The sequence below is a fragment of the Buchnera aphidicola (Neophyllaphis podocarpi) genome, from assembly GCF_964059055.1.
GTDB classification, from domain to species: Bacteria; Pseudomonadota; Gammaproteobacteria; order Enterobacterales; family Enterobacteriaceae; genus Buchnera_M; species Buchnera_M aphidicola_A.
Window position 1 is genome coordinate 230,685 of record NZ_OZ060386.1, and the last position, 57,671, is coordinate 288,355.

General features: G+C 21.8%; 54 protein-coding genes, 3 tRNA genes and 1 rRNA gene (3 of these 58 running past the window's edge). 36 read left to right on the plus strand and 22 right to left on the minus strand.

What is annotated here, in order from left to right; genetic code table 11:
* Together dapD and map are read right to left on the minus strand one after the other, a co-directional pair.
* Positions 1 to 148: the 5' portion of a 2,3,4,5-tetrahydropyridine-2,6-dicarboxylate N-succinyltransferase gene (gene dapD / locus AB4W60_RS01065; RefSeq protein WP_367676283.1), read on the minus strand. 677 nt of this gene lie to the left of the window's left edge; only the first 148 of its 825 coding nucleotides appear in the window; it begins with the start codon at positions 146 to 148; its stop codon lies off the left edge, out of view.
* 48 nt (positions 149 to 196) lie between these two features.
* A complete protein-coding gene (gene map, locus AB4W60_RS01070) occupies positions 197 to 979 on the minus strand; it encodes a type I methionyl aminopeptidase (protein ID WP_367676284.1) in 783 nt (260 codons plus the stop codon).
* Between the two features lie 144 nt (positions 980 to 1,123).
* On the opposite strand from map, the gene rpsB reads away from it, so the two are divergent.
* The 11 genes from rpsB to accA all read left to right on the plus strand — a co-directional run bounded on the left by rpsB (position 1,124) and on the right by accA (position 14,451).
* Entirely contained in the window at positions 1,124 to 1,837 is a 714-nt protein-coding gene (rpsB, locus tag AB4W60_RS01075; RefSeq protein WP_367676285.1) for a 30S ribosomal protein S2, read from the plus strand.
* Positions 1,838 to 1,949: 112 nt separating this feature from the next.
* Complete coding sequence (gene tsf / locus AB4W60_RS01080) at positions 1,950 to 2,765, plus strand: translation elongation factor Ts (RefSeq protein ID WP_343188827.1); 816 nt, start codon at positions 1,950 to 1,952, stop codon at positions 2,763 to 2,765.
* Between the two features lie 35 nt (positions 2,766 to 2,800).
* Complete coding sequence (pyrH, locus tag AB4W60_RS01085) at positions 2,801 to 3,529, plus strand: UMP kinase (protein WP_343188828.1); 729 nt, start codon at positions 2,801 to 2,803, stop codon at positions 3,527 to 3,529.
* A gap of 44 nt (positions 3,530 to 3,573) precedes the next feature.
* The gene (frr, locus tag AB4W60_RS01090) at positions 3,574 to 4,134 is read left to right on the plus strand and encodes a ribosome recycling factor (RefSeq protein ID WP_367676286.1); all 561 of its coding nucleotides are present in this window, start codon (positions 3,574 to 3,576) and stop codon (positions 4,132 to 4,134) included.
* A gap of 73 nt (positions 4,135 to 4,207) precedes the next feature.
* Positions 4,208 to 5,398, plus strand: a complete 1,191-nt coding sequence (gene ispC, locus AB4W60_RS01095; RefSeq protein WP_367676287.1) for a 1-deoxy-D-xylulose-5-phosphate reductoisomerase — start codon at positions 4,208 to 4,210, stop codon at positions 5,396 to 5,398.
* A 65-nt stretch (positions 5,399 to 5,463) separates the two neighbouring features.
* Entirely contained in the window at positions 5,464 to 6,204 is a 741-nt protein-coding gene (uppS, locus tag AB4W60_RS01100; RefSeq protein ID WP_367676288.1) for a polyprenyl diphosphate synthase, read from the plus strand.
* A 108-nt stretch (positions 6,205 to 6,312) separates the two neighbouring features.
* On the plus strand, positions 6,313 to 8,724 hold the full coding sequence (bamA, locus tag AB4W60_RS01105) for an outer membrane protein assembly factor BamA (protein ID WP_367676289.1): 2,412 nt from the start codon (positions 6,313 to 6,315) through the stop codon (positions 8,722 to 8,724).
* Between the two features lie 37 nt (positions 8,725 to 8,761).
* Positions 8,762 to 9,208 carry a 3-hydroxyacyl-ACP dehydratase FabZ gene (fabZ, locus tag AB4W60_RS01110; RefSeq protein ID WP_367676290.1) on the plus strand — a complete coding sequence of 149 codons (447 nt, stop codon included), beginning with the start codon at positions 8,762 to 8,764 and terminating at the stop codon, positions 9,206 to 9,208.
* Between the two features lie 158 nt (positions 9,209 to 9,366).
* Positions 9,367 to 9,966, plus strand: coding sequence for a ribonuclease HII (locus AB4W60_RS01115; RefSeq protein ID WP_367676291.1), 600 nt, complete (start codon positions 9,367 to 9,369; stop codon positions 9,964 to 9,966).
* Between the two features lie 22 nt (positions 9,967 to 9,988).
* Positions 9,989 to 13,483: a DNA polymerase III subunit alpha gene (gene dnaE, locus AB4W60_RS01120; protein WP_367676292.1), complete on the plus strand. Its 3,495-nt coding sequence runs from the start codon at positions 9,989 to 9,991 to the stop codon at positions 13,481 to 13,483.
* Positions 13,480 to 14,451, plus strand: coding sequence for an acetyl-CoA carboxylase carboxyl transferase subunit alpha (gene accA / locus AB4W60_RS01125; protein WP_343188836.1), 972 nt, complete (start codon positions 13,480 to 13,482; stop codon positions 14,449 to 14,451). The genes dnaE and accA overlap by 4 nt, the downstream gene beginning before the upstream one ends.
* Before the next feature lie 33 nt (positions 14,452 to 14,484).
* Here accA and proS read toward each other — a convergent pair whose 3' ends face one another.
* Together proS and argS are read right to left on the minus strand one after the other, a co-directional pair.
* Positions 14,485 to 15,702: a proline--tRNA ligase gene (proS, locus tag AB4W60_RS01130; protein WP_367676293.1), complete on the minus strand. Its 1,218-nt coding sequence runs from the start codon at positions 15,700 to 15,702 to the stop codon at positions 14,485 to 14,487.
* A gap of 168 nt (positions 15,703 to 15,870) precedes the next feature.
* The gene (gene argS, locus AB4W60_RS01135; RefSeq protein WP_367676294.1) at positions 15,871 to 17,610 is read right to left on the minus strand and encodes an arginine--tRNA ligase; all 1,740 of its coding nucleotides are present in this window, start codon (positions 17,608 to 17,610) and stop codon (positions 15,871 to 15,873) included.
* Positions 17,611 to 17,947: 337 nt separating this feature from the next.
* Here argS and AB4W60_RS01140 point away from each other — a divergent pair.
* From AB4W60_RS01140 to AB4W60_RS01150, 3 genes are all read left to right on the plus strand, one after another.
* Positions 17,948 to 19,525: ribosomal RNA gene (locus AB4W60_RS01140) — 16S ribosomal RNA — on the plus strand.
* Between the two features lie 74 nt (positions 19,526 to 19,599).
* A tRNA-Ile gene (locus AB4W60_RS01145) sits at positions 19,600 to 19,673 on the plus strand.
* A 17-nt stretch (positions 19,674 to 19,690) separates the two neighbouring features.
* Positions 19,691 to 19,763: transfer RNA gene (locus AB4W60_RS01150), tRNA-Ala, on the plus strand.
* A gap of 5 nt (positions 19,764 to 19,768) precedes the next feature.
* On the opposite strand, the gene gloB is transcribed toward AB4W60_RS01150, so the two are convergent.
* The gene (gene gloB, locus AB4W60_RS01155; protein WP_367676295.1) at positions 19,769 to 20,542 is read right to left on the minus strand and encodes a hydroxyacylglutathione hydrolase; all 774 of its coding nucleotides are present in this window, start codon (positions 20,540 to 20,542) and stop codon (positions 19,769 to 19,771) included.
* Positions 20,543 to 20,566: 24 nt separating this feature from the next.
* Positions 20,567 to 21,028 (minus strand): ribonuclease HI, encoded by a 462-nt coding sequence (gene rnhA / locus AB4W60_RS01160; protein WP_367676296.1) that lies wholly within the window; start codon positions 21,026 to 21,028, stop codon positions 20,567 to 20,569.
* Positions 21,029 to 21,061: 33 nt separating this feature from the next.
* Between rnhA and dnaQ the strand changes: the two genes are divergently transcribed.
* From dnaQ to tadA, 7 genes are all read left to right on the plus strand, one after another.
* Positions 21,062 to 21,802, plus strand: coding sequence for a DNA polymerase III subunit epsilon (gene dnaQ / locus AB4W60_RS01165; protein ID WP_367676297.1), 741 nt, complete (start codon positions 21,062 to 21,064; stop codon positions 21,800 to 21,802).
* Positions 21,803 to 21,873: 71 nt separating this feature from the next.
* Positions 21,874 to 21,947, plus strand: a tRNA-Asp gene (locus tag AB4W60_RS01170).
* 174 nt (positions 21,948 to 22,121) lie between these two features.
* Complete coding sequence (gene lpcA, locus AB4W60_RS01175) at positions 22,122 to 22,703, plus strand: D-sedoheptulose 7-phosphate isomerase (RefSeq protein WP_367676298.1); 582 nt, start codon at positions 22,122 to 22,124, stop codon at positions 22,701 to 22,703.
* 113 nt (positions 22,704 to 22,816) lie between these two features.
* Positions 22,817 to 23,284 carry a xanthine phosphoribosyltransferase gene (gene gpt / locus AB4W60_RS01180; RefSeq protein WP_343188842.1) on the plus strand — a complete coding sequence of 156 codons (468 nt, stop codon included), beginning with the start codon at positions 22,817 to 22,819 and terminating at the stop codon, positions 23,282 to 23,284.
* A gap of 61 nt (positions 23,285 to 23,345) precedes the next feature.
* A complete protein-coding gene (gene grpE, locus AB4W60_RS01185) occupies positions 23,346 to 23,873 on the plus strand; it encodes a nucleotide exchange factor GrpE (protein WP_367676299.1) in 528 nt (175 codons plus the stop codon).
* 116 nt (positions 23,874 to 23,989) lie between these two features.
* Positions 23,990 to 24,454, plus strand: coding sequence for an SsrA-binding protein SmpB (gene smpB, locus AB4W60_RS01190; protein WP_367676300.1), 465 nt, complete (start codon positions 23,990 to 23,992; stop codon positions 24,452 to 24,454).
* A gap of 31 nt (positions 24,455 to 24,485) precedes the next feature.
* Positions 24,486 to 24,956: a tRNA adenosine(34) deaminase TadA gene (gene tadA / locus AB4W60_RS01195; protein WP_367676301.1), complete on the plus strand. Its 471-nt coding sequence runs from the start codon at positions 24,486 to 24,488 to the stop codon at positions 24,954 to 24,956.
* Here tadA and acpS read toward each other — a convergent pair.
* The 6 genes from acpS to lepA form a co-directional block, all read right to left on the minus strand.
* On the minus strand, positions 24,953 to 25,333 hold the full coding sequence (gene acpS / locus AB4W60_RS01200) for a holo-ACP synthase (RefSeq protein WP_343188846.1): 381 nt from the start codon (positions 25,331 to 25,333) through the stop codon (positions 24,953 to 24,955). The genes tadA and acpS overlap by 4 nt on opposite strands.
* A 16-nt stretch (positions 25,334 to 25,349) precedes the next feature.
* Complete coding sequence (locus tag AB4W60_RS01205) at positions 25,350 to 26,081, minus strand: pyridoxine 5'-phosphate synthase (protein ID WP_367676302.1); 732 nt, start codon at positions 26,079 to 26,081, stop codon at positions 25,350 to 25,352.
* A 39-nt stretch (positions 26,082 to 26,120) separates the two neighbouring features.
* The gene (gene era, locus AB4W60_RS01210) at positions 26,121 to 26,957 is read right to left on the minus strand and encodes a GTPase Era (protein WP_367676303.1); all 837 of its coding nucleotides are present in this window, start codon (positions 26,955 to 26,957) and stop codon (positions 26,121 to 26,123) included.
* Complete coding sequence (gene rnc, locus AB4W60_RS01215) at positions 26,954 to 27,634, minus strand: ribonuclease III (RefSeq protein WP_343183286.1); 681 nt, start codon at positions 27,632 to 27,634, stop codon at positions 26,954 to 26,956. The genes era and rnc overlap by 4 nt, the downstream gene beginning before the upstream one ends.
* A 66-nt stretch (positions 27,635 to 27,700) precedes the next feature.
* On the minus strand, positions 27,701 to 28,474 hold the full coding sequence (gene lepB / locus AB4W60_RS01220) for a signal peptidase I (protein WP_367676322.1): 774 nt from the start codon (positions 28,472 to 28,474) through the stop codon (positions 27,701 to 27,703).
* Positions 28,475 to 28,604: 130 nt separating this feature from the next.
* Positions 28,605 to 30,395 carry a translation elongation factor 4 gene (lepA, locus tag AB4W60_RS01225; protein WP_367676304.1) on the minus strand — a complete coding sequence of 597 codons (1,791 nt, stop codon included), beginning with the start codon at positions 30,393 to 30,395 and terminating at the stop codon, positions 28,605 to 28,607.
* 150 nt (positions 30,396 to 30,545) lie between these two features.
* On the opposite strand from lepA, the gene mnmA reads away from it, so the two are divergent.
* The 8 genes from mnmA to pyrF all read left to right on the plus strand — a co-directional run bounded on the left by mnmA (position 30,546) and on the right by pyrF (position 39,324).
* Complete coding sequence (gene mnmA / locus AB4W60_RS01230) at positions 30,546 to 31,685, plus strand: tRNA 2-thiouridine(34) synthase MnmA (protein ID WP_343188850.1); 1,140 nt, start codon at positions 30,546 to 30,548, stop codon at positions 31,683 to 31,685.
* A 95-nt stretch (positions 31,686 to 31,780) separates the two neighbouring features.
* Positions 31,781 to 33,148 (plus strand): adenylosuccinate lyase, encoded by a 1,368-nt coding sequence (gene purB / locus AB4W60_RS01235; RefSeq protein WP_367676305.1) that lies wholly within the window; start codon positions 31,781 to 31,783, stop codon positions 33,146 to 33,148.
* A gap of 131 nt (positions 33,149 to 33,279) precedes the next feature.
* Entirely contained in the window at positions 33,280 to 34,044 is a 765-nt protein-coding gene (locus AB4W60_RS01240) for an enoyl-ACP reductase (protein ID WP_367676306.1), read from the plus strand.
* An 87-nt stretch (positions 34,045 to 34,131) separates the two neighbouring features.
* Complete coding sequence (locus tag AB4W60_RS01245) at positions 34,132 to 36,081, plus strand: exoribonuclease II (protein WP_367676307.1); 1,950 nt, start codon at positions 34,132 to 34,134, stop codon at positions 36,079 to 36,081.
* A 164-nt stretch (positions 36,082 to 36,245) separates the two neighbouring features.
* Complete coding sequence (locus AB4W60_RS01250) at positions 36,246 to 36,869, plus strand: YchE family NAAT transporter (RefSeq protein ID WP_367676308.1); 624 nt, start codon at positions 36,246 to 36,248, stop codon at positions 36,867 to 36,869.
* 35 nt (positions 36,870 to 36,904) lie between these two features.
* Positions 36,905 to 37,555: a lipoyl(octanoyl) transferase LipB gene (gene lipB, locus AB4W60_RS01255; protein WP_367676309.1), complete on the plus strand. Its 651-nt coding sequence runs from the start codon at positions 36,905 to 36,907 to the stop codon at positions 37,553 to 37,555.
* 61 nt (positions 37,556 to 37,616) lie between these two features.
* On the plus strand, positions 37,617 to 38,549 hold the full coding sequence (gene lipA, locus AB4W60_RS01260) for a lipoyl synthase (protein ID WP_343188856.1): 933 nt from the start codon (positions 37,617 to 37,619) through the stop codon (positions 38,547 to 38,549).
* A 64-nt stretch (positions 38,550 to 38,613) separates the two neighbouring features.
* Positions 38,614 to 39,324 carry an orotidine-5'-phosphate decarboxylase gene (gene pyrF / locus AB4W60_RS01265; protein ID WP_367676310.1) on the plus strand — a complete coding sequence of 237 codons (711 nt, stop codon included), beginning with the start codon at positions 38,614 to 38,616 and terminating at the stop codon, positions 39,322 to 39,324.
* 18 nt (positions 39,325 to 39,342) lie between these two features.
* Here the strand turns inward: pyrF and AB4W60_RS01270 are convergent, their stop codons facing one another.
* Complete coding sequence (locus AB4W60_RS01270; RefSeq protein WP_367676311.1) at positions 39,343 to 39,555, minus strand: LapA family protein; 213 nt, start codon at positions 39,553 to 39,555, stop codon at positions 39,343 to 39,345.
* A 157-nt stretch (positions 39,556 to 39,712) separates the two neighbouring features.
* On the opposite strand from AB4W60_RS01270, the gene ribA reads away from it, so the two are divergent.
* Positions 39,713 to 40,300: a GTP cyclohydrolase II gene (gene ribA, locus AB4W60_RS01275; protein WP_343188858.1), complete on the plus strand. Its 588-nt coding sequence runs from the start codon at positions 39,713 to 39,715 to the stop codon at positions 40,298 to 40,300.
* A gap of 679 nt (positions 40,301 to 40,979) precedes the next feature.
* Here the strand turns inward: ribA and cls are convergent.
* The 6 genes from cls to trpD all read right to left on the minus strand — a co-directional run bounded on the left by cls (position 40,980) and on the right by trpD (position 48,331).
* Positions 40,980 to 42,437 (minus strand): cardiolipin synthase, encoded by a 1,458-nt coding sequence (cls, locus tag AB4W60_RS01280; RefSeq protein WP_367676312.1) that lies wholly within the window; start codon positions 42,435 to 42,437, stop codon positions 40,980 to 40,982.
* 110 nt (positions 42,438 to 42,547) lie between these two features.
* Positions 42,548 to 42,955 carry an acyl-CoA thioester hydrolase YciA gene (gene yciA / locus AB4W60_RS01285; protein WP_343188875.1) on the minus strand — a complete coding sequence of 136 codons (408 nt, stop codon included), beginning with the start codon at positions 42,953 to 42,955 and terminating at the stop codon, positions 42,548 to 42,550.
* 931 nt (positions 42,956 to 43,886) lie between these two features.
* On the minus strand, positions 43,887 to 44,726 hold the full coding sequence (trpA, locus tag AB4W60_RS01290) for a tryptophan synthase subunit alpha (protein WP_367676313.1): 840 nt from the start codon (positions 44,724 to 44,726) through the stop codon (positions 43,887 to 43,889).
* Between the two features lie 18 nt (positions 44,727 to 44,744).
* A complete protein-coding gene (gene trpB, locus AB4W60_RS01295; protein ID WP_343188861.1) occupies positions 44,745 to 45,920 on the minus strand; it encodes a tryptophan synthase subunit beta in 1,176 nt (391 codons plus the stop codon).
* Positions 45,921 to 45,957: 37 nt separating this feature from the next.
* Positions 45,958 to 47,325, minus strand: a complete 1,368-nt coding sequence (gene trpCF / locus AB4W60_RS01300; RefSeq protein WP_367676314.1) for a bifunctional indole-3-glycerol-phosphate synthase TrpC/phosphoribosylanthranilate isomerase TrpF — start codon at positions 47,323 to 47,325, stop codon at positions 45,958 to 45,960.
* A gap of 10 nt (positions 47,326 to 47,335) precedes the next feature.
* Positions 47,336 to 48,331 (minus strand): anthranilate phosphoribosyltransferase, encoded by a 996-nt coding sequence (gene trpD / locus AB4W60_RS01305; RefSeq protein WP_367676315.1) that lies wholly within the window; start codon positions 48,329 to 48,331, stop codon positions 47,336 to 47,338.
* Between the two features lie 182 nt (positions 48,332 to 48,513).
* On the opposite strand from trpD, the gene AB4W60_RS01310 reads away from it, so the two are divergent.
* Positions 48,514 to 49,413, plus strand: a complete 900-nt coding sequence (locus AB4W60_RS01310; protein ID WP_367676316.1) for a DMT family transporter — start codon at positions 48,514 to 48,516, stop codon at positions 49,411 to 49,413.
* A gap of 831 nt (positions 49,414 to 50,244) precedes the next feature.
* The gene (gene sohB / locus AB4W60_RS01315; protein ID WP_367675988.1) at positions 50,245 to 51,279 is read left to right on the plus strand and encodes a protease SohB; all 1,035 of its coding nucleotides are present in this window, start codon (positions 50,245 to 50,247) and stop codon (positions 51,277 to 51,279) included.
* Positions 51,280 to 51,395: 116 nt separating this feature from the next.
* Here sohB and AB4W60_RS01320 read toward each other — a convergent pair whose 3' ends face one another.
* The gene (locus AB4W60_RS01320; protein ID WP_367675989.1) at positions 51,396 to 52,184 is read right to left on the minus strand and encodes an inositol monophosphatase family protein; all 789 of its coding nucleotides are present in this window, start codon (positions 52,182 to 52,184) and stop codon (positions 51,396 to 51,398) included.
* A gap of 238 nt (positions 52,185 to 52,422) precedes the next feature.
* Here AB4W60_RS01320 and ispG point away from each other — a divergent pair, with 238 nt between their 5' ends.
* The 4 genes from ispG (at position 52,423) to AB4W60_RS01340 (ending at position 56,855) form a co-directional block, all read left to right on the plus strand.
* On the plus strand, positions 52,423 to 53,544 hold the full coding sequence (gene ispG / locus AB4W60_RS01325; protein WP_343188413.1) for a flavodoxin-dependent (E)-4-hydroxy-3-methylbut-2-enyl-diphosphate synthase: 1,122 nt from the start codon (positions 52,423 to 52,425) through the stop codon (positions 53,542 to 53,544).
* Positions 53,545 to 53,577: 33 nt separating this feature from the next.
* A complete protein-coding gene (gene hisS, locus AB4W60_RS01330) occupies positions 53,578 to 54,867 on the plus strand; it encodes a histidine--tRNA ligase (protein ID WP_367675990.1) in 1,290 nt (429 codons plus the stop codon).
* 162 nt (positions 54,868 to 55,029) lie between these two features.
* On the plus strand, positions 55,030 to 56,286 hold the full coding sequence (gene glyA / locus AB4W60_RS01335) for a serine hydroxymethyltransferase (RefSeq protein ID WP_367675991.1): 1,257 nt from the start codon (positions 55,030 to 55,032) through the stop codon (positions 56,284 to 56,286).
* Positions 56,287 to 56,396: 110 nt separating this feature from the next.
* Positions 56,397 to 56,855 (plus strand): Hsp20 family protein, encoded by a 459-nt coding sequence (locus AB4W60_RS01340; RefSeq protein ID WP_367675992.1) that lies wholly within the window; start codon positions 56,397 to 56,399, stop codon positions 56,853 to 56,855.
* A gap of 130 nt (positions 56,856 to 56,985) precedes the next feature.
* On the opposite strand, the gene bioD is transcribed toward AB4W60_RS01340, so the two are convergent.
* Positions 56,986 to 57,671: the 3' portion of a dethiobiotin synthase gene (bioD, locus tag AB4W60_RS01345; protein ID WP_367675993.1), read on the minus strand. Its footprint extends 1 nt past the window's final position; the window shows 686 of its 687 coding nt (coding positions 2-687); its start codon straddles the right edge of the window (only 2 of its three bases are visible, at positions 57,670 to 57,671); the stop codon is at positions 56,986 to 56,988.
* A protein-coding gene (gene bioC, locus AB4W60_RS01350; RefSeq protein WP_367675994.1) for a malonyl-ACP O-methyltransferase BioC crosses the window boundary here: on the minus strand, positions 57,669 to 57,671 show its end. It continues 741 nt past the right edge of the window; the window shows 3 of its 744 coding nt (coding positions 742-744); its start codon lies beyond the right edge, outside the window — the gene reads right to left on this strand; it ends in the stop codon at positions 57,669 to 57,671. Before bioC ends, bioD begins: the two co-directional genes overlap by 4 nt.

The window sequence follows — 57,671 nt, forward strand, 5'->3', positions numbered from 1 at the left end:
GATTTTTCTCTGATACCCTAATTATTCCTGAATTTAATAACGAAATTACTTTATAAATTTTTTCTTTATCTATATTTTTGATTGATTTTGTATTTATATTTTCAATATTTTTAAATTGATGTTCAATATTTTTTTTTAGTTCTATCATTTTTAATACCATTTTTAGATTAAAGTTAATATTTAATTTTATTATTAATTAATTTCTAATAATTTTATTTATTGTATCTGTTTTATTTAAAGTTAATATTTCACAACCTTCTTCAGTAACTAATATAGTATGTTCATATTGAGCTGATAAACTTTTATCTTTTGTTATTACTGTCCATCCATCTTCTATACATTTAGTTTGTGGTTTACCTGAATTTATCATAGGTTCAATTGTAAATGTCATACCTGGTTTTAATATTAATCCATTATCATGTGTTTCATAATGTAAAACTTGAGGATATTCATGAAAAAATTTTCCTATTCCATGTCCGCAGTATTCTTTTACAATAGAAAATTTTGTATTTGCAATGTAATTTTGTATTGATTTACCAATTTTATTTAACCTAATTCCTGGTTTTATTATTTTTATTGCTTCATATAGACTTTTTTTTGTTTTTTCACATAATTTTTTTCCTAGTTTGTTATATTCTCCTACAACAAACATTTTAGATGTATCTCCATGATATCCATTTTTTATTACTGTAATATCGATATTTATTATATCTCCTATTTTTAGCACTTGTTTATTACTAGGAATTCCATGGCATACTACTTCATTTACAGAAGTACATATTGATTTAGGAAAACCTTTATAACCTAAACATGCTGATTTTGCTTTTTGTTCCATTATAAGTTTATTACAGATATTATTTATTCTTTCGGTTGTAATTCCTGGTTCTATATATTTTTCAATTTTATCTATTATTACTGCTGCGCATTTACCAGCAATACGCATTTTTTTTATTTCTTGCTTTGTTTTAATAATATTCATTATATTTTTATATTAACTAATAAAAGTTTACATTTATGTGTTATAGAATGTATTCTATTTAATAAAATTACATTTTATTATAAAATAACTATTTTTATAATAATTAAATCATATGATATAATCAATTTATTTTTGGGGTAATAAATGTTAACAGTTTCAATGAGAGATATGCTTCAAGCTGGTGTGCATTTTGGACATCAAACTCGTTATTGGAATCCAAAAATGAAACCTTTCATTTTTGGTTCAAGAAATAAAGTTCATATTATTAATTTAGAAAAAACACTTCCTATGTTTAATATTGCTTTAAAAAATTTAAATAAAATTTCTTTAAAAAAAGGAAAAATTTTATTTGTTGGCACAAAACGTTCTGCTAGAAAATTAATTAAAGATACAGCACTTCGTTGTAATCAATTTTATGTAAATCATCGTTGGTTAGGAGGTATGTTAACAAATTGGAAAACAGTTCGTCAGTCTATAAATAGGTTGAAAGATTTAGAATTACAATTACAGAATGGCACTGTTGATAAATTGACAAAAAAGGAAGCATTGTTACATTCAAGAGAATTAATAAAACTAGAAAATAGTTTAGGTGGTATTAAATCTATGGGTGGATTACCAGATGCTGTATTTGTTATAGATGCTGAACATGAACATATAGCAATTAAAGAATCTAATAATTTAGGAATATTAGTTTTTTCTGTTGTAGATACTAATTCTAGTCCTGATGGAGTAGATTTTATAATTCCAGGAAATGATGATGCTATAAGATCAATAGAATTATATTTAAATGCTGTATCGAACGCAATAACTTTTAATGTTAATAATAAAAAAACAAATTCTACTAATGTAGTGATTTAGATTTTAATATTTTTTAATTTTTTATTTAAATATCATGAAATAAGTTGTTTTAACTTCAGCTTATTTCATATTAAATTTATAAAATTTTATATATTAAACAAAGGAAATTATAATGAAAAATATTACAGTTAATTTGATTAAGAAATTAAGAAATATTACAGGAATAAGTATTTTAGATTGCAAATATGCTTTGGTAAAATCTAAAGGAGATATTAATCTTGCTATAGATAATTTACGTAAGTCTGGAATTGTTAAAGCTCAAAATAGATCTATATATAATACAAATGAAGGAGCTATTTTTGTTTGTGTTAAAGATAATATTGGTGTTTTAGTTGAATTAAATTGTGAAACAGATTTTGTTGCTAAAAACATTGATTTTATTTCTTTTGGTAATAAAATTGTTAATTACATTATTAATAATAATTTTATTAAATTAACTAATTTAAAAGAAACCTTTAAAAATAAAATCAGTTTATTAATATCTAAATTTGGTGAGAATATAAATATAAAACGCTTTAAATTATTAAAAGGTGATTACATAGATTATTATTTGCATAATAATAATAAAATAGGAGTTTTATTATTAGTTGATAAATTTAATAGTGATCCTAATAAAATAAAATTTATAAAAAATATTACAATGCATATTGCGGCTAGTAATCCTATTTCTATATATTCAAATGATATACCAAATAAAATTATTGATAAAGAAATCGAAATTCAAAAATCTCTAGCAATTAAAATATCTGACAATCCTAAGATAATAAAACAAATAGTTGACGGTAGAATCAAAAAGTTTATTAATTCATTAACATTATGTAAACAGAAATTTATTTTCGATACTAGTAAAAATGTTGAATGGTTTTTAAAAAATTATGAAATAAATTTAAAAAAATTTATTAGATTTGAAATTAATAATAAAAGTTAGTATTTAATTCTTTATATAATTTATAGAAATACTTTATGCATACTAAAATTAAGCCTATATATAAACGTGTTTTATTAAAAATTAGCGGCGAGTCTTTACAAGGGAAAAAAGATTTTGGAATAGATTCTACTTTTCTTAATCGTATAATTAAAGAAATCAAAATTTTAATTAGTTTTGGTATTCAAATAGCAATTGTGATTGGTGGTGGTAATTTATTTAGAGGATCTTGTTTTTCAAATTTAGGGATTAATCGTATATTTGCAGATAATATAGGTATGTTATCAACTATAATAAATGGTTTAGCTATACATGGTTTTATGAGTAAATTTTCAATTAATTCTTATTTAATGTCCTCGTTTTGTATACCAAGTATATGTGAAGTTTATAATCGTGAAAAAGCAATTAAATTAATAAGTAATAACTCTTTAGTAATTTTTGCTGGAGGAATAGGAAATCCTTTATTTACCACTGATTCTGCAGCATGTTTAAGAGCTATTGAAACTGATTCAGAGATTGTTTTAAAAGCTACTAATGTTAATGGGGTATATTCAGATGATCCTAAAAAAAATTCAAATGCTATTTTTTATGATAGTATTAGATATAAAGATGTAATAAATAACAAATTAAAAATTATGGATTCTTGTTCTTTAATATTAGCTCGTGATTATAATTTACCTATTAGGGTATTTAACATTAATAAACATATGTCTATATATAAAGCTGCAATAGGCATTAAAGAAGGTACTTTAATTTATGACAGATAATTAAATATTAGTACTTTTAATTTTTTTGGATGAGAAATTTAAAAATGATTAACAATATTATAAATAAAAATTCTATAAAAATGCAAAAATGTATTAAGGTTTTTAAATCTAATTTAAATAAAATTAATACTGGTAGAGCTTCTACTTTATTAATTGAAAATCTCATGGTTGATTATTATAATGTTATGACTCCGTTAAAGCAAATTTCTAATATTACTGTTGAGAATGCTAATCTTTTAAAAATTACTGTTTTTGATAATTCTATAGTTAAAAGTATTGAAAAAAGTATTTTATCTTCTGAATTAAATTTAAATCCTATATCTAAAACTAATAATTGTATTTTAGTTCCTATACCTTTATTAACAGAAGATCGTCGAATAAACTTAATTAAAATAATTCAAAGGTATGCAGAAAAAACTAGGATTTGTATAAGAAATATTAGAAAAATATCTAAAGATAAAATTAAATTATTATTAAAAAATAAGGAAATTAGTTTAGATCAAGATCGTTATGCAGAAAATAAAATTCAAACATTAACTGATGATTATATATCAGAAACTGAAATTATTTTATCTAAAAAAAAATTAGAAATTAAAAAAGTATAATAATATTATATAAATAAATTTTATGTTTTAATACATAATTATCTAATTATAATTTTAAATTAAAAGTATTTTTATGATTCAATTAACTATTCTTGGTTCTACTGGTTCTGTTGGAATAAATACTTTATTGGTAATAAAAAGATATCCAGATTTATTTAAAATCAAAGCTTTAGTAGCTGGTAAAAATGTTGATGTTATGTTAAATCAATGTTTAGAATTCAATCCTGAATTAATTTCAATGAAAGAAGAAAAATATGCTAAATTATTACGACAAAAATTAAAATCGTTTAATTTAAAAGTTCAAGTATTATCAGGAATTAAATCAGCTTGTGATTTAGCATCTTTAAATGAAGTTGATACAGTTATTTCTGCTATTGTGGGTATTCAGGGTCTTATGCCTACTTTTTGCGCTATTAAAGCAGGAAAAACTATATTATTAGCTAATAAAGAATCTTTGATTGTTTGCGGGCAATTATTTATGCGAGAGTTATCTGTTAGCGGAGCTAAATTATTACCAATTGATAGCGAACATAGTGCTATTTTTCAGAATTTACCTAAAAAAGTCCAAGAAAAATTAGGTTTTGCTGATCTTAAAAAAAATGGAATTAAATCAATTATTTTAACAGGTTCAGGAGGTCCTTTTTTGAAAACTCCATTAGAAGAATTTTCTAATATTTTACCTGAGCATGCTATATCTCATCCAAATTGGAAAATGGGTAAAAAAATTTCTGTAGATTCTGCAACTATGATGAATAAAGGTTTAGAATATATTGAAGCTAGATTGTTATTCAATGCTTCAGATTCAGAAATAGAAATAGTTATTCATCCTCAGTCAATAGTTCATTCCATGGTATGCTACTTTGATGGTAGTATATTGGCCCATTTAGGAGCTAAAGATATGAGAATACCTATATCTTATGCTCTTACATGGCCTAATAGAATTTATTCTGGATCTGATTATTTGAATATATCTTCTATAAAAAATTTGTCTTTTTATCCTCCTGATTTTACCAGATATCCTTGTTTAAAATTAGCAATTGAAACATTTATTGAAGGACAGTCAGCAATAATCATATTGAATGCAGCTAATGAGATAGCTGTAGAAGCATTTTTAAGGAAAAAGATTAGTTTTAATTCTATTTATAAATTAAATAAATCTGTAGTTATGTCTTTTTCATATCCAGAACCTAAATCTATTGAAGATATTCTAGAAATTGATAGAAGAGCTCGTATTATAGCTTTAAATAAAATAAGTTTATTTTAGTATTTAGGAAAAAATATTTATTTTTTGTATATAACTTTTAATCAACATACATAGAAAAATTATCTATGAATTATATTTATAACTCCAAAAAAAAATTTGATTTTATAAAAAATAATATTAATCATATTGCAATTATTATGGATGGCAATAGAAGATGGGCTATTAATAAGAATAAATCTTATATTGATGGTCATAAAGCTGGTGTTAAAGCTGTAAAAAAAATTATTAAATATTCTATTATTTGTAATTTAAAAGTGTTGACTTTGTATGCTTTTAGTAGTGAAAATTTAAATAGATCTAAACAAGAAGTCGAATCTTTAATAAATTTGTTTTTAGTGGTTTTAAATTCTGATTTAGATATTTTATATAAAAATAATATAAAATTAAGAATCATTGGTGATATTAGTTTGTTTGGTTCTTTCTTTAAAAATAGTATTTTACATGCACATGAATTAACAAAACTTAATACTGGATTATTACTTAATATTGCAATTAATTATGGAGGAAGATGGGATATTATTCAAGGAATAAAAAAACTTATATCTAAAATTAAGTATAAAAAAATATCCTCAGAAAGTATTAATGAAAACTATTTATCTAAATTTTTATGTATTGATAGCAAAATTCCAGTTGATTTAGTTATTAGAACTGGAGGAGAATATAGAATTAGTAATTTTATGTTATGGCAAATTGCATATTCTGAGTTGTATTTTACAAATACATTATGGCCTGATTTTAATGAACATAGTTTTCAACTAGCTATTAAAGAATTTTTAAAACGTGATAGACGTTTTGGTGGTAGTTAAATAATTATTATAATTTTAATTACTAAAATTAAAATTTTAACAATATTTGATAAAAATATTATTTTTAATGTATGATAAGTTCATTATTTTTAAAAATAAAATTATTATATGATAATTAAATTAATTTTTTTAGTTTTGTTTTTTTTAATTTTTTGTGTATATAGTTATGGATTTACTTATTATAAGATTATTTTTAAAGGATTAAATTTAGCTTCTAGTGAAAAAATTTATAGAATAATTACAAATAATCAAATTAATAAAATATCTAATGTTAATATTAAAAAAAGTATATTTAAGTTATTTAATACTAGTTATTTTGAAAAAATTGATGTTTTTGTTGACAAAAATAAAATTTTTTTTAATTTTAAAGAACATCCTATTATTGATGATATTCACTATATTGATAATAGATATGTTAATTCTAAATATATTAATAATATTGCTAATAATTTAGGTATTAATGTTAATTTTTTTTTAAATCCAAGAGTTTTATTTTTATTTAAAAAAAAATTAGAAGATTTATATAAAAGATTAGGAAGTTATAACACTGTAGTTAAAATATTTTATTCTTACAAATCTACTAATCATATAATTTTAAAAATCGTATTTTTTGAAAAGAAATTATTATCTTTTGATAAAATTTTTTTTTCTAAAAAAAATATAGTTCAATTAAATAAAAATTTTTCTTATTGTAATTTAAAAAATAGTTTAGATTTTTTATCTATTTTTGATAGATTTTATTGTAAATTTAATCCTAGTTCATTTATAAATTATTTAAATTTATTACAGAGTTATTTTTTTAATCATGGATATATAAATTTTAATCTAAATTATATAAAAAGTAATTATATAGAAAGTAGAAATAAAATTTCAATTTTACTTGATTTAAAACAAGGAAAAAGATTTAGAATATCTAAATTTTTTTTACATATTTATCCTGATATTTTTTATGATTATATATCAAATATTATTTTGATTAATTCTGGTGAAGTATTCAATTATAAAAAAATTCTTTGCATTAATAAAAAAATTGCAGAATTTTTAAAAAATAATGGTTATATAAACTATTCCTTAGATTTATATCCTATAATTAATTATAAAGATAAAACAGTTGAATTACATTTTAATATAATTACAAATAATCGTTATCTAGTAAATAACATTTATTATGTTAATAATAATTATATTAAAAATCAAACTTTAAATTTGATTCTTAGTCAAAAACAGAAAAAATGGTATAGAGAAAACTTAATTATTTCAGATAAAAATCATCTTCTTAGTTCAGAATATTTTGATAATTTAGATATTAAAATAAAAAAATCTCCTAATTCATTAAATAAAATCGACTTATTTTTTTATTTTAAAGAAAAAAACAATAATTTATTAAATTTTGGAGTTAGTTATGGTAGCTCTAGTAATGTTAGTTTGAATTTAAATTTAATCAAAAAAAAAATATTTAAAACAGAGCATATTTTAAATATAAACAATATTAAAAATATTAACGAATCTAATGGTGAAATATCTATTTTTAATCCTTATTTATTCAAATATTTAAAAAGCATAAAAAGTATTTTTTTTTACAAACATAAGAATAATGATCCATTAAAATTACCTGATTATTTTAATAATACTTATGGATCAAATTTCATTTTTGAAATTTTTAATAAGAAAAAACATTCATTTTTTTTAAATTTAGAATATTTGCATGATTTTAATTCTAAAAATTTTTCTCAATTTTTTATATGGAATGATTTTAATTTATATAATAATTTTATAAATACTACTAAATATCATAATTATTCTTTTGATAGTTTTTTTATAAAATTTTTATGGAATTTTAATAATTTTGATAATTTGATATTTCCTAAGATAGGTAGTAGTATCTTTTTTAAAAGTAAATTTGTTATTCCTTTATATAATACATGTTACTTTAAATCTGTTTTAGAAATTAAAAACTATATTCCTTTTAATATAAATAAAAATTTTATATTATTTAATAACATAAAATTAGGATTTGGTAATTCTTTATATAACAGTCACTATCCATTTAATGAAAGTTTTTATTTAAAAACCTCTAATTCTGTAAGAAATTTAAATTATAACAGTATCTTTTATAAATTACATTCTACACATGATTACTATTTAAAATATTCTGAATATAACAATAATTTTTTAAATAAATTTAATAATATAACCGGAGGTAATACTTTTTTTTTAACAAATTCTGAAATGATATTTCCTGTACCTTTTTTAAATAATTCTTATATTGATAATTTAAGAATGTCTATTTTTTTAGATTTAGGTAATATCTGGAATGTTAATTTATTAAATACATTGAAATATTTTAGTAAAAGTATTACTGCTAATAAATATCAAAATATATATAATTTACATGTTACAACTGGAATATCTGTAAAATTTTTATCTCCAATAGGTATTATGACATTTTCATTCGGATATCCTTTGTATAAACAAACTGGTGATTCTATTGAATTTTTTAAATTAAATTTAGAAAAATAACTATAAAAAAATTTTAAAATTTTTTAGGAAAAATATTTTGAATACTAATATTAATAAATTAACATTTAAAGAAATTTTAAATTTGTTACCTCATAGATATCCTTTTTTATTAGTAGATAAAATAATAAAGATAGTAAAGTATAAGTATATTAAAACTATAAAAAATGTTTCATTTAATGAGCCTTTTTTTAATGGGCATTTTCCTGGTGATCCTATTTTTCCCGGTGTATTATTAATAGAATCTATGGCGCAAACAGCAGGAATTTTGGCTGTTGCTAGTATGTCTAAGTTAGAACATAAAGATTTATATCATTTAGTTGGCGTTGATAAAGCTCGTTTTAAAAATCCTGTATTTCCAGGAGATCAAATAACAACAGAGGTATATTACAAAAAATATAAAAGAAAAATTATACTTTTTAAATCAATATCTAAAGTAAATGAAAAAATAATTTGTAAAGCAAATATTATGTGCATGAAAAAATAATCTAAAATTTATAATATTTTTTATTAATACATTCAGCATATTTGTTATTAAATTTAATTTAAAACACGTTATTTTATATAGTTTTATTTCAATTTAAATATTTTTAAAAGTTTTAAATTTTAATAAAAAATTTTTTTATTTTTTATAGGTATAATATAATGTTTAAATTAATTTATAAAAATTATAATTTAATTGCAGGTGTAGATGAAGTTGGTTGTGGCGCATTAGCAGGACCAGTTGTTGCCGCTGCTGTAATTTTAAACGAAAAATTTAAAATACATGGATTAAAAGATTCTAAAAAAATTTCTATCAAAAATCGTTTATATATTAGTAAAGAAATTAAAAAAAAATCTTTAGATTGGCATATAGGAGTTGCTAATGCTCAAGAAGTAGATAAATTTAACATTTTAAACGCTAGAATGATAGCTATGAAAAGAGCTATTTTAGGTCTTAACTTAAAACCTAGTTATATATTTATTGATGGTAATAAATCTCCAAATATTTCTATTCCTATTCATTGCGTTGTTAATGGTGATAATATTATCAAAGAGATTAGCGCAGCTTCTATTATAGCTAAAGTTATACGTGATAGTAAATTAAATAAAATTCATTCATATTTTCCTGAATATAATTTTAATAAAAACAAAGGTTACCCAACTAAAGATCATATATTAGCTATTCGTAAGTTTGGTGTAACTAATTTACATCGTTTAAGTTTTTCTCCTATGTCTAGTTTTATACACATTGATCACAAATAAAGTTATTTTGAGATTTTGTTAAATGAAAAATCCTAAATTTATTCACTTACGCGTACATAGTGACTATTCTTTAATTAATGGTTTATCTAAACCTGAATCGATAATAAATAAAGCTGTTGAAATTGGAATGCCTGCTATTGCTTTAAATGATTTATTTAATTTGTCGGGGATAATTAAATTTTATCGTCATGCTCATATCATGGGCATTAAACCTATTATAGGTGTAGATTTTAAAGTTTATAATAAATTGTTAAAAAATACTGTATATTTAACTATATTAGCCATAAATAGCATAGGGTATAAGAATATTATTTCGTTAACATCAGAAGCTTATAATAATATCGTTCAATTTAAAGACCCTACTATTAAATACAGCGACTTAGTAAAATATAATCAAGGTTTAATTATACTTTCTGGAGGTATATATGGAGATATAGGAAAAAGCATTTTAATAAAAAATAAACATTTTATAAATCTTTTTTTAGAATTTTATAAAAAATACTTTTTAAATTTTTATTATATAGATATATCTAGAATTAATCGTAAACATGAAGTTCAATATTTTAATGATATAATTTATTATGCATTAAAATATAAAATTCCTTTAGTAGCTACAAATGAAGTATGCTTTTTAAATAAAAACGATTTTAGCATACATCAAATTAAAGTAAAAATACAAGAAAATTCTTCTTTAAACTTATCAAAATCTTTTTATGATTATACTGAAAACCAGTTTATGAAAACAGAAAAAGAAATGTTAGATTTGTTTTCAGATATACCTGAATCTTTACAAAATAGTGTAGAAATAGCTAAAAGATGTAATTTAATAATACCTTTATATAATCATTTTTTACCTATATTTCCTACTAAAAATATTAGTAATAAAAATTTTTTAGTAAAAAAAGCTAAAAAAGGTTTAATTAATAGATTTAAAAATTCTTTAAATATAGGTAATAATAAAGATTTATATTTAAAATATTTTAATAGATTAAATTATGAGCTAAAAGTAATAAATAAAATGGGATTTTCCAGTTATTTTTTGGTTGTAATGGAATTTATAAAATGGTCTAAATATAATAATATTCCTGTTGGTCCTGGTAGAGGTTCTGGTGCAGGTTCACTAGTAGCATATGCATTGGAGATTACTGAAATAGATCCTATTTACTTTGATTTATTATTTGAGCGTTTTTTAAATTTAGAAAGAACTTTTATGCCTGATTTTGATATTGATTTTTGTATGGATAGAAGAGATGAAGTAATAGATCATGTTTCTAAGGTATATGGCAGAGAATCTGTATCTCAAATTGTTACTTTTGGTACTATGGCAGCAAAAGCAGTAATTAGAGACGTAGGTAGAGCTTTAGGATATCCTTATGGATTTCTGAATAAAATATCTAAATTAATACCTTTAGATCCAGGTATTACTTTAAGAGATGCTTTTATTAATGAGTCTAAATTACTTAATATGTACTCTAATAATAAAGAAGTGAAAGTATTATTTGATAAAGCTGTTAAATTAGAAGGTACAATTCGTAATATAGGTAAACATGCTGGAGGAGTTGTTATTTCTCCTACCAAAATTACAGATTTTTCTCCTACTTATTTAGATTTAAATACTAATAATCCTATAACTCAATTTGATAAAAATGATATAGAAATTGTTGGTTTGGTTAAATTTGATTTTCTTGGCCTTCGTACTTTGACTATAATTCATAATACTCTTAACATAATTAATAATCGTTTAAAATTACATAAAAAAATCGATCTAAATTCATTAAATTTAAATGATCATAAGTGTTTTAAGCAATTACAAAATGCTAATACTACTGCAGTTTTTCAGTTAGAATCTAAAGGAATGAAAGATTTAATAATGAGGTTAAAACCAGATTCTTTTGAGGATATTGTAGCATTATTAGCATTATTTCGTCCAGGTCCGTTGCAATCAGGAATGGTAGATAATTTTATAAATAGAAAACATGGTATAGAAAAGATTTATTATCCTGATGAAAACTGGCAGCATGAATCTCTTAAGCCAATTTTAAATAAAACTTATGGGATTATTTTATATCAAGAGCAAGTTATGCAAATTGCTCAAGTACTAGCTGGGTATACACTTAGTGAAGCAGATTTACTTCGTATAGCTATGGGTAAAAAAAATCCTAAAGAAATGTCTAAGCAAAAATTTATTTTTCAGCAGGGAGCTAAAAAAAAAGGTATATGTAGCAAATTATCTATTAAAATATTTAATTTAGTTGAAAAATTTGCTGGTTATGGATTCAATAAATCTCATTCAGTAGCATATGCTTTAATATCTTATCAAACACTATGGTTAAAAGTATACTATACTTCTGATTTTATGGCAGCTTCTATGAGTTCAGATATAGATAATATTAATAGACTCGTATTATTAGTTAATGAATGTAAACAATTAGGAATTAATGTAAATCCTCCAAATATTAATCTAGGTAATTATAATTTCACTGTTAACAAAGATAATAGTCTTATATATGGAATGGGTGCAATTAAAGGAATTGGTTCTTCTACAATTGACTATATTATTAAAATAAGAAAAACAGATGGAATATTTTTAAGCTTGTTAGATTTTTGTTTACGTGTTAATCCAAAAAAAATAACAAAAAAAATTATTGAAAAATTAATTTTATCAGGTGCTTTTGATTTTTTGAATATATATAGATCACATTTAATTGATATATTAGAATATACATTAAAGATTTCTAATCAATATAATATAAATAAAAATATTGGACAAATAGATATTTTTAGCAGTTCTTTAGAAGATTTATTTTACATTAAATTAAAATCAATTTCTTTAAAAAAATCATGGACTGAAGAAATAAAATTAGATAAAGAATATGAAGTTTTAGGTCTATACCTTACAGGTAATCCTATATCTGAATATATTTCAGAAATAGAATCTTATATAGCAAAATGTATTTTTATAAAAGATATAAAATCAATTAATGCAAATAAAGTTATAATTATAAGTGGTATAATAATATCTATAAAAATCAAAATAACTAAAAACAATAAAAATATAGGAATAATGTTATTTGATGATTTATCAGGAAGAATTGAAGTCATTTTATATAATCATATAATTGAAAAATATTCAAAATTTTTAAATAAGAATAATATATTAGTCATAAAAGGAAAAGTATCTTTAGATCGTTTTAATAGTTTATATAAAATTATTGCTTTAGAAATAATAGATATAACCACTGCAAGAGCAAAATATGTTAATAAAATTTGCATATCAGTAGTTGATAAAACTATTAATAAATTTTTTATAGACTTGTTATCTAATATTTTTAAACCTTATTTAGGAGGTAATATTCCCATTTATATAAAATATTTAAAATCTAATGTTTACACCAATTTAAAATCAGGAAACAAATGGTTAGTTTATCCTGAAAGAAAACTGATTAATAAATTAAAATTAATTCCTCAAATAAAAAAAGTAAGTTTAAATTTTAAAAGAAATAGATTATTAATATGATATCTAATTATTTAGATTTTGAAAAACCTATTCAGGTTATAGATTCAAAAATAAAATTATTGAAAAATTTATTAAGTAATTGCGATAGTAAAATTAAAATATTATATATACAAGAAATTAAAAAATTAAATAAAAAAAATAATAAATTAATAAAAAAAATATTTATGAATTTAAATTCTTGGGAGATAATTGAACTATCCAGACATCCTTTAAGACCTTATACTTTAGATTATATAAAAAATATATTCACTGATTTTGATCAATTGCATGGTGATAGAATGTTTTCTGACGATAAAGCAATTATAGGTGGTATTGCTCGCTTAAATAATATTCCAGTAATGGTATTAGGTCATCAAAAAGGCAGAGAATTAAATGAAAAAATATACCATAATTTTGGAATGCCGTTTCCGGAAGGATATAGAAAATCTTTACGTTTAATGAAAATGGCAGCTAAATTTAATATGCCTATAATAACTTTTATTGATACCCCTGGTGCTGATCCAGGTATTGGTGCTGAAGAGAGGAATCAGTCTGAAGCTATTGCTAAAAATTTAATTGAAATACCTAAATTAAATGTACCAATTATTTGTACTGTAATAGGAGAAGGTGGTTCAGGTGGTGCTTTAGCTATAGGAGTTGGAGATAAAATTAATATGTTACAATATAGTACATATTCTGTTATATCTCCTGAAGGGTGTGCATCAATCCTTTGGAAAAATATCAATAAAGCTCAGGAAGCAGCTCAATCTATGAAAATTACATCTGTAATTTTAAAAAAATTAAAATTAATTGACAGTATAATTTTTGAACCATTAGGAGGAGCACATAGAAATCCTGTTTTAATGTTTTCTATAATTAAAAAACATTTAATATCAGATTTAAATTCATTGAATAAGTTAGACATAAATCAACTTTTACGACTACGTTATAATAAAATTATGAATTATACCCATAAATTATTAAAATAAATATTATATATTTTATATACAAATGTTTTAACATTAGATGTTAATAATGTATTTGTATATGTTTTCAATTCTTATTTTTGTCTTTTGATTATTTTTTCTTTTTATATGTTCAATATAGTTGTTATTAATACTATTTTTACTAATAACTAAAATGTTTGGTATTCCTATTAGCTCTATATTAGAAAACATTACTCCTATATTTTCTATTTTATTATAAAATAAAACATCTATTTTCTGTTTATTTAAAAAATTATAAATATTTTCAGATAATATTTTAACTTTTATATATGTATCTATATTTATAGGTAAAATCGCAATCTTGAATGGTGCTATATTCTTATTCCATATAATTCCTTTAACATCATTATTTTGTTCTATTAAAGAAGCAATAATTCTATTTATTCCTATTCCATAACATCCCATATGTAGTAGTTTTTTTGTTCCATTTTTATTTTGAAAATACGATTGAAATATTTGTGAATATTTTTTTCCTATTTTAAATATATGCCCTATTTCTATATTATTTTTATTATTTGTTTTTTCTGTTTCTATATGATATTTATTTTTTTTTTCTTTTTTAGAAAAACATATTTTGTTTGCTTCACATTCATTTAGAGCTTGAAATTCATGAGATATATCTCCTCCTATAGCACCATTATTAGCTTCTACAATTTTAAATTTTAATTTTAAACGATTAAATATTTTAATGTATGTTTCATACATCAATTTATAAGTTGATATTAATGATTTATTATTTGCATGAAAAGAATAACAATCTTTCATTTTAAATTCTTTAGATCTTATAACTCCAAATCTTGGTCTAATTTCATCTCTAAATTTATTAGTTATTTGATATAATATTATAGGTAGTTCTTTGTAAGATTTTATTTCATTTTTTATTAATGTAGTAATTACTTCTTCATGAGTAGGACCTAAAACAAATTTTTTATTTTTTCTATCATTAAATTTCATTAGTTCTAATCCATAAATATCCCATCTTTTACTTTTATTCCATAGTTTAGCAGGTTGAATTGTTGGCATTTGTATTTCTAAAGCACCTATATTATCTAATTCTTTACGTATAATATTTTCTATTTTTTTTATTATTTTTAATCCTGTAGGTAACCATGTATATATCCCAGAAGATAACTTTCTTATTATTCCTGCTCTTAACATTAAATTATTACTCTTTATATCTTTAGATAAAGATGATTTTTTCAAAGTAGATAATAGATAATTTGTTATTTTCATTTTATTGAATTCCTTATTATATAAAAATTTTTATTATTATTAAAATATTTGTTTTATTTTTTAATTATTAATTTTTTGGATGTGCTATTTATTTATTATATTTGATACATTTTATATGTTAAATTTGTTAAAAATATTAATTTAAAAAACATAAAAAATTATTTTGATTTACATATATTTTGTTGTTTTTATTCCTAGTAACATTAAACCTTTTTTTATAGTTTTTGCTGTTATAAAAATTAAATTTATTCTACTATGTTTAATTTTATTATTATTACTTGATATAATTGAATACTTTTCATAAAAATTAGAGAACATTGTTGATAGATCATATATATATTTACATAGAATGTGAGGAGTTCCGTTTGTTATTACTTGGTAAATAGTTTCTTCAAATTGAACTAACTTAACTGCTAGCAACATTTCATTTTCGTTGTTTATTTCTATAACTCCATTTAAAATACTTTTTTTAACCTTAGCTTTTTGAAATATTGATAGTATTCTTAAATATGAATATTGAATATATGGCGCAGTATTTCCATGAAGTTTTAACATTTTATCCCAATTAAATACATAATCAGTTTTTCTATTTTTTGATAAATCAAAATATTTTAAAGAACCTATTCCTATAATTTTTGCTGCTCTATTTTTATTTATTTCAGATATATTTTTATTCTTTACTTCAACTATTTTTTTTGCTTTTTTTATTGATTTGTTGATTAATTTTATTAATTTAATTGTATTTCCTTCACGAGTTTTAAATGGTTTTTTTTCTTTATTTAAAATCATTCCAAACATATGGTGTTCTAACATGCAATCTTCATTAATGTAACCTGCTTTTTTACTAATCATCCACACTTGTTTTAAATGTTGATTTTGTCTACTGTCAACGTAATACAATATACGGTTTGCTTTTAAAATTTGACATCTATATTTTATGCATGCTATATCTATGGCTGAATATAAAAAAGCTCCATCTTTTCTTTGTATTGTAACACCCATAGGATTTCCTTTTTTATTTTTAAATTCTGTTAGATATACTATTTTTTTTCCATTTTTATTTTTTAAAATTTTTTGTTCTTCTAAATCTTCAATAACTTCATTTAATATATTTTTATAACTGCTTTCTCCCATTAAATCATTGTTATTTAATGTGACGTTTAATTTTTTATAAATTTTATTGTTTTCTTCTATGGTGATTTTTTTAATTTTATTCCATAAAAATATACATTTTTTATTATTAGATTGCAGTTTTACCAAATATTTATTCGATTTTTTCATAAATTTGTTATCTGAATCATATTTTTTTTTAGCTTTACTATAAATTTGATTCAATTTATTTAAACTAATTTTTTGTATTTCTTTGTTGTCTTTTTTTTCTTTGATATATGCAATTATCATTCCAAATTGAGTGCCCCAATCTCCTATATGATTAGTTTTTATTACTTTATGGCCTGTAAATTTAATAATTCTGAACATTGCATCTCCAATTATAGTTGATCTTAAATGTCCTACATGCATTTCTTTTGCTATATTTGGAGATGAATAATCTAAAATAATTTTTTTTTTGTTTTTTGTTTCTTTAATGTTCATCCTGAATGACTTTATAGATTTTTTTATTTCTTTTATTAAAAAACTTTTTTTAATAAAAATATTAATAAATCCTGGTTTTTGTATTATTACTTTTTCTGATATATTTTGTATATTCATATTAGATATTATTTTTTTTGCAAAATGTATAGGATTTTTTCCTATATTTTTTGCTATTTTAATAATCCCATTAATTTGATAATGACCTATATTTTTTTTTATTTTATTAGAAATATTTAGGTTATAATCTTTTATTAAATATTTATTTTTTATTAAAGATTTTTTAATTTCGTTTGAAATTTTTTTGTAAAGATTCATTTTAAATATAACTCTTTTAAATTTTTAAGTAATAATATCTATATTTCAAATATGTTTAAGTTATAGTTTATATCATATTTTACAAATCAGTTTTTGTTTTTTTAAAACTATATTTAATTTATGCTAATTTAAAATTTATAGAATTTTTTTTAAATAAATTTTCATATTTCTTGACTTTATATAAAAAGAGTGTATTATAACAAATTGTACTAACAAAAACAAAAATGCTCTTTAACAATATATCAGATAATTTGAGTGGACACCTTGTAGATCAGGTCAATAAAATTTTGAAATACAATTTTCTTAAAGGTTAATATTCTTTAAGTAATATTTTTAAAAATTGAAGAGTTTGATCATGGCTCAGATTGAACGCTGGCGGCAAGCCTAACACATGCAAGTCGAGCGGCAACAGAAAAAAAGAGTTTACTCTTTTTTTGCTGGCGAGCGGCAAACGGGTGAGTAATATCTGGGGATCTGCCTATTAGTGGGGAATAACTACTAGAAATGGTAGCTAATACCGCATGATGTTGAAAAACCAAAGTAGGGGATTTATAGTTTTTTATAAACCTTACGCTTATAGATGAACCCAGACGAGATTAGCTTGTTGGTAAGGTAAAAGCTTACCAAGGCAACGATCTCTAGCTGTTCTGAGAGGATGATCAGCCACACTGGAACTGAGACACGGTCCAGACTCCTACGGGAGGCAGCAGTGGGGAATATTGCACAATGGGCGAAAGCCTGATGCAGCTATGCCGCGTGTATGAAGAAGGCCTTAGGGTTGTAAAGTACTTTCAATAGGGAGGAAAAATTTAAAACTAATAATTTTGAGTCTTGACGTTACCTATAGAAGAAGCACCGGCTAACTCCGTGCCAGCAGCCGCGGTAATACGGAGGGTGCTAGCGTTAATCAGAATTACTGGGCGTAAAGAGCTCGTAGGCGGTTAGTTAAGTCAGATGTGAAATCCCTGAGCTTAACTTAGGAACAGCATTTGAAACTAACTAACTAGAGTATCGTAGAGGGAGGTAGAATTCTAGGTGTAGCGGTGAAATGCGTAGATATCTGGAGGAATACCTGTGGCGAAAGCGGCCTCCTGGACGAATACTGACGCTGAGGTGCGAAAGCATGGGGAGCAAACAGGATTAGATACCCTGGTAGTCCATGCCGTAAACGATGTCGACTTGGAGGTTGTTCCCTTAGAGGAAGGGCTTCCGAAGCTAACGCGTTAAGTCGACCGCCTGGGGAGTACGGCCGCAAGGCTAAAACTCAAATGAATTGACGGGGGCCCGCACAAGCGGTGGAGCATGTGGTTTAATTCGATGCAACGCGAAGAACCTTACCTGGTCTTGACATCCATAGAATTATGTAGAAATATGTAAGTGCCTTAGGGAACTATGAGACAGGTGCTGCATGGCTGTCGTCAGCTCGTGTTGTGAAATGTTGGGTTAAGTCCCGCAACGAGCGCAACCCTTATTCTTTGTTGCCATCAGGTTAAGCTGGGAACTCAGAGAAGACCGCCGGTTATAAACCGGAGGAAGGTGGGGACGACGTCAAGTCATCATGGCCCTTACGACCAGGGCTACACACGTGCTACAATGGCGTATACAAAGAGAAGCAAATCTGCGAAGACAAGCAAACCTCATAAAGTACGTCGTAGTCCGGACTGGAGTCTGCAACTCGACTCCACGAAGTAGGAATCGCTAGTAATCGTGGATCAGAATGCCGCGGTGAATACGTTCCCGGGCCTTGTACACACCGCCCGTCACACCATGGGAGTGGGTTGCAAAAGAAGCAGGTTTGTTCAACCTGATAAATCTAAAATTTAAAAGGAGAACGCTTACCACTTTGTGATTCATGACTGGGGTGAAGTCGTAACAAGGTAACCGTAGGGGAACCTGCGGTTGGATCACCTCCTTATTTAAATAAATAACCTTTTCTTTCAAGGTGTCCACGCAAGTTATCTGAATGTTTTAGAGTAAAAATTATTACATAGGCTTGTAGCTCAGTTGGTTAGAGCACACCCCTGATAAGGGTGAGGTCGGTGGTTCAAATCCACTCAGGCCTAGTAGTCTTTTAATTTTTGGGGCTATAGCTCAGCTGGGAGAGCGCCTGCCTTGCACGCAGGAGGTCAGCGGTTCGAAGCCGCTTAGCTCCAAGTTTTTATTTAAATTTATCTTTTTTATATCTTAAATATTTAAAAATATAAAATTCAGTTAAATTTGTTTCCTTGTAATTTTTTAAAATCTTTTTAAGCCTTAAAAAGATATTTATTTTTTTTTCAATTTTTAAACTAACAGGTAAAGTAGGGATATTTCTTTTAGTTTTGTTTTTTATTTTTTGATAATAGAAATTTATATTTTTATCCTTTGGAAATATTTCTTTTGCAAATTTTAAATTATTTAAAGTATATTCATGAGAACAAAATATTAATGTATTTTTAGGCATTAAACTTATTAGAGTCAAAGAATTAAACATTTCCTTATATAAATTGTTAGAAACATTTCCACACCCTCCAGAAAATAAAGTATCTCCACAAAATAAAAAAGGTTTACAATAATATGACACATGACCTGCAGTATGACCAGGAGTTAAAATAATACTAAATTTATTATCTAGTAAATTAATTGTTTTTTCATTTGTTAAAATTTTGTTTATATTACAGTCTTTAGCTTCTTTTGGTCCATAAACATCAATAAATGGAAATTTGATTAATATAGAATCCACTCCTCTATTATGATCATAATGACAATGTGTTATTAATATTGCAACAGGTTTTAATTTCATTTTTTTTATCTTTTTAATTGTTTCTTTTGCACTTCCTGGATCTATAATAATACACTCATAATTAATATAATTATATAATATCCATATATAGTTATCTTTTAAAGATTTTACATAAGTAAACTTTAAATTATTATTTTTTATTTGTAACATAAATTAAATTTGTAATAAAAGATGTTATTTAATTTTATTATATCCTATATCATTTAAAGTTGGTAGTTTTGCTGATTTTTTTGCTATTACATCACATTTTTCATTATATAGATTACCTTTATGAGATTTTAACAAAAACCATTTGATTTTATGTAATTGAATTAAAAAATACAATTTTTTCCATAAATCGATATTTTTTATCATTTTATTATTTTTTTTCCATTTTTTATTTTTCCAATCATATATCCATTTTAAAATTCCTTTGTATAAATAATTACTATCTGTATAAAAATCAATATTACATTTTTCTTTAATAGCTTTTAATGCCAATATAGCAGCCATTAATTCCATCCTATTGTTAGTTGTTAAAAAAAACCCAGATGTTATTATTTTTTTGTATTTTTTATATTTTAAAATAGCTGTACATCCTCCTGGGCCCGGATTACCCAAACAAGATCCATCGCTATAAATTTGAATTTTTTTCATATATAATCTCTATTATTATATTTCAATTATTTTATGCTTAATAAACATGAAAAAAAAAATAATCGTCAAATTGTACTTGATACTGAAACTACAGGAATAAATAAAAAAGGTAAACCTTATTTGAATCATCGTATTATAGAAATAGGTGCAGTAGAAATTCTAAATAGAAAATTAACTAATAACAAATTTCATGTATATATAAAACCTGATAGAAAAATAGATGATTCTGCTTTTAAAATTCATGGCATATCAAATAAATTTTTACTTAATAAGCCTAGTTTTCGTGATATATATAAAGAATTTTTAAAATATATTAATGGATCTGATTTAATTATACATAATGCACCTTTTGATATTGGTTTTCTAAACAATGAATTTAGAATGTTAAAAAAAGAAATTAACAAAATTGAGAATCTTTGTAATATTATAGATAGTTTAACTATAGCAAGAAAAATTTTCCCTGGAAAAAAAAATAGTCTTGATGCTTTATGTAATCGTTATAATCTAATTAATATTGATAGAAATATTCATAGTGCGATTATTGATGCTGAAATTTTAGCAGAAATATACTTAATTATGACAAGCAGACAAAATATAATTAATTTTGAATATTGTAATGATAAAAAAAATATAAAAAATACAAAAAATTTTTTAAATAAAAAATTAATTTCTTTTAAAGTGATAAAAGCAAATTTGGAAGAAAGTATTTTGCATAAAGAATATTTAAATTTAATTTTTAAAAATAATAAAATTTGTTTATGGAAAAAAAATTAAATTAATTTTTTTTTTAAACTACATTGACTATTTTATAAATCAATGTAAAATGAAATATCTTAATATATAAAGGTGCGGTAGTTCAGCTGGTTAGAATATCGGCCTGTCACGCCGAGGGTCACGGGTTCGAGCCCCGTCCGCACCGATAAAGTTTTTATAAAAATTAATTTTGTTTTTTTCTTACTTTCCTATCTTGTAATTAACTTTAAGATTTTAAATATCTTTAAATAAGAAAAATTATTCTTATAATTATTTTTTAATTAAATTTTTTAACTTTTTATATTTCAAATATCTTTGATACAAAGGATAAACATCTAGTATGTATTATGATAAAATCATTACTTATGAACTAAATAATTCCTTAAATATTTTAAGTGATTTTTTAAAAAATAAGAAGCAAATTGAAAATATAGAAAAAGCTGCAATTTTAATAGCTAATACTTTTAAAAAAGGCGGTAAAGTAATATCTTGTGGTAATGGAGGTTCTCATTGTGATGCTATGCATTTTGCCGAAGAACTAACTGGAAAATATAGAAAATATAGAAAAGGATATCCTGCTATATCTATTTCAGATTCAGGTTATATATGTTGTATAGGAAATGATTTTGGATATGAGTATATATTTTCTCGTTATATAGAATCCTTAGGTTATGCTAAAGATGTTTTATTATGTCTTTCAACATCAGGAAACTCTAATAATATTATTAATGCTATAAATACTGCTAAGAAAAATCAAATAAAAGTTATATCTCTAATTGGTAACGATGGAGGTAAAATTAAAGGAAAATCAGATATTGAGATTTGTGTTCCTTATTTTGGTTATGCTGATAGAATTCAAGAAATGCATATTAAAATTATTCATATAATAATATTTATTATAGAAAAAGAAATGAAAAAATAAAATATTATTTCTTAAATTAATTTTTTAATAAAAAATAAATAATTATATTTTTATTATAAAAAATAATAACATATTTTTTGTTTAGTCATCTTTAAAAAAGTATAGGTTTTATTATGAGTAACAAATATGTTGTAACTTGGGATATGATTCAAATATATTCAAGACAACTTGCAAATAAATTACTATCAGTCAAAAAATGGAAAGGAATAATTGCTGTAAGTAGAGGTGGTTTAGTACCTTCAGCCCTTCTTGCAAGAGAATTAAGTATTAGATGTATAGATACTTTATGTATATCAAGTTACGAGTATAACACACTAAAAAATCTCAAAATTATAAAAAAAGCAGAAAAAGATGGTAATAATATTATTATTGTAGATGATCTAGTAGATACAGGAGGTACTGCTCAAATTATAAGAAAATTATATCCTAAAGCATATTTTGTAACAATATTTGCTAAACCTATTAGTCGTTCATTAGTTGATGATTATATTATTGACGTACCTCAAAAAACATGGATAGAACAACCTTGGGATATGGGTTTTTCTTATTTTCCTCCTATTGTACATGAAAAATATAAATAGTAATTTTTTAATTTATTTGTATAAAATTTTTAATTGGTAAATAGCTAGAGGTTAATTTTACATGCAAAATAAAAATCATAAAACATATAATAAAATACAAGAATTAAACAAAAAAAAAATATATTTGTCTAATTTAAAACAACAATTATTTGTTATAGAAAATAAATTTAATAAAATAGTTGTAGATGCAGAAAAAAATATTTTTAATATAAAAAATAGATTACAAAAGGATGTAGAAAAAGTTTATAAATTTTCTATAGAAAAAGAAGTAAAATGTTTATTGCCTATAATTGATAGTTTAGAAAGCGCTTTAGAAATAGAAAAAAAATCAAAAGATAAGTCAAATAAATTAATTTTAAAAATTAAAAATATATTAAATTATTTGATTAATATATTAAATGAATTTAATGTTACAGTAATCTCAGATAATAACATACTTTTCAATCCAGAAATACATCAAGCTGTTTCTGTTCAATATAATAAAGATCTAAAAAATAATTCTATTATTATGATTATGCAAAATGGTTATAAGTTGAATGATAGGTTGTTACGTCCTGCAATGGTAATTGTATCTAAAAAAAATCATTAATAGAAAATATTTAAATTAATAAAAAGTCAATTAAAAAATATATATCTTAAAAAAATCATTAATTTAAATAATGATTTAATTTAAGTTTTTTAATAAAAATATTTTATATATAAAATATGAAAAATCATAAAACAAAAAAAGTTTTTAATAAGCGCGCTGTATATGACTATTTTATAGAAAAAAAAATTGAATCGGGTATGGTATTACATGGATGGGAAATTAAATCTATAAGATCAGGAAAAATAAACATTAATAATAGTTATATTTTTATTAATAAAAATGAAGTTTTTTTGATAGGATCAGTTATAGATCCTTTATCATATATAAATGATTATAAATCATGTAATACTAAAAGAAATAGAAAATTGCTTTTGAATAAAAAAGAGATAAATTTTTTACGCGGATATACTAATAGATCAGGATATACATTAATCTCAACTTCATGTTACTGGAAAAAGTCTTTTTATAAACTTCAAATTGGATTAGCTAAAAGTAAACAAAAAAAAGATAAAAGAGAACAAGAGAAAAAACATGAATGGGATTTAAATAAAAGAAGATTAATGAAAAATAAAATTTATTGATTGTATTCAAAAATATAGGAAAAATTTAAATTTGGATAATAAAGTTATAGATAAGTTTTGGATGAAAGAAGCTTTAAAATTAGCTAAAATAGCTTATTTAAGCAATGAAGTTCCAGTAGGATCTGTATTAGTTAATTCAAATAATATTATGATAGGTCAAGGATATAACACTTCTATAAATAAAAATGATCCTACAGCTCATGCTGAAATATTAGCAATTCGTGATGGTTCTTTCAACTTGCAAAATTATAGGTTATTAAACACTACATTATATGTTACATTAGAACCATGCATAATGTGCATAGGTGCAATTATAAATAGTAGAATAAAAAGATTAGTTTTTAGCCTTAAACATTTTAAAAATAATAAATTTTCTAATAATGTTTCTACAAATTTACATAGATTAATAAATAAAAATAATATTTTAGTAGAAACAGGAATCCTAAAAAAAGATTCTTTATATTTGTTAAGTAGTTTTTTTAAAACAAAGAGAAAAAATTAATTCTCTATTATAACTATTGCATGCGCATATTTTACTTCATCAGATATACTTAAATGTATTTTTTTTATTCCTATATTTTTTGTAAAAAATACTCCTTTATTTATAAAGCGTATATTAGGTTTACCTAAATAATCATTATATATTTCTAAATTATTAAAATATAATCCATTTCTAAATCCAGTACCAAGTGCTTTTACTAAAGCTTCTTTTGCTACGAATCTTTTTGCCAAAAATTTAATATAATCTTTACTAATTAAATATTTTTTTAATTCATATTTAGATAGTATTTTTTTTGCTAATTTATCTTTTAATTTTGAAATAGAATTTTTTATTCTTTTTATTTCAATAATATCTGTTCCTATACCTACTATGCTCATATTATAATATTTTCTCTTATTTAATTTTTTCTATTAAATATTTTATTTGTTTAATAGCTTTTTCTAAACCGACTATTAAAGCTCTGCTAATTATCGAATGACCAATATTAATAACTGATATATAAGGTATTTCAATTATTTTAGATATATTAAAATAATCTAATCCATGTCCTGCATGAACATTTACTTTATTAGCATTAGCAAAACTAGATACATCTATAATTTTGTTTATTTCTTTTGATTTTGTTTTACTTGTTTTACAATTAGAATATTTACCTGTATTAATTTCAATATTAGAACATCCAATCGATATAGCTTGTTTTATTTGATCCATACATGGATCAATAAAAACTGATGTTTGTATTCCATTAGATTCTAATTTGATAATATGTTCTTTAATTTTTTTACTTTCTTTTATTAAGTTAACTCCTTTTTCTGTTGTTAATTCTTGTCTTTTCTCTGGAACTAAACAGCAAAATTCAGGTTGAATATAGTAAGCAATATCTATCATAGATTTAGATGTAGATATTTCTAAATTCATAGATGTTTGAATTGTTTGTTTTAATATTTTAATATCTCTTTCTTTAATATGTCTTCTATCCTCACGTAAATGCACAGTTATTAAATCTGCTCCTGATTGTTCTGCAATATAAGCGGCGTGTACTGGATCTGGATATAATGTGTGTCTAGCATTTCTAATAGTTGCTATATGATCAATATTTACACCTAGTTTTTTTTTATTTTTCATAAAATTAACTCCATTTTTTTATCTATTTTAAAAATTATATTATTGTGGATCATTTTTTACCCATAACTTCAAATTTACTTTATTTTTTAAAATTTTTTCTATACTAATTCTAGAACTAATACTACATATTTTAATTTTATTTCCCTTATGACCTAAAATAATTTTTTTATGTCTATATTTTTTAATTAGTATTATTGCTTGAATTTCATAAATATTATTTTTATTTTTTTTAAAACTATCTATTATTACCTTAATAAAATAAGGTATTTCTTCCCCTAAGTTTCTAAATAATTTTTCTCTTATAATTTCAGTACAAATAAAAATTTTATTATTATTAGTTATATATTTTTTGTTAAATATATGTTCAGATTGAGGAATTAAATTTTTTATTATTTTTTTTAAAACTAAAATATTATTTTCTTTTTTTGCTGATATTGGTATAATTTCTTTAAAATTAGTTTTATTTTTAATAATAAAAATTTTTTTTAATAAAATATTTTTATTAGGTAATTTATCAATTTTATTAATAATTAATATTATAGGTACATTTTTATATTTTTTTAAAATTAATTTTAAAAAAAAATCATTTTCTTTGTTCCAAAACAAATTGTCTACAACAAACAAAATTAAATTAAAAGTAAATTTAATTTTGTTTGTTGAATTATTTAGCGAATTTTTTATTCCAGGATTATCTATGTATATTATTTGGTAATTCTTATCTGTTTTTACTCCTATTATTTTTTTTTCTGTTGTGTGCTTTTTTTTTGATGTAATAGATATTTTTTTTTCTATTAATTTATTAAAAATAGTTGATTTACCTACATTAGTAGCACCTAATATTGTAACACAACCACAATAATTTTTTTTTAAATTCATTCTATTCCTAATTTGATAAGTGCATTTTGAGCAGCTTTTTGCTCTGCTTTTCTTCTACTAGAACCTATTCCTATTAAATCTTCTGAAAAATTGCTTATTTCACAATTTATTGTAAATTTTTGTTCATGAGCTTCACCGCATATTTCTATAATTATATAAGAAGGTAATGGTAAATGTTTTGATTGTAAAAATTCTTGTAATCTAGTTTTTGGATCTTTTTGTTTATCACCTGGGCTTATATTATTTAGTCTAGATTCATACCATTTTAATATTAATTTTTCTACTTTTTTTATGTTACTGTCTAAAAATATTCCACCTATTAATGCTTCCACTGCATTTGCTAGTATAGATTCTCTTCTATATCCTCCGCTTTTTAATTCTCCAGGACCTAATCTTAAATATTTTCCCAAAGTAAACTCACCTGCTATTTCTGAGAGAGTATTACCTCTGACTAATGTAGCTCTCATTCTACTCATATCTCCTTCATTGATATAAGGGAAACGATGATACAAAGCTGCAGCAATAACAAAACTTAAAATAGAATCTCCTAAGAATTCTAACCTTTCATTATGATTATTACTAGCACTTCTGTGAGTTAATGCTCTATGTAATAATTCTTCATGATGAAAATCATATCCTAGTATTTTTTGTAATCTGTTAGTTAAGATTAATTTCATAAAATACCAATTTTAAAATAAAAAAATAAATTACATTTTATAAATGTAAACAATGGAATATAAAAATTATTTTAATATTTTTATTCTACTTAAATTTATATTATAAAAAAATAATTTTTTTTCTTGCTTAGTTATATTAATCCATATTAAAAATGCTTTTCCTACTAAATTTTTTTCCGGAATAAAACCCCAATATCTACTATCATAACTGTTATCACGATTATCACCTAATACAAAGTATTTATTTTTAGGTACTACCCATATATTATTTGATTTTATATTTTTATTTAAATTGTTTTTGTAATTAAAATCATTTATTTTTTTATTTAATAAAATATCATATGATTTATTATTTATATTTTCCTTTTTAGTATATAAAACACATGAATTATATAATTTATCTTTATTTGTAAAATTTTCTTTAATTTTACTACAAAAATTATTATCTTTAATATATTTACTGTATTTTTTTTTAGAATATTTAACAAATGTTTCATTATTAATTTTATTTGAGTATATATTGATTGTTTTATTTATTTCACTATATTCAATTATATCTCCAGGAACTCCTATTATTCTTTTAATAAAATATAAATTTTGATTTTTTGGATATTTAAATACAACAATATCTCCTCTTTTTAGATTTTCTTTGTAATTTGTTTTATTACTGTTTATATGATTTTGAATAAAATAATTTAATTTATTAACAAGTATAAAATCTCCAGTAATTAGATTTGGCATCATAGAATTTGAAGAAATATAAAATGATTCAATAAAAAAATATCTAATTATAAAAAATAATATAAAAGGTACAAACAAAGATGATATATAATTAATGATTTTTAAATGTTTTTTTTTATTTTTTTTTTATTAGTTATGTTTTTTTTTATAAAAAAACATAACCCTGTTATAATTAAAATTATTAATAATATATAGTTAATTTTTTTTTCTGTGATGTTCATATTTAATTTTATTTATATTTACCTAAAATTGTTAAAAATACTTCTTGTGGAATTTGAATATTTCCTATTTTTTTCATTTTCTTTTTACCATATTTTTGTTTTTGTATTAGTTTTTTCTTTCTACTTATATCTCCTCCATAACATTTTGCTATTACATTTTTACGTAATTGTTTTATAGTTTCTCTTGCTATTATATTATTTTCTATAGAAGCTTGAATAATGATATTAAATTGATGCCTAGGAATTATATTTTTTATATTTTCTACTATTTTTTTAGCTTTTTTAATTGCATTACTTTTATGAATTATTATAGATAAAGCATCTATTCTATCAGAATTAATTAAAATGTCTAAACGAACTACATTAGATTTTTTAAATTTTAAGAAATTATATTTTAATGAAGCGTATCCGCTAGAAATTGATTTTAGAGAGTCAAAAAAATTTAATATAACTTCTGACATAGGAATTTCATAAATTAATTCTACTTGATCGTTATGATATATCATATTTTTTTGTATCCCTCTTCTATCTACACATAAAGATATAATATTTCCCACATATTTTATTGGAGATAAAATATTGCATTTAGCTATAGGTTCTTTAATAGCTTTAATTAAATTTTTTTTTGGTAATTTAATTGGATTATCAATAATAATTGAATTATTATCATTTAATTCAATTTCATAATTTACTGTAGGTGTTGTAGAAATTAAATCTAGGTTGTATTCTCTTTCTAATCTTTCTTTAACAATTTCCATATGTAATAAACCTAAAAAACCACATCTAAAACCAAAACCTAAAGCAATAGAATTTTCTGGTTCATATAATAAAGAAGAATCATTTAAACTTAGTTTATTTAGAGAATTTCTAAAATGTTCATAATAATTTGAATCATTCGGAAATAATCCTGCATATATTTGTGGTTTTATAACTTTAAATCCTGGCAATGGTAATTCAGCTGAATTTTTTTTTGTAGTTATTGTATCTCCTATAGGAGCTCCTAAAATATTTTTAATTCCACAAACAATCCACCCTACAGAACCACAACTTAATTTGCTTTTTTCTTGTTTTTTAGGTGTAAAAGTTCCTAACTTTTCTACAGTAAAGCTTTGGTTTGTGCTCATAATTTTAATTTTATCTCCTAATTTAATTTTTCCTTCTTTTATTCTTATTAATGATATCACTCCTAAGTATTTATCAAACCAAGAATCTAAAATTAAAGCTTGTAATCTATTTAAAGAACTTCCTTTAGGATAAGGTATTTCTTCTATTATTTTTTCTAATAAATCTGTAATACCATAACCTGTTTTTGCAGAACATCTAGTAACATTTAATGTTTTTATTCCTATAATCTGCTCAATTTCTTTTAATACTTTTTTTGGGTTTGATGTAGGTAAATCAATTTTATTTAAAACAGGAATAACTTTTAAGTTCATTTCAAGAGCAATATTACAATTAGCTAATGTTTGAGCTTCTACTCCTTGTGTTGAATCGATTATTAAAATAGCTCCTTCGCATGCTGATAGAGAACGTGATACTTCATATGAAAAATCAACATGCCCTGGAGTATCTATTAAATTTAACTTAAATATTTTACTTTTTTTACTTTTATATTTTAAACTTACGCTTTGTGCTTTAATCGTAATTCCTCTTTCTTTTTCTATATCCATAGAATCTAATATTTGATCTGACATTTCTCTTTTTGTTAATCCTTTGCAAAATTGTATAAAACGATCAGCTATAGTAGATTTTCCGTGGTCTATATGAGCTATTATTGAAAAGTTTCTTATGTTTTTCATGTGATTTTCTTTTATATATTTAATATCTTTATTATAAATTATATTTAATATATAAAAAATATTTTTAATTTATATATTTTATAATATAATTGTTTATATAAAAATATAATTTTCTTTTCAAATTAAAACTATTAAAATGATAATATAATAATGAATAATAAAAAATATATAAATAAAGTTATAGTAGGAATCTCTGGAGGTGTAGATTCTGCTGTTTCTGCTTGGTTATTAAAAAAGCAAAATTATCAAGTAGAAGGATTATTTATGAAAAACTGGGAAGAAGATGATGAAAATAAACAATGTAATTCATATCAGGATTTAAATGATGCAAAATCTATTTGTAAAAGTATAGGAATAAAGTTACATAAAATAAATTTTTCTTCAGAATATTGGGATTATGTTTTTAAAAATTTTATTTATGAATACAAAAAAGGAAGAACCCCTAATCCTGATATTTTATGTAATAAAAAGATTAAATTTAAGTTTTTTTTAGATTTTGCGATTAAAGAACTTAAAGCTGATTATATAGCAACAGGACATTACGTAATTAAAAAAAAAATTAATAAAGAAACATTTTTATGTAAAGGTTTTGATTATACAAAAGATCAAAGTTATTTTTTACATTGTTTGAATCAAAATCAATTAAGTAAAAGTTTGTTTCCTTTAGGTAGATTTAAAAAAAAATATGTAAGAGAAATAGCTAAAAATATAGGATTATCAGTAGCTAACAAAAAAGATTCAACAGGAATATGTTTTATAGGACCTAAAAATATAAATATATTTTTAAAAAAATACATTAGTTCTGAATCTGGTAATATAGTTAATACAAATAATAAAATTATAGGAAAGCATTCTGGTTTAATACATTATACTATAGGTCAAAGGAAAGGTTTAAAAATAGGAGGTATAAAAAATAATTTAATTAATAAACCATGGTATGTAATAAAAAAAGATATTTTAAAAAATATTTTAGTAGTTGATCAAGGAAATTATAGTAAAAATTTGATGTCTATTGGATTAATTGCCAATCAATTAAATTGGATTAATAAAGATACTTTAACATTTCCGATTCATTGTAACGCAAAAACTAGATATAGACAGTATGATGTTTTTTGTAAAGTTCATAAAATTTCAAGATTTTATATAAAAGTAATTTTTAACAAACCTGTTTGTGCAGTAACTCCAGGACAATATGTAGTCTTTTATATTAAAAATATTTGTTTGGGAGGAGGGGTTATAGATAAAAACATACCTGTCATAAAAGATGATACAAGTAATTTAATTGACTAATATTTTTATAGAAATAATGATTAATTGAATTTTTGTTTAAACAATTTATAAAATTTATATTTTTAAAACTTAATAAAAGGTAATTAATTAAAATTATGTCATATTTAAATGTTATTTCTCCTATAGATGGAAGATATAATAGTACTACAATTAGATTAAGAAAAATTTTTAGTGAATATGAATTTATTAAAATTAGAGTTAAAATAGAATTATATTGGATTATTAAACTATCTGAAAATAAATTGATAAAAGAAATTGATCATTTTGACTCAAAAACTATAAAAATATTAAATCGTATATATAAAAATTTTAATTTAAATGATGCAAAAAGAATAAAAGAAATAGAAAAAATTACTAGACATGATGTAAAATCAATAGAATATTTTTTGAAAGAGAAATTTTCTAATCATGTTAAGTTAAATAAAATTAAAGAATTCATTCATTTTGCTTGCACTTCAGAAGATATTAATAATATTGCTTATGCATTAATGATAAAAAAAACTAAGGAAACTATAATAATACCTTTTTGGAAAGAAATAATAAAACATCTTAAATCAATTGCTTTAAAATATTCTAATATATCTATGTTATCTAGAACTCATGGTCAGCCAGCTACCCCTTCTACTATAGGTAAAGAATTTATAAATTTTATTTATAGAATGAACCATCAATTAAATATTTTAAGTAAAATTAAGATCTTAGGTAAAATAAATGGATCAGTAGGTAATTATAATGCTCATTATATTGCTTATCCTAAAATAAATTGGATTAAAATTAGTGAAGAGTTTATTAAATCTCTAGGAATTTATAATAACTTTTGTACAACTCAAATAGAACCTCATGATTATATAGCTGAATTATTTGATTGTATATCTAGATTTAATACAGTTCTTATTAATATAAATAGAGATATATGGGGTTATATTTCTTTAAATTATTTTAAACAAAAAATTTTAAATTCTCTTGAGATAGGATCATCTGTCATGCCTCATAAAGTTAATCCTATTAATTTTGAAAATTCTGAAGGAAATTTGGGTTTATCTAATGCTTTAATGAAACATATGACAGAAAAATTACCAATTTCAAGATGGCAAAGAGATTTGAGCGATTCTACTGTCATGAGAAATATTGGAGTTGCATTTAGTTACTCTGTTATAGCTTATGATTCATTTATAAATGGTATAAATAAAATAGATATAAATATAGAAAAAATAAAAAGTGATTTAGATAGTCAATGGATTTTATTAGCAGAACCTATTCAAACTATTATGCGTAAATATAATATTTTAAATTCATATGAAAAATTAAAAAAATTAACTAGAGGCAAAGAGATTACACAGGAAAATATAATAAAATTTATTGATTCTTTATCTATACCTGAAAAAGAAAAGAAAATATTAAGATTATTATCTCCTTCTAAATATATAGGAAAGTCTAAAGAAATTGTAAATAAATTTTTATAGTTATTAAATGTAGTTTTTATATTTTTATTTTAAAAATATAAAATTATTGCAAAGATAATATATTTTATTTTTTAAAATAAATTATAGTTATATATGAAAAAAGTATTATAAATTATTTTTTTGGGAAATTTATGAAATTGTTATCAGGTAAAAAAATTTTAATTACAGGTATAACTAATAAGATGTCTATAGCATATGGTATAGCTAAAACTATGCATGAACATGATGCTATTTTGTCATTTACTTATCAAAATATTAAAATAAAAAATAAAATAAAAAAACTTACAAAAGAATTTAAATCAACTTTGTTAATTAATTGTGATGTTACTAGTGATACTAGTATAAAAAAATTATTCTTAACTCTTAGTAAAAAATGGAATACATTTGACTGTATTGTACACTCTATAGCTTATTCTCCTAATTATCAGTTATACGGTAGTTATATTGATTCTATAAATAGAAATGATTTTCAAACTGTTCATGATATAACTTCATATAGTTTTGTAGCTCTAGCAAAATATGGAATAAATTATTTAAATTCCGGGTCATCATTAATAACTATTTCTTATTTAGGCTCACAACGAGCTATTCAAAATTATAATATAATGGGAGTTGCAAAAGCTTCGTTAGAATCTAATGTTAGGTATATGTCTAAAGATTTAGGTCCAATGAATATAAGAGTTAATGCTATATCTTCTGGTCCTATTAAAACAATTTCATCTTCATGTATCAAAAATTTTCGTAGAGTATTTTCAGATAATGCTTCTAATTCTCCTCTCCGTAAGAACGTTACTATAAAAGATATAGGTAATGTTGCTGTTTTTTTATCTTCTAATTTATCCAGCTCTATTACAGGACAAATAATTTATGTAGATGGAGGATTTAGCATAATATAGATATTATTTTTAATATTAATAATTTAATAAATTAACATTAAAAATAATTATCTGTATTTTATTTAAACTAAATTCAGGAAATAATAAATGTTTCAAAATAATGATGTACTTATAGAATTAAAAAAAAAATTAAATTCTAGGCTACCTCGTGTAGAAGGTATTGTTAAGAGCAATGAAAAAGGTTTTGGTTTTCTAGAAATAGATCATAAAAAGAGTTATTTTATTCCTCCCGGAAAAATGAATAAAATTATGCATGGAGATAAAATTATTGCTAAATTAGATTATGTTAATAACAGAGAAGTAGCAATACCTGAAAAATTAATTGAACCTATTTTAACTCGTTTTATAGGTCAAGTTAAGAAAAAAGAAAAAAAAATATTTATCATTCCTGATTATCCATTTTTTAAAAAATTTATACCTTGCTCAATAGAAGACGGGATAAATCATAAGTTAAAAGACTATGATTGGGTAGTTGCACACTTAATTCACCATAAATTAAATAATTATTGTGATTTTTATGCTAAAATAACTGAGTTTATTATTAGTAACAATGACTATTTAGTCCCTTGGTTTGTTACTTTATCTAAATATAATCTTCAAAAGTATGAACCTAAGATAAAAATTAAAAAAAATTTAATAGATGAAAATTGCTATAGAAAAGATTTAACTAGTTTAGATTTTATTACAATAGATAATTTTAATACTCAAGATATAGATGATGCTCTATTTGCAAAAAAAGTTTCTGAAGATATTATTTGTTTAACAGTGGCTATAGCTGATCCTACATCATATTTTAATTCTGGTAGTGAAATTGATTTAATTGCTATGGATCGAAGCTTTACAAATTATTTACCTGGTTTTAATATTCCTATGTTACCCAGATATTTATCTGAAGATTTATGCTCTTTAAAACCTAAGGTACGTAGACCAGTTATTGCCTGCGAAATTTATATTCAATCAAATGGAAATATAATTAAAGACAAAACAAAATTTTTTTTAGCATGGATTAAATCTAAGTTAAAATTGTCTTATGAAATTGTTGCAAATTATATAACAAATAAATCTAATACTTACATAAATAGTAATATTATAAATCAAATTGAACTATTAAATATAGTCTGTAATAGACGTTTAAAATGGAGAAAAAAATATGCTTTAGTTTTTCAAAATAATCCTGAATATTATTTTCAAATAGGAGAAAAATATGAAGTTAAAAATATTATTATAGAACATAGAAATATAGCTCACCAAATAGTTGAAGAAGCAATGATTGCCGCTAATATATGTGCAGCACATATTTTATCAAATAAATTAAAATTTGGAATATATAATACTCATATTGGTTTTGATTCACTAAATGCTGAAAATGTAATAAAAATTTTAGATAAATATTCTATTAAATACGAAAAAGGTGATTTTTCAAAATCTTTAATTACTACATTAAAAGGTTTTAAGATTTTAAGAAATGTTTTAGATAAAATATCTAATAAATATATAAACAATAAAATCAAAAAATTACAATCGTTTGTTGAAATAAGCTTAACACCCAAACCTCATTTTGCTTTGGGATTAGAATCCTATGCAACATGGACATCTCCAATTCGTAAATATACAGATATAATAAATCACAGATTAATAAAATCTATAATAAATAAAGAAAAAATTAATAAACCAAAAAAAAATATTTTATTAAAAATAATTGATTCTAAAAGAAAAAATAGATTATCTGAAAGAGATGTTACAGACTGGTTATATACAATTTTTCTTCAAAAAATAAGATTTGATAAAGAAATTTTTATTGCAGAAATTGTTGATATATATAGAGGAGGTGTAAGAGTTAGGTTATTAAAATTTGGTGCATATGCTTTTATACCAGCACCTTTTATTCATAAAATAAGAAATGAATTAATTTGTAATAAAGAAGATGGTACTGTTAAAATAAATAATATTTTGATTTATAGTATAGGAGATGAGATAAAAGTTAAAATAATAGAGATAAAAACAAATACTCGTAGTGTTATAGTTAAACCTATATAATAAATTTTATGGTAATCTATTTATAATTTTATGTCATCAAACAAAAATAATTTATAAAAAATAAATTTTTAATAAGAACATTTTATTTTATTTTTTTGGTTTTTTACTTTTCGTAAAAATAAATTTTACATTTTATTCTATATTTATAAATATAGGAGTTAAATATGGATCTATCAGCTTTTAATTTTTCTGAATATTTTAAATTCTTTATAGGATTATTCGTTTTAGTTAATCCTATAGGTATTATGCCTATATTCATTAGTATGACTAGCCGACAAAAATCTAAAGATAGAAATAAAACTAATCTAATAGCAAATTTGTCATCAGCTATTATTATGTTTATATCTTTATTATTTGGTAATTTCATATTAAATATTTTTGGTATTTCTATTAATTCTTTTCGTATTTCAGGAGGTATTTTAGTATCAATTGTAGCTATGTCAATGATTACAGGTAAAATTAATAAAAAAGATAAAAATACTAAAAATTTAGAAGATATTTCTGTAATACCTCTAGCTATGCCTTTAATTTCAGGTCCTGGAGTAATTAGTTCTATAATAATTTTTAGTACACATCATTATAACATATTGGGTTTATTATTTAGTAGTTTTATAATAGTATTATTTTCTGTTTTATGTTTTTTATTTTTTTTGCTGGCTCCTAGTATAGTAAAAATTTTAGGTAAAACTGGAATTAATATCTTAACTAGAATTATGGGATTATTATTAATGTCTTTAAGTATTGAATTTATTATCAATGGAATTAAGTCATCTTTTACTTTATTATAAAATAAATCTTTTATAAATCTATATAGGATATTTTATTGAAAAATAAAATTGTGATTGTTAGAGATTGGAAATTAAGTTATTGGAGTTTACTTTCTGATTCAATGTACATTTTCACTAAAAAAAGAAATTCTAAAACTTTTGACGAAATATGGTTAGCTGAACATTATCCTGTTTTTACTATAGGAAAATCTGGAAATAAAAATGATATTTTTCATAAAAGTTCAATTCCTATTATGTATAGTAATAGAGGAGGTAAAGTAACTTATCATGGACCAGGTCAATTGTTGGTATATTTTTTATTTAATTTAAAACGTCTAAATATATCTATCAAGCAATTAGTTTATTTAATTGAATTATCAATTATAAAAACATTAGACTATTTTAATATAAAATCAAAAATCAAAAATAATCATCCTGGTGTTTTTGTAAATGAATATAAAATATGTTTTTTAGGTTTAAAAATTATACAAGGTTGTTCGTTACATGGTATATCATTAAATATAAATATGGACTTAAAACCTTTTAGCTATATAATTCCATGCGGAAATAAAAACATCAGAGTAACTCAAATGACTAATTTTATATCTCCAATAAATAATTTATTAATAAAAAAAATTTTATTACGTAAAATATGTAAACTATTTTTATTTAATAAAATTATATTTAGTTCGCCTAATCTATACTAAAATATCTCAACTTTAAAAAATTTATTAATTAATTTTTATTTTAATAAAACAAAAATAATATATGAAACATAATTTAAAATTTAAATATATAAAAAAAAATCTTATTTCTAATAATAATATTAATTATTCTTATAAAAAATCATTAAGTAAACCTAGTTGGATTAAAATAAAATTACCATCAGATTTTAGTACAATGCATAAAATAGAAAAATATATGAAAGAATATAATATTAATTCTGTTTGCAAAGAAGCTTTATGTCCTAATATCACAGAATGTTTTAATAATGGTACTGCTACTTTTATGATATTAGGTAAATTGTGTACTAGAATTTGTACTTTTTGTGCTGTAAAACATGGAAAACCATTACTACCTAATCATAAAGAACCTGATAATATAGCTAATATAGTTAATTTAATGAATTTAAAATATGTTGTTATTACTTCTGTGACAAGAGACGATCTTAAAGATAGAGGAGTTAATCAGTTTACTAAATGTATTAAAAAGATTAGAAATTTAAAAAAAAATATTAAAATAGAAATCTTAGTTCCAGATTTTCATGGTTGTGTAAATTATGCAATAGAAGTCATTAGACAAGAACCGCCAGATGTTTTTAATCATAATTTAGAAAATGTACCTCGTCTTTATAAGCAAATAAGACCACATGCAAATTATAAAAATTCACTAAATTTATTAAAAAAATTTAAAAAATTTAATCCACATGTCATTACAAAATCTGGTTTAATGTTGGGTCTAGGAGAAACATTAGATGAAATTATTAATGTGATGTATGATTTAAGATCTCATGGTGTTTCTATGATTACTCTAGGTCAATATTTACAACCTAGTAAATTTCATTTGCCTGTATACAGATATTTGTTACCTGAAGAATTTAATCTATTATATAATAAAGCTAAATCTCTCGGATTTACTAATGCTTTTTGTGGTCCTTTTGTTAGATCTTCATATAATGCAGATTTACAACATAAAAATTAATTAAATAAATTATTTATGCTATATCTATTTTATTTATATATCATAATATAAAGAGGTTATTATATTGTTAAAATCAAAGAAAAAAAATAGAACTAAATTAATACTTGCTTTAGATTATAAAAATCTTAGTTCTGCATTATATATTTTGAATAATGTAAATCCACAAGATTGTAAAATAAAAATAGGATTAGAAATGTTTATAAGATTTGGTCCTAAATTTGTACAAAAAGTACAAAATTTAGGATTTGATGTTTTTTTGGATTTAAAATTTTTTGATATACCAAATACTGTTGCAAAAGCGGTTAAGTCGTCTGCTGATTTAGGAGTATGGATGATTAGTTTACATGCTATAGGAGGAGAGATCATGTTACAAGCAGCAAAAAATGCAATAGAAATTTTCAAAAAAGATTCTCCTATTTTAATTGCTGTTACTATTTTAACAAGTTTTAATGATAAAAGTCTTTCTAATTTAAATTTCAATAATTCAATCAGATCTTATGTGCTAAATTTATCTAGAATTGCAAAAAATTGTGGGATGGATGGAATTGTATGTCCTGGAACAGAAGTTTTAAACATCAAAAAAAATGTAGGATTAGATTTAAAATTAATTACTCCTGGTATTAGAACACCTAATTATACAAAAGATGATCAAAAACAAACTATAACTTTAAAACAAGCAAAAGAATATGGTATTAATTACATAGTTATTGGTCGACCAATTACTGCATCTACAAATCCCTTAACAATACTAAGAAAAATTTTAAAAAAATTATAAAAATAAAACAGTATATATTTAAAATATCTTTTTAAGAATAGCAAATAAATATGTGATTAAAAAGCCTATTATAAATCCTATTACAAATGTTAAGATGATTAATTTAGATAAATTATATTTTATTTTATAAAACACTAAATTTAAAGTAATAATCTGATTATTGTATGCAAATATAACACTACATATTACAATAATAAATAAAATAAATAAAATTACTAATAAATTTTTCATAAGATCCTTATTTTTAACTGTTTATTAAACTAACAATTTACTTTATATTAAAACTGTTACTTAAATAACAAATATTGAAATAATATTCAACTAAAAATTAATTTTTTTGAAAATATTATATTATAATAAAAATTATTTTATTTTTACAAAAAAATTTATGCAAATCAAAAAAATATCAGAAGCAATACTGCCTACTATTTGGGGTGATTTTACCATGATTGGTTTTGAGGAAAAATCAAATGGAAAAAATCATATTGCTCTTATCTATGGTGATTTTATTAATAATACATCTATATTAACTCGTATACATTCAGAATGTTTAACAGGAGATGCATTATTTAGTTTAAGATGTGACTGCGGATTTCAATTAAAAACATCATTAGAAATGATATCTAGTATAGGTACAGGTATATTAATTTATCATCGTCAGGAAGGCAGGAATATTGGTTTAATTAATAAAATTAAAGCTTATAATTTACAAGATAAAGGTTTAGATACTGTTGAAGCAAATCATAAATTAGGATTTAAGACAGACGAGAGAGATTTTACAATTTGTTCTGACATATTAGAAATATTAAATGTGAAAAAAGTTAGATTATTAACTAATAATCCAAAAAAATTAAATTCGCTTAAAAAATCAGGAATAAATATAATAGAAAGAGTTCCTTTGATAGTAGGAAGAAATAATAAAAACTCTAAGTATTTAGATACCAAAGAAAATAAAATGGGTCATATATTATCATAGAAAATAATTTATAAATATTAAAATTTAATTTATAATTTTAATATTTATATTAATAGAAATTATTTGTAATTTTGTTTTTGCTTTTATAAAATAATTATTATTTATTTTTTAAAATCTTAAAAACTTATTTTTTGAAAGTTGTTTTCTATTAAGTTATGATTATTATATGATTTAGTATTATATTTATAAAATATAAAAAATATTATAGTAATAAACACAAACGTATAAAATAAACTTAGTAATAATTTTTTTATAACTAATAATATTTTTTTGAAAATATAAAATATAAATAAAAAAAAATTATAAAAAATAAACATTATTTATTCCTTGTTTTTGTATAAATTAAATTAACTTGAATTATAATTAATTAAATATTATCTTATAATATTTTATATTAAATATTATTTTTAATAAAAATTTTTATATATAAAACTCCTATATGCTAATGTTAAAACATATAGGAATAATATAAAAATAAAATATTTTAATAAATACACATTAATATTTTTATATAAGACATAAATTTTTAAATTTATTTAAATATTATATTTATTTAACCTTTAATTAATTATATATTTTAAATATTAATTTAATTTTTAGTTATATTTATTAAATATATATTTTATATAAATATGTTTTTTATATAAATACAAATATTATGTTAGTATAGAAACGTTAGTTACAATAAAGGACTAAAAAAATAAAATATTTTTTCTATTATTTTTTTCCAAATAGAACGCGTATTCCATAGTTTTTTATTTATTAAAATAGAATTATTTATATATTCTTTTTGTATACAGTATAGATTTTTACTAAATAGTTTATCGTCAATAATTAAAGTAATTTCAAAATTTAACCAAATACTTCTCATATCTAAATTTACAGTTCCTATTACACTTAATTGATTATCTACTAAAATACTTTTAGTATGTAATAATCCTTTTTTAAACTGATAAATTTTCACACCTGATTCAAGTAATTCTGTAAAAAAAGCTTTGCTAGCCCAATGAACTAATAAAGAATCATTGTTTTTTGGAATGATAATAGTAACTTTTACTCCTCTATGAGAAGCAGTGCATATTGCATGTAATAAATCATCACTAGGAACTAAGTAAGGAGTTGTTATAATTAATCTTTTTTTTGCTGAATAAAAAACTGTCAATAGAACTTGATGTATCATATTTTCAGGAAAACCCAATCCTGATGCTATTACCTGAATAACATTTTTATTTTTAAAATTATTTTTTTTATAATTTACATTAAATATTGGTAAAATTCTTTTACCTGTTTCTATTTCCCAGTCAAATGAATATACTATACCTATGGTAGCAGCTATAGGTCCTTCCATCCTTGCCATTATATCAACCCATTGACCTATACCTAATGATTGTTTGAAAAATAAAGGATCAATCAAGTTCATACTACCGGTATAAGCTATATAATTATCTATTAATATTATTTTTCTATGTTGTCTTAAATCAACGCGACGTAGAAAAATTCTAAATAAATTTACTTTCATAGCTTCAACTATTTGAATGCCAGAATTTCTCATTATTTTTACCCAAGGACTTTTGAAAAATTCTATACTACCAGCTGAATCTAATATAATTCTACATAATATTCCTCTTTTAGATGATTTAATTAAAGCCATAGCTACTTCATCTACTATACCTCCTGGTTTCCAAATATAAAACACCATTTCTATATTATATTTTGCTAGATTAATATCTTGTATTATTATTTTTATGATTTTTTTAGTACTGGTTAATAATTCTAATTTATTACATTTTATACCAGATAAACATTGTCTATTTTTGCATAATTTGAATACTGAACTTGCTACATCACTATTTTTTATATTAAAGAATGATTTATTTATTTTTAAGCTATTAAACCAATTAGTAGTTTGAGGCAAAATTATACTTGCTATTTTATCTTTTTTCTTATCTGAATATAATTCACCAAAAAATACCCATGTTATTATACCAAATAAAGGTAAAAAATAAATAATTAAAATCCAAGATAAAGAGTAAGGAATAGTTCTACGTTTATTTAATATTTTTATTATAATAAAAGTTATAAATATCCAATATCCTAAAAATATTACCCAATTGATTATTTTGTATAAAATAGACATTAAATAATATTCCTATATTATTTTTTAGAATACTAAGATAATATTTAATTTTAATAATTATATTTCTAGAAATTAATCTATATATGAAATAAAAATATAAGTATATATATTTATATAATACTCATAGGTAGTAAGTTTCTTTTATTTCCATATCTATCTATAGCAACATATACAACTTGTGCTTTAGTAGCACAATAATATTTTCCAAATGGTTTTGAGCATAATTTTTTTATCCAAATTTGAATATTAATAGTAATAGAAGTATTACCTATCTTTATACATCTCCCATAACAATCTAATAAATCTCCAGATAATATAGGTTCTATAAATGTTACATTTTTCATACAAACAGTAGTAACTTTTCCTCCAGAAATTTCTTTAGCTAATATGGCTCCGCCTATGTCTATTTGTGATATAATCCATCCTCCAAATATATTTCCATTAGCATTAATATTCTTAGGCATTGTAAGATTTCTTAATACTATATGATCTGTAGGTATTCTATATTTTATTTTTATCATTTTTATTTCCTTATTTTTATAATAATTTAAATACTAATCACTTATTTCATGAAATTTTGGGTTTTTTTGATATATAAACAATTATATTGAGATACATACTGATATATAAGAATATATTTATTGAAATGAGATATATAATTTATTTAAATTTTTTAAAACTATTGATAGCAATCAGACATATTTATTTCATAAAACTTTTTAAATATTATATTTTTATGATTTTTAAATTTATTTAAAAATGTTTAAAATTTAAGTAATTAAATTAATAAGTAAAAATTAAATTTAAAATAATAAATAGAAAATTTTTTAATAATCTGAAAAAGTATTATTAAACAAATAATATTAGTATTTATATGTAATTAAAAATAATTTTATAAATTAATATAAATATATTTTTTGTTAATTATAATGATTTAATTTTTAATAATAAAAATGTAAAATTAAGATTTATATAATATAGTTATAAACTAAATTGTTATTAGTATAGACAAAAAGTAGAATATAACATATTTGTTTATTATTTTTATTAATAGAATATAAAATTTATAAAATATTATTTTTAATTCAGATTAAAAATAAAAAAATAGATTATAAATAATCTGTTGATTATTTATATTTTTATATATAAAAATATAAATAATCTGTTGATTATTTATATTTTTATATATAAAAATTTAATTTTTTTTGTTTTTATTTAAACATTCTTTTTAAGAAATAGACGTATAACTATAAATAATTATTCAATATCAAATTTATTCTTGTATTAATAAAATTGATATTTTACGTTTATTTATATAAAAATTATTATAAACATTTAAATAAATATCTTAAAACAATTGATTAAAAAAATTTTGTTAATTTTGCATTAATAATTATTAATTGATAGAATAATTTATATCTTATATATTACTTTATATAAATATATACTTTAATTTTTTAACATTTTATTTTTGCTAAAAATAGTAGCATTTTTAAAGTATGATGTAGTTTCTTCTATTTTTTTTATTAAATTTCTTTTATTATTATAATTTTCTTCTATAATTTTTGCAAAAATAGAACCGCAGATAACACCAGAAATACCCTGACTCAACGATAAATTTATTTGTGATATTTTTGATATTCCAAAACCTTGTAATATAGGTAATTTGTTACAATATTTTTTTAAATTTAAAATAGTATTTTTTAAAATTTTTTTATTTATCTCTTTATCTATACCTGTAACTCCAAGGCGAGATATTAAATAAATGTATCCTTTTTTACAATATTTAGATAACTTTATTATAAATTCTTTTTTAGCATTAGGAGGGCAAATAAAAATTTGTGAAACATTATTTATAATAGATTTATCATAGAATTCACTGATTTCTTCTATAGGAACGTCTGCTATTAACACAGAATCAATACCAATATACGAACATTTAGAATAAAAATTATTGATTCCTGCATTAAATATAATATTTGCATATACTAATAATCCTATTGGTATATTTGGATAGATGTTTCTTATATTAGATATTAGTTTAAAACATTTATGTATATTAAATTCGGATTTAAAAGCACGTAAATTAGCATTTTGAATCGCTACTCCATCAGCTATAGGATCAGAAAATGGTATTCCTAACTCTAATGCATCAGCTCCAGATTTAATTAAAGAAATAATAATTTTCAACGAAGTTTCATAAGAAGGATCACCTATTATCAAAAAAGGTACAAAACATCCTTCTTTTTTATAATTTAATTTTTTAAATAATTTTTTATAACGATCCATTTTATTAATTCCTATTTTTTATTTTTTATTTTCATAAATAGTTGAAATATCTTTATCTCCTCTACCCGATAAGTTTACTACTATTAATTGTTTTTTATTAGGATTATTTTTAATCAAGTTAATAGCATATGCTATAGCATGAGATGATTCCAATGCAGGAATTATTCCTTCTTTTTTAGCTAATATTTTAAAAGCATCAATAGCTTCTAAGTCATTTATTGAATAGTATTTTGCTCTTTTAATAGATTTTAACCATGCATGTTTAGGTCCTACAGATGGAAAATCTAGTCCGGCTGATATAGACCATGATTTTTTAATTTGACCTTCATCATCTTGCATTATTAATGATTTCATACCAAAAAAAATACCTAATTTTCCATATTGTAATGGAGATCCATGTTTTTCTGTATTAATACCTTTACCGGCAGGTTCTACCCCTATTAATTCTACTTCTTTATCATTTATAAAATCAGAAAATATACCTATTGCATTTGATCCTCCTCCTATACAAGCTATGATTTTATCAGGTAATTTTCCTTCTAAAGTCAGAATTTGTTTTTTTGTTTCTTTTCCTATAATTTTTTGAAACTCTTCTACTATAGTAGGATATGGATGAGGACCTGCAGCTGTACCTAGCATATAATGAGAATTTTGATAACTTTCAGACCAATCTCTTAATGCTTCATTACAAGCATCTTTCAATGTTTTAGAACCTGTCTTTACAGAAATAACTTTAGCTCCCATTAATTCCATTCTAAAAACATTAATTGACTGTCTTTTAATATCTTTTTCTCCCATGTAAATTCTACATTTTAATCCTAATAAAGAGCTAGCTATAGCTGTTGCTACTCCATGTTGTCCTGCGCCAGTTTCAGCTATTATTTCTTTTTTATTCATTCTTATAGCTAATAAAGCTTGTCCTAATACTTGATTTGTTTTGTGAGCTCCTCCATGCAATAAATCTTCTCTTTTTAAATAAAGTTTTGTTTTAGTATTATTAGTTAAATTACGACATAAAGTAAGAGGAGTTGGTCTTCCTGCGTAGTTTTTTAATAATTTTTTGAATTCTAAAATAAATTTATAATCTTGTATAGCTTCAACAAAACATTTTTCTAGTTGATATAAAGCTGGAACTAGAATTTGAGGAACATACATTCCGCCAAATTTACCAAAATAAGGATTGAGTAAATTCATTATATTAATAATCCGTAATATTAAATGATAATTTTAATTAAAAATAATATCTTAAAGAATCAAAAACGTCTTTTACTTTTTTATGATCTTTTTTACCAATGGTAGATTCTACACCTGAATTAAAATCTAATCCCAAAAAACCTAATTTTGATGCTTTAACACAATTATTAATATTTAAACCTCCTGCAAGAATTATTTTTTTTGTTTTAATATCTTTTAATAAAGACCAGTCAAAACTCTTTCCGCTTCCTCCTTTAATATTATCAAATATATTTAAATCAATATGTTTTAAATTGAACATTGGAATTACATTTTTTATACCAATTGCTTTCCATAAATATACTTTTTTTGATATATTTTTTCTTAATTTAAAAATATATTCTTGATTTTCATTTCCATGTAATTGTATTGCATATAAATTTAATTTCTCAGATAAATATTTTATAAGATTTATATCTTGATTATAAAATACACCAACGTATTTTAAATTATTATATTCTGTTATTAGTAAAGCTTCTTTAACTTTTATTTTACGAATAGAATTTTCTGCAAATATTAATCCTCCATAAATAGCACCATAATTATAACACATAGTTGCATCTTCTTTATATTTTAAACCACAAACTTTGTTTTCTCCCATAATTAATTTACGTATAGCTGTATATAAATTATCTTGATGCATTAAATGAGAACCAATTAAAAAACCATGTACCATAGAACTAAGCTCTCTTACTTGAGAATATTTATTTATACCTGATTCGCTGATAATAATAACATTTTTATCTTTAATTAATTTAGATAATTTTCTTGTTCTATCTAAATCTATAGATAGATCATGTAAATTTCTATTATTAATACCAATAATATTAGACTTAAGTTTAATAGCTCTTTTTAGTTCTTTTTGGTTACTGATTTCAGTAAGTACTTCAATATTTAAATTATAAGCAATTTTACGTAAAAATAAATATTGATTATCATTTAATATAGATAACATCAATAAAATAGCATCTGCTTTAAAATAACTTGCTAAGTATATTTGATATTCATCAATAATAAAGTCTTTACATAATATAGGTTTTGTTGTTAATGAACTTACTTTCTGTAAATAACTAAAATGTCCTTTAAAATATTCTGTATCTGTTACTACAGAAATAACAGATGCATATTTTTCATATGTTTTTGCTATTCTAATTATATCAAAATTTTTTCTTAATAACCCTTTAGATGGAGAATGTTTTTTAATTTCTAATATAAAAGAAGGTTTATCTTTTATTAACGCTTTTTTGAATTTTCTTTTTGAATAAAGTATTTTATTTTTAAAATTATCTAATGGCATTTTTATTTTTTGTTTTTTAATCCAATCTAATTTATTAAAAATAATGTTTTCTAATATTGTTTTTTGCATAAAAGTTAACCTATAAATAAAAAGAGTTAATAAATTGATATATTTTTCCACTTCTAATTATATCTAATATATATCTAGCATTATCTTTTAAATTATTTTCTCCATTGATTTTTAACAATATTGAGGTATTCATAGCTATTAAATATTCATAACATTTTTTTCCTTCACCTTTGAGTATCTTTTTTGTAGTATCAAATATTTCTTCTAAAGAGTTAATTGTTATATCTTTTTTTTTGAATGGTTTAAAACCAAAAATTTCAGGATTTAAATTATAATAAGAAATTTTTCCATTATTTATTTCAGCAACGTTTGTATCACTAGAAATTGAAATTTCATCCATGCCATTGCCATATATTACAAAAGCTTTTTCGTATTTCATTTTTACTAAAGTTTCAGCAATTATTTTAGTTAATTTTTTATTATATACTCCAATTACAATTCTTTTAGGTTCAGCTGGATTTAATAATGGTCCTATTATATTAAATATTGTTCTAGTTTTTAAATGTTTTCTAACAGTAGATGCATATTTAAACCCTGGATGATATTTTGTTGCAGGTAAAAAACATATATTAAATTTTTTCAGCATTTTTTTTGCTGCTATAGGATCTATATTAATTTTTATACCTAACATTTGTAGTATATCAGATGATCCGCATGTACTAGATACTCCTGTATTACAATGTTTGATAATTTTTACTCCACAATATGCAGCAATTAAAGAACTTATAGTAGAAATATTAATAGTATTTGCATTATCTCCTCCAGTACCAACAACATCTAAAAAAGGAAAATTTGGTTTTTGAAAATGTATTTTTTTTTCTAAAAAAGCATTAACAGCTCCACATATTTCTTCTTTGGTCTCTCCTTTTATCTTCATTGCAATCAAACATCCCGCTAATTCTATGTCACTAATATCTCTTTTTATAAAATTCTTAAATAATAAATAGCTTTCTTTTATACTTAAAGATTTTTTAGTAAATATTTTTTTTATTATTTCTTTAATCATATATTTATGTCCATATTTAAAAATAAATAATTTTATTATAAAAAATATTTTTATTTGAATATGTATATTATATTTTATATTTTTGTTATATTCTAATTAAAATTTAATTACATATAATATAAAATATAATTTTATCAAATTAATATATAATTAAAACTATTCAATATAAGGATTTAGTATTGATGCAAAAAATTATTTTACTTTTTTTATTTATTTTAGTTTCTTTTACTTGGGGAACTACATGGTTAGCTATGAAAATAGTATTAGAAACCATTCCTCCTATTTTTGCGACAGGATTAAGATTTTTATTAACTTCACCTTTATTAATATTAATAGCTTTATTTACTAAAAAAGATCTTTTTTTTCCTGAAGGGAAAAGATTTTTTCAATTTATTATTTCAGTTTTTTATTTTGCAGTACCATTTACATTAATGCTATACGGAGGACATTATTTAAATTCTGGAATTTCTTCCATTATTTTTGCAAATATGCCTGTTTTTGTGCTAGTTTTATCATCTTATATTTTAAAGAAAAAATTCTATTTATTACAAAATATAGGATCATTAATATCTATTTCTTCTTTAGTTTATTTATTGATAGAAAATATCTATAATCTAAATTTTTTAAAAATTAAAGGAATTTTAGCATTAGTGTCAGCTATGATAATTCATGCATTAGTTTATACTCAATGTAAAAAACAATTACTAAATGTTTCAGTTATTACTTTTAATGCCTTACCTTCATTTTTCTCAGGAATTATTTTAATAATAATATCTTTTTTTGTAGAAAATCCGAAAATAAATGATTTTTCTTTGATATCTTTTACAGCTGTTATTTATCTCTCTATTTTTGCTGGAATTTTTGGTATATTATCCTATTTTTATTTACAAAAAAATGTTAGTTTATTTCATGCATCAATAGTTTTTCTAATTTTCCCTTTTATATCCATAGGACTAGAATCTTATTTTTATAGTTATAATATTTCTAATCAAGAATTAATGATTATGATGTTTACTTTATTAGGAATTTTATTAACATTAATACCAAAACAATATTTTAAAAAAATTAATTGTTTAAATTAAAAATTATTGATTAATAAATAATTTTTTATGTAGTAAAATACTTTTCCTATTTTTATATTTTTAATTATATTAATGTGTGTACTTTTGCTATGGTACATTAACTTTTATTTTCTATAGAACAATCACAACATCTAATATTTTTTGAACTAATGCTAGATCAAAATACAATTAAAAACTAAAATGAGTATTCTTATATTGTTTATAAAATACTTATGTCATACCTTTTTGTTTAAAAATTTATATAAAAAATATGTATTACTTATATGTTTGACTTTTTTCCAACATTTTATGTTATAAATAAAATTAAATTACCCTCTGATTATTATAATAAAGGTAATAAAATTTTATTAATAAAAAAGTTGAATTTAAATTCACTTCAATTACTTTGCCTGTTCTAAAAATTTATTTGAGAAATAGTTGATAATACTATTTTAAATACAAAACTATTATTTAATTAAATATATAATCTAATATACAATTTAATACTTTTATGAAAAGTTTTTATAATTTTATATTTAGATTTGACTGTATAGTACTAAAAATAAAATTTATTTTTTATATTTTAATAAATTTAGATAATTTTTATAGTTTTAAAGAATTTTTCCTAATATAATTGTCAGAAATACTAAAATAGTATAACTGATATAGGCTATTTTTCTTTATCATTTTACTAATACCAGCGATTAATATTATACGATTTTTTTTTAAAGTTTAATTGTAGTATTATTTAATTTAATTTTTATTTCAAATAGTAATTTTAAATTATTTACATGTTTTCTTATTATGATATATATAAATAATAATTTTTTTATTTAAGGATTTAAATATAAAATGCAATTAATAACAAATTATTTATTATTTTTAATTAAATTTACTACTATTATTTTATTCATTATATTTATTATATTTATAATAACATATTTTAAAGATAGGATGAGTAAAAATACAGGAAAATTAATAATTAGTTCTCTCAATGATCATTATAAAGAAATGAAAGATACTATTAATTTAAATAGAACAAAAGAAAAAATTAATAAAGAAACAGAACAACAAAAAATTCAAAATAATAATTATAAATTTAAAATATTTAAAAATTTTTTTAGAAAAACAAAAATATATTCAAATATTTATAAACCAAATTTATATGTATTAGATTTTAAAGGTAGTATTAATGCAAATGAAGTTGATTATTTAAAAGAAGAAATATCAGCAATTATATCTACTGCAAAAAAAGAAGATCAAGTATTACTTAGGCTTGAAAGTAGCGGTGGTGTTATACATGGTTATGGACTAGCAGCTATGCAACTACATAGATTACGTCAAGAAGGTATTAAATTAATTGTTTCTGTAGACAAAATTGCTGCCAGTGGAGGTTATATGATGGCATGTGTAGGAAACCATATAATGGCTTCACCGTTTGCAATATTAGGCTCTATAGGAGTTGTTGCACAAATACCTAATTTTAATAAATTATTAAAAAAATATAATATTGATATTGAATTACATACTTCTGGAAATTATAAAAGAAATTTAACATTATTAGGAAATAACACTGAAAAAGACAGAATAAGATTTAAAAAAGAGTTAAATATTGCACATAATGTTTTTAAAAGTTTTATAAGTAGAATGAGACCTTGTGTAAAAATAAATAAAGTATCAAACGGAAAACATTGGTTTGGAAGTATTGCTATTAAAAAAAAATTAATAGATAGTCTTGGAACAAGTGATGAATTTTTACTAAATAAAAATAGAGATTTTAATTTAATATGTATAAAATATTTAAATAATAAAAATAGTTTTATAAATATAAAAAACAAAATTTTAAATACAATCAAAAAAATTTTAATAATTCTTCTACATAATTAAGTGACAAAATAAAACTTGGTATTTTGTTTATAAAATATATATGTGTATATATTTTATAAACAAAGTTTTATTAAAGAATTAATTTTAAAAAACATTCATACATAATTTTAATTTTTTTATAAAATCATTTTTAAAACTTTTTGTATTACTTTAGAATTACCTACTAATATATTACCAAAATTAGAATAATCATTACCTCCGTAGAGATCAGTAATTAAAGCACCAGATTCTCTAATTTGTAACTCGCATGTAATTAAAATACATGGCTTGATATTAAAATATATACATAAATCTATCCTATTGGAAGCTAAATATACCAATTCTAACATTTTAGATCCTGTAAATCTAAGATTATTACAATTAAAAATTAAATTTTTAATTTTTTTGTTATATATATCTAATCTATTTTCTTCTTTAAATATGGGTAAATAGTTAGTTGATATAGATAGACTAGATAAATTAAAATTGTTACTACATCTCATACGATAACCATTTATTTGAGCTCCTCTACCTCTTACGGATGTAAACAATTCGTTTCTCATAGGATCATATATAACAGAAATTTCAGTCCTATTTTTTATATATATAGCTATTGTAATCGCAAAGTGTGGATATTTTTTTAGAAAATTTATTTTTCCATCTAATATATTTATAATCCAATGAATATTTTTGTTATTTTTTTCTTTAATAATCCTTAATACAGAAACATTATCTACAACATAAATATGTTTAGGATAGTACCTTTTTATAATTTGTATAATTAAATTTCTAGATTTATAAATAATATTATTAATATATTCTTTATTATTTATATTTTCTAATGTCTTTTGATTAGTATAACTTTGTACTAATAATTTTCCTGCATGACGGACAGCTTTTATAGCAACATTTAACATAGGATTCATATTTTAAATCTCGTATTACTGAAAATATTTTATAAAAAATAAAAATTTTTATTTTATCTGTTAGTGTAATAATACTTATTATATAACTTTTTTAAAAAATTTAATTTAATCAAAAAATTAAATTAAAACTATTATATAAAATATAAATATATCTAATAATAGAAATAACGTTGATAAATAAATTTACATTAATTAATATAATAAACAATAAATAATAAATTAAGGTTAAATAATATCAGTGTATTATTTAAATAACTATAAAAGAAGAAAATCTAAAAGAATTTATGTAGGAAATGTTCCTATAGGTGATAATGCTCCAATATCTATTCAATCTATGACAAGCACAAATACTATAGATATAAAATCAACAATTAATCAAATTTTGTCATTAAAAAAAGCTGGAGCTGAAATAGTACGTATATCTATACCATCAATGCAAGAAGCTGAAGCCTTCAGAATAATTAAAAAAAATGTAAATATTCCTTTAATAGCTGACATTCATTTTGATTATCGTATAGCTATAAAAGCAGCAGAATATGGTGCAGATGGATTACGTATAAATCCAGGTAATATAGGTAATTATCATAGAATTAAACAAGTAGTTTTATGCGCAAAAAATTATAACATTCCTATTAGAATTGGAGTAAATGCTGGATCATTAGAAAAAAAAATATTAAAGAATAACAAATTTCCAACTCCTGAGTTATTATTAGAATCTGCAATGAATAATATAAAATATTTTGAGAAATTAAACTTTGATAATTTTAAAGTTAGTATAAAAGCATCTAACGTTATTCTAGCAATCAAATCATACGAATTATTATCAAAAAATATTGATCAACCCATACATTTAGGTATAACTGAATCAGGAGGTTTATTATCAGGAAGTATTAAATCTTCTATAGGTATAGGTTTATTATTATACAAAGGTATAGGGGATACTATAAGAGTATCTTTAGCAGCTGACCCTATAGAAGAAGTAAAAGTTGCTTTTAATATTTTACAATCATTAAATATAAGACATAGAGGTATAAATTTTATTGCTTGTCCAACATGTTCACGTAAAGAATTCGATGTAATTAATATAGTAAAAATTTTAGAAAAAAGATTACAAGACATAACTATTCCTATGAATGTTTCAATTATTGGATGTTCTGTAAATGGTTTAGGAGAAGCTTTAACATCTACAATTGGGATAGTAGGCGGAAAAAATAGTAGCGCATTATATCAAAACGGAAATAGATTAAAAGAACGTTTAAACAACAAGGAAATGTTAGATATTTTAGAATTAAAAATTAGGAATCAGGCAAATATAATAAAAAATAAAAAAAAACTTATCATAAAATGCAAAAATATATAAAAATAAAATTTTTTATAATAAAAGGTTATAATAGTGAGAAAAAATATTCAATCTATAAGAGGTGTAAAAGATTATTTTCCAAATGAATTAAAATATCTTCATAATATTGAATCCATACTTAAACAAGTATTACATAATTATGGATACCATGAAATAAGATTACCTATTTTAGAAAAAACAGAATTATTTCAAAGATCAGTTGGTAATTTAACCGATATTATTAATAAAGAAATGTATAGTTTTCAAGATAAAAGAGGTAATAATATCACATTAAGACCTGAAGCTACTGTTGGATGTGTTCGTGCCGGAATACAAAATAACTTATTTAAGAATAATCAAATACATCGCTTTTGGTATCTAGGTCCTATGTTTAGATATGAAAGACCTCAATATGGAAGATATAGACAATTTTATCAATTAGGTGTAGAAGTGTTTGGTTTATCTGACATATATATTGAATTAGAATTAATTATGATGTTAAATAGATGTTGGAAATTAATGGGAGTTGATAAACATTTAAGTCTTGAAATAAATTCAATAGGATCTGATAAATCTAGAAAAAATTTTTGTAATAAACTGATTGATTTTTTAAAAAAGTATGAAAACCTCTTAGACACAGATAATAAAAAAAAAATATACAAAAATCCATTAAGAATATTAGATACTAAAAATCCAGATGTATTAGAATTATTAAAGAAAGCTCCCAAAATTTTAAATTATTTAGATTTTAAATCTAAAGATAGATTCAAAAAATTGTGCAATTTAATGAATTTGAATAATATCACATATAAAGTAAACAATAATTTAGTTAGAGGGTTAGATTATTATAATGATATTGTATTTGAGTGGAAAACTATGAATCTTGGCAGTCAAGATACTATTTGTGCTGGAGGAAGATATGATTCGTTATCTTATAATTTAGGAGGTAATGATATACCAGCTATAGGTTTAGCGATAGGTATAGATAGATTATCTATTTTATATAAATTAATATATAAATTAAAATATAATTCTTGTAAAAATAATATTTATGATTTATGTCTAATATCGCTTGAAGAAGAATTATTAATAAAAATTATTCAATTATCAGAATATATAAGAAACATATTCCCTAAAATATCTATATTAACAATTTTAAATAAAGGTAAAATTGGAGATAAACTATCATATGCCAATAAAATTGGTGTTAAAATAGCTATAATTTTAGGGAAAAAAGAATTTATTAATAATACTTATATCATTAAAAATTTACAAAAAAATATTCAGAAGACTGTTGAAAAAAAACTTATAGAAAAAGAACTAAACAAATTTTTTTATTGTTAATTTATTTTTGATAAATTATATAAAATTTAATGAATAATTTTATATAGATTATATTAAGTTTCTTATAAGATATTATCTTTAATAATTAAAAATTATTACTATAAAAATAATTTGATTAAATATTTATTAAATTTTTTAAAAATTAAATAAGGATATTTTATAATGTTAAAAAACAACGTAAATTTTAAAGATTTTGATCCTATTATCTGGAATGCTATTCAAAAAGAAAACAAAAGACAAGAAGAACATATAGAACTAATAGCTTCAGAAAATTATGCTAGCATGTATGTAATGCAAGCACAAGGATCTCAATTAACTAATAAATATGCTGAAGGATATCCCGGCAAACGTTATTATGGAGGATGTAAATATGTTGATATAATTGAAAATATAGCAATAGAAAGAGCAAAAAAATTATTTAATGTTGATTATGCTAACGTACAACCCCATTCCGGTTCTCAAGCAAATTTTGCAGTATATTCTGCATTATTAAATCCTGGAGATACTATTATGGGTATGAATTTATCTCATGGAGGACATTTAACACATGGATCACCTGTTAATATATCAGGAAAATTATATAATGTAATATCATATGGTGTAAATAAAGATCATAAAATAAATTATGAAAATTTATATTATTTAGCTAATAAATATAAGCCTAAACTTATAATAGGTGGATTTTCTTCTTATTCTGGTGTTTGTGATTGGAAAAAAATGAGGGAAATATCAGACAGTATTTCTGCATATTTTATGGTTGATATGTCTCATATAGCAGGATTAGTAATTGCAGATATATACCCTAATCCTATTCCTCATGCACATATTATTACTACTACTACACATAAAACTTTAGGAGGACCTAGAGGCGGTTTAATATTAGTAAAAAAAGGAAATAATTCTTTATACAAAAAGATAAACTCATCAGTTTTTCCAGGAATTCAAGGAGGACCTCTAATGCATATAATTGCTGCAAAAGCAGTTGCTTTTAAAGAAGCTTTAAACAGTGATTTTAAAGAATATCAAAAACAAGTTTTAATCAATTCTAAATTAATGGTTAATATATTTTTAGATAGAAAATATAAAGTTATTTCAAAAGATACTTATAATCATTTATTTTTGATAGATTTAAGTAATAAAAATATTAGCGGAAAAGATGCAGATATAGCACTAAATAAAGCAAATATAACTGTTAATAAAAATTGTATTCCTAATGATAAAAAAAATCCTTTTATAACATCAGGAATAAGAATAGGTACTCCAGCTATAACAAAAAGAGGTTTCCAAGAAAAAGAAATATATAAAATTACTAATTGGATTTGTGATATACTTGATAATATTAATGATAATTATAAAATTTTATCGATAAAAGACAAAGTTTTAAACTTATGTAAACAATATCCTGTTTATAAAACATAAATTAATTTAATAAATATTTTTTTTAATACTTGAAAATATATTTTTAGACCTAATCTTTAATATTAAGATATCACAAAATAATAGTATTTTAAAATATAGGAGAATTTGATATGTCATATCGTTCCTTCTCTTTAATCCCATCTTTTGATGATAACTTATTTTCAGATAGATTTAATCAAATTGATCAAATGTTTAGCAGATTAACTGGAGAAAAACCGTTATCCGAGTCACCTAATTATAATTTTATACAACAAAGTTCCAAAAACTATCAATTAGAGATTTCTGTTCCTGGTTTTCATGAAAATGAAATAGATATTTCTGTGCATAATAATAAATTAATAATAAAAAGCAAAAAAATAAAAGAATCAGAAGAAAGTAAAAAAATAAAATGGATACATAAAGGAATTTCTAATAAAAATTTTTCTTTTGATTTTAGCTTAAATCATAAAATCAAAGTAGAAAGCGCTAAATTAGAACTAGGTTTGCTAAAAATCAACTTTAAATATGAAATTCCGGAAGAAGAAAAACCAAAAAAAGTATTTATTAAAAATAACTTAACAAACAAATAAAATTGATTATTTAAGAACTAATATTTTAATCAAACAACACAGTTATTAATCATAATAACTGTGTTTTTATTTTGTATAACCTTTAGTTTGAATAAATTATTAAATTAAATAAAAAATAAACTTTGATTAATTAGTTTTGTGGTAATTTGATTAAATCATTTTTATAAAATAAATGTTTTAAATTTTTTGAATAGGGTATTTCACCTAAAAATGGTATTTTAAGCATATAATTAATAGTATTTATATAATCTTGGCAATAAATACTTGGTTTTTTAACATTATTGGCAATCCATCCTGAAACATTTAAATTTGAAGATATAATTGCTTTGTATGTTAAAATTGTATGATTTATACATCCTATTTTTAAATTAACTACTATAATAACTGATAATTTTTCTTTTTTAACCCAATCAGAAAATTTATTTTTATTAGATAATGGAGTATACCAACCTCCAGCACCTTCTATTAATAAAAAATTAGATTTTTTACTAATTTTTTTTAATCCTATAGATAAATTTGACATAGAAATTTTATACTTATTTTTTTTATTTAATATGTGAGGAGGAGCTTGTTCTTCAAAAAAAATAGGATTTATTTCTTTATGACTTAATTTAATACTACTATGATTTTGAATCATCAATGCATCTTTATTAAGTATTAGTTTATTATTTTTACATAAAATTGCTGATCCAGAAGCTATAGGTTTATATCCTACTGCTTTGTATCCTTTTTTATGTGCTATTTTTAGTAAAATACAAACAGCAACTGTTTTACCTACAGAAGTATCAGTTCCTGTAACAAACCAACGTTTTATCA

What these genes read in the sequence shown, in the direction of transcription:
- AB4W60_RS01240 (WP_367676306.1), top strand. Translation starts at nt 33,280, where the DNA reads ATGAAATTGTTATCAGGTAAAAAAATTTTAATTACAGGTATAACTAAT.
- AB4W60_RS01310 (WP_367676316.1), top strand. Translation starts at nt 48,514, where the DNA reads ATGCAAAAAATTATTTTACTTTTTTTATTTATTTTAGTTTCTTTTACT.
- ribA (WP_343188858.1), top strand. Translation starts at nt 39,713, where the DNA reads ATGCAAATCAAAAAAATATCAGAAGCAATACTGCCTACTATTTGGGGT.
- AB4W60_RS01340 (WP_367675992.1), top strand. Translation starts at nt 56,397, where the DNA reads ATGTCATATCGTTCCTTCTCTTTAATCCCATCTTTTGATGATAACTTA.
- ispC (WP_367676287.1), top strand. Translation starts at nt 4,208, where the DNA reads ATGATTCAATTAACTATTCTTGGTTCTACTGGTTCTGTTGGAATAAAT.
- AB4W60_RS01205 (WP_367676302.1), bottom strand. Translation starts at nt 26,081, where the DNA reads ATGAAAAATAAAAAAAAACTAGGTGTAAATATTGATCATATAGCAACT.
- trpD (WP_367676315.1), bottom strand. Translation starts at nt 48,331, where the DNA reads ATGATTAAAGAAATAATAAAAAAAATATTTACTAAAAAATCTTTAAGT.
- trpA (WP_367676313.1), bottom strand. Translation starts at nt 44,726, where the DNA reads ATGGATCGTTATAAAAAATTATTTAAAAAATTAAATTATAAAAAAGAA.
- rnc (WP_343183286.1), bottom strand. Translation starts at nt 27,634, where the DNA reads ATGAAATTAATCTTAACTAACAGATTACAAAAAATACTAGGATATGAT.
- rnhA (WP_367676296.1), bottom strand. Translation starts at nt 21,028, where the DNA reads ATGAAAAAAATTCAAATTTATAGCGATGGATCTTGTTTGGGTAATCCG.
- cls (WP_367676312.1), bottom strand. Translation starts at nt 42,437, where the DNA reads ATGTCTATTTTATACAAAATAATCAATTGGGTAATATTTTTAGGATAT.
- accA (WP_343188836.1), top strand. Translation starts at nt 13,480, where the DNA reads ATGATATCTAATTATTTAGATTTTGAAAAACCTATTCAGGTTATAGAT.
- grpE (WP_367676299.1), top strand. Translation starts at nt 23,346, where the DNA reads ATGCAAAATAAAAATCATAAAACATATAATAAAATACAAGAATTAAAC.
- tsf (WP_343188827.1), top strand. Translation starts at nt 1,950, where the DNA reads ATGAAAAATATTACAGTTAATTTGATTAAGAAATTAAGAAATATTACA.
- era (WP_367676303.1), bottom strand. Translation starts at nt 26,957, where the DNA reads ATGAATTTAAAAAAAAATTATTGTGGTTGTGTTACAATATTAGGTGCT.
- lpcA (WP_367676298.1), top strand. Translation starts at nt 22,122, where the DNA reads ATGTATTATGATAAAATCATTACTTATGAACTAAATAATTCCTTAAAT.
- AB4W60_RS01250 (WP_367676308.1), top strand. Translation starts at nt 36,246, where the DNA reads ATGGATCTATCAGCTTTTAATTTTTCTGAATATTTTAAATTCTTTATA.
- sohB (WP_367675988.1), top strand. Translation starts at nt 50,245, where the DNA reads ATGCAATTAATAACAAATTATTTATTATTTTTAATTAAATTTACTACT.
- argS (WP_367676294.1), bottom strand. Translation starts at nt 17,610, where the DNA reads ATGAATCTTTACAAAAAAATTTCAAACGAAATTAAAAAATCTTTAATA.
- AB4W60_RS01270 (WP_367676311.1), bottom strand. Translation starts at nt 39,555, where the DNA reads ATGAAAAATTTATTAGTAATTTTATTTATTTTATTTATTATTGTAATA.
- lepA (WP_367676304.1), bottom strand. Translation starts at nt 30,395, where the DNA reads ATGAAAAACATAAGAAACTTTTCAATAATAGCTCATATAGACCACGGA.
- lipA (WP_343188856.1), top strand. Translation starts at nt 37,617, where the DNA reads ATGAAACATAATTTAAAATTTAAATATATAAAAAAAAATCTTATTTCT.
- map (WP_367676284.1), bottom strand. Translation starts at nt 979, where the DNA reads ATGAATATTATTAAAACAAAGCAAGAAATAAAAAAAATGCGTATTGCT.
- rpsB (WP_367676285.1), top strand. Translation starts at nt 1,124, where the DNA reads ATGTTAACAGTTTCAATGAGAGATATGCTTCAAGCTGGTGTGCATTTT.
- dnaE (WP_367676292.1), top strand. Translation starts at nt 9,989, where the DNA reads ATGAAAAATCCTAAATTTATTCACTTACGCGTACATAGTGACTATTCT.
- smpB (WP_367676300.1), top strand. Translation starts at nt 23,990, where the DNA reads ATGAAAAATCATAAAACAAAAAAAGTTTTTAATAAGCGCGCTGTATAT.
- proS (WP_367676293.1), bottom strand. Translation starts at nt 15,702, where the DNA reads ATGAAAATAACAAATTATCTATTATCTACTTTGAAAAAATCATCTTTA.
- gloB (WP_367676295.1), bottom strand. Translation starts at nt 20,542, where the DNA reads ATGTTACAAATAAAAAATAATAATTTAAAGTTTACTTATGTAAAATCT.
- pyrH (WP_343188828.1), top strand. Translation starts at nt 2,801, where the DNA reads ATGCATACTAAAATTAAGCCTATATATAAACGTGTTTTATTAAAAATT.
- glyA (WP_367675991.1), top strand. Translation starts at nt 55,030, where the DNA reads ATGTTAAAAAACAACGTAAATTTTAAAGATTTTGATCCTATTATCTGG.
- gpt (WP_343188842.1), top strand. Translation starts at nt 22,817, where the DNA reads ATGAGTAACAAATATGTTGTAACTTGGGATATGATTCAAATATATTCA.
- trpCF (WP_367676314.1), bottom strand. Translation starts at nt 47,325, where the DNA reads ATGCAAAAAACAATATTAGAAAACATTATTTTTAATAAATTAGATTGG.
- AB4W60_RS01115 (WP_367676291.1), top strand. Translation starts at nt 9,367, where the DNA reads ATGTTTAAATTAATTTATAAAAATTATAATTTAATTGCAGGTGTAGAT.
- frr (WP_367676286.1), top strand. Translation starts at nt 3,574, where the DNA reads ATGATTAACAATATTATAAATAAAAATTCTATAAAAATGCAAAAATGT.
- trpB (WP_343188861.1), bottom strand. Translation starts at nt 45,920, where the DNA reads ATGAATTTACTCAATCCTTATTTTGGTAAATTTGGCGGAATGTATGTT.
- AB4W60_RS01245 (WP_367676307.1), top strand. Translation starts at nt 34,132, where the DNA reads ATGTTTCAAAATAATGATGTACTTATAGAATTAAAAAAAAAATTAAAT.
- AB4W60_RS01320 (WP_367675989.1), bottom strand. Translation starts at nt 52,184, where the DNA reads ATGAATCCTATGTTAAATGTTGCTATAAAAGCTGTCCGTCATGCAGGA.
- bamA (WP_367676289.1), top strand. Translation starts at nt 6,313, where the DNA reads ATGATAATTAAATTAATTTTTTTAGTTTTGTTTTTTTTAATTTTTTGT.
- uppS (WP_367676288.1), top strand. Translation starts at nt 5,464, where the DNA reads ATGAATTATATTTATAACTCCAAAAAAAAATTTGATTTTATAAAAAAT.
- dnaQ (WP_367676297.1), top strand. Translation starts at nt 21,062, where the DNA reads ATGCTTAATAAACATGAAAAAAAAAATAATCGTCAAATTGTACTTGAT.
- mnmA (WP_343188850.1), top strand. Translation starts at nt 30,546, where the DNA reads ATGAATAATAAAAAATATATAAATAAAGTTATAGTAGGAATCTCTGGA.
- acpS (WP_343188846.1), bottom strand. Translation starts at nt 25,333, where the DNA reads ATGAGCATAGTAGGTATAGGAACAGATATTATTGAAATAAAAAGAATA.
- purB (WP_367676305.1), top strand. Translation starts at nt 31,781, where the DNA reads ATGTCATATTTAAATGTTATTTCTCCTATAGATGGAAGATATAATAGT.